The 57,671-nt window shown below is 74.0% G+C and carries 31 protein-coding genes (2 of these 31 cut by a window edge); 14 read left to right on the plus strand and 17 right to left on the minus strand.

Features of this window, described 5'->3' with window-relative positions; genetic code table 11:
* The 7 genes in view from FHX31_RS10940 to FHX31_RS10970 are tightly spaced (at most 10 nt apart) and all read right to left on the minus strand, a layout consistent with a single transcriptional unit that may run on beyond the window.
* Positions 1–567, minus strand: the 5' portion of a protein-coding gene (locus FHX31_RS10940) for a ketoacyl-ACP synthase III family protein (protein WP_091326885.1). 375 nt of this gene lie to the left of the window's left edge; only the first 567 of its 942 coding nucleotides appear in the window; the start codon lies at positions 565–567; its stop codon lies off the left edge, out of view.
* Positions 561–2,099, minus strand: a complete 1,539-nt coding sequence (locus FHX31_RS10945; protein WP_091326888.1) for a class I adenylate-forming enzyme family protein — start codon at positions 2,097–2,099, stop codon at positions 561–563. The genes FHX31_RS10940 and FHX31_RS10945 overlap by 7 nt, the downstream gene beginning before the upstream one ends.
* Positions 2,100–2,109: 10 nt before the next feature.
* A complete protein-coding gene (locus tag FHX31_RS10950; RefSeq protein ID WP_047890705.1) occupies positions 2,110–3,471 on the minus strand; it encodes an MATE family efflux transporter in 1,362 nt (453 codons plus the stop codon).
* Positions 3,468–4,559 carry an acyl-CoA dehydrogenase family protein gene (locus FHX31_RS10955; RefSeq protein WP_071094435.1) on the minus strand — a complete coding sequence of 364 codons (1,092 nt, stop codon included), beginning with the start codon at positions 4,557–4,559 and terminating at the stop codon, positions 3,468–3,470. Before FHX31_RS10955 ends, FHX31_RS10950 begins: the two co-directional genes overlap by 4 nt.
* Positions 4,547–5,251, minus strand: coding sequence for a hypothetical protein (locus FHX31_RS10960; protein WP_184975959.1), 705 nt, complete (start codon positions 5,249–5,251; stop codon positions 4,547–4,549). The genes FHX31_RS10955 and FHX31_RS10960 overlap by 13 nt, the downstream gene beginning before the upstream one ends.
* Positions 5,248–6,123, minus strand: a complete 876-nt coding sequence (locus FHX31_RS10965) for a hypothetical protein (RefSeq protein ID WP_013476328.1) — start codon at positions 6,121–6,123, stop codon at positions 5,248–5,250. The genes FHX31_RS10960 and FHX31_RS10965 overlap by 4 nt, the downstream gene beginning before the upstream one ends.
* 3 nt (positions 6,124–6,126) lie before the next feature.
* Positions 6,127–6,402, minus strand: coding sequence for an acyl carrier protein (locus FHX31_RS10970; protein ID WP_013476329.1), 276 nt, complete (start codon positions 6,400–6,402; stop codon positions 6,127–6,129).
* Between the two features lie 998 nt (positions 6,403–7,400).
* Here FHX31_RS10970 and FHX31_RS10975 point away from each other — a divergent pair.
* The gene (locus FHX31_RS10975) at positions 7,401–9,398 is read left to right on the plus strand and encodes a S8 family serine peptidase (RefSeq protein ID WP_013476330.1); all 1,998 of its coding nucleotides are present in this window, start codon (positions 7,401–7,403) and stop codon (positions 9,396–9,398) included.
* Here the strand turns inward: FHX31_RS10975 and FHX31_RS10980 are convergent, their stop codons facing one another.
* The 9 genes from FHX31_RS10980 to FHX31_RS11020 form a co-directional block, all read right to left on the minus strand.
* On the minus strand, positions 9,399–10,298 hold the full coding sequence (locus FHX31_RS10980) for a GlcNAc-transferase family protein (RefSeq protein WP_184975963.1): 900 nt from the start codon (positions 10,296–10,298) through the stop codon (positions 9,399–9,401).
* On the minus strand, positions 10,295–11,239 hold the full coding sequence (locus FHX31_RS10985) for a hypothetical protein (protein WP_184975966.1): 945 nt from the start codon (positions 11,237–11,239) through the stop codon (positions 10,295–10,297). Before FHX31_RS10985 ends, FHX31_RS10980 begins: the two co-directional genes overlap by 4 nt.
* A 127-nt stretch (positions 11,240–11,366) precedes the next feature.
* Positions 11,367–12,287 carry a hypothetical protein gene (locus tag FHX31_RS10990; RefSeq protein WP_184975969.1) on the minus strand — a complete coding sequence of 307 codons (921 nt, stop codon included), beginning with the start codon at positions 12,285–12,287 and terminating at the stop codon, positions 11,367–11,369.
* Positions 12,284–12,784 (minus strand): type VII secretion system-associated protein, encoded by a 501-nt coding sequence (locus tag FHX31_RS10995; protein WP_013476333.1) that lies wholly within the window; start codon positions 12,782–12,784, stop codon positions 12,284–12,286. The genes FHX31_RS10990 and FHX31_RS10995 overlap by 4 nt, the downstream gene beginning before the upstream one ends.
* Entirely contained in the window at positions 12,781–13,146 is a 366-nt protein-coding gene (locus FHX31_RS11000) for a type VII secretion system-associated protein (RefSeq protein WP_184975972.1), read from the minus strand. The genes FHX31_RS10995 and FHX31_RS11000 overlap by 4 nt, the downstream gene beginning before the upstream one ends.
* A 62-nt stretch (positions 13,147–13,208) precedes the next feature.
* The gene (locus tag FHX31_RS11005; protein WP_013286993.1) at positions 13,209–13,532 is read right to left on the minus strand and encodes a YrhB family protein; all 324 of its coding nucleotides are present in this window, start codon (positions 13,530–13,532) and stop codon (positions 13,209–13,211) included.
* 78 nt (positions 13,533–13,610) lie between these two features.
* A complete protein-coding gene (locus tag FHX31_RS11010; protein WP_184975975.1) occupies positions 13,611–33,503 on the minus strand; it encodes a DUF6531 domain-containing protein in 19,893 nt (6,630 codons plus the stop codon).
* A gap of 25 nt (positions 33,504–33,528) precedes the next feature.
* A complete protein-coding gene (locus tag FHX31_RS11015) occupies positions 33,529–34,422 on the minus strand; it encodes a WXG100 family type VII secretion target (protein ID WP_184975978.1) in 894 nt (297 codons plus the stop codon).
* On the minus strand, positions 34,419–34,829 hold the full coding sequence (locus FHX31_RS11020) for a YbaB/EbfC family nucleoid-associated protein (RefSeq protein WP_013286990.1): 411 nt from the start codon (positions 34,827–34,829) through the stop codon (positions 34,419–34,421). Before FHX31_RS11020 ends, FHX31_RS11015 begins: the two co-directional genes overlap by 4 nt.
* Before the next feature lie 252 nt (positions 34,830–35,081).
* On the opposite strand from FHX31_RS11020, the gene FHX31_RS11025 reads away from it, so the two are divergent.
* The 13 genes from FHX31_RS11025 (at position 35,082) to FHX31_RS11085 (ending at position 57,195) form a co-directional block, all read left to right on the plus strand.
* Positions 35,082–35,402: a WXG100 family type VII secretion target gene (locus tag FHX31_RS11025; RefSeq protein WP_013286989.1), complete on the plus strand. Its 321-nt coding sequence runs from the start codon at positions 35,082–35,084 to the stop codon at positions 35,400–35,402.
* 37 nt (positions 35,403–35,439) lie between these two features.
* Positions 35,440–35,742, plus strand: a complete 303-nt coding sequence (locus FHX31_RS11030; RefSeq protein ID WP_013286988.1) for a WXG100 family type VII secretion target — start codon at positions 35,440–35,442, stop codon at positions 35,740–35,742.
* A 123-nt stretch (positions 35,743–35,865) separates the two neighbouring features.
* The gene (locus FHX31_RS11035) at positions 35,866–36,714 is read left to right on the plus strand and encodes a hypothetical protein (RefSeq protein WP_387030356.1); all 849 of its coding nucleotides are present in this window, start codon (positions 35,866–35,868) and stop codon (positions 36,712–36,714) included.
* A gap of 42 nt (positions 36,715–36,756) precedes the next feature.
* Positions 36,757–40,113, plus strand: coding sequence for a hypothetical protein (locus FHX31_RS11040; protein WP_184975983.1), 3,357 nt, complete (start codon positions 36,757–36,759; stop codon positions 40,111–40,113).
* Between the two features lie 2 nt (positions 40,114–40,115).
* Positions 40,116–40,514, plus strand: coding sequence for a hypothetical protein (locus FHX31_RS11045; RefSeq protein ID WP_013286984.1), 399 nt, complete (start codon positions 40,116–40,118; stop codon positions 40,512–40,514).
* Positions 40,511–44,470, plus strand: a complete 3,960-nt coding sequence (gene eccCa, locus FHX31_RS11050; RefSeq protein WP_071094457.1) for a type VII secretion protein EccCa — start codon at positions 40,511–40,513, stop codon at positions 44,468–44,470. Before FHX31_RS11045 ends, eccCa begins: the two co-directional genes overlap by 4 nt.
* Positions 44,471–44,483: 13 nt before the next feature.
* Positions 44,484–45,893: a type VII secretion integral membrane protein EccD gene (gene eccD / locus FHX31_RS11055; RefSeq protein ID WP_030268281.1), complete on the plus strand. Its 1,410-nt coding sequence runs from the start codon at positions 44,484–44,486 to the stop codon at positions 45,891–45,893.
* Positions 45,894–45,899: 6 nt separating this feature from the next.
* The gene (gene eccB, locus FHX31_RS11060) at positions 45,900–47,255 is read left to right on the plus strand and encodes a type VII secretion protein EccB (RefSeq protein ID WP_030268283.1); all 1,356 of its coding nucleotides are present in this window, start codon (positions 45,900–45,902) and stop codon (positions 47,253–47,255) included.
* A gap of 7 nt (positions 47,256–47,262) precedes the next feature.
* A complete protein-coding gene (locus FHX31_RS11065) occupies positions 47,263–50,316 on the plus strand; it encodes a hypothetical protein (RefSeq protein WP_184975986.1) in 3,054 nt (1,017 codons plus the stop codon).
* A gap of 4 nt (positions 50,317–50,320) precedes the next feature.
* The gene (locus FHX31_RS11070) at positions 50,321–53,608 is read left to right on the plus strand and encodes a right-handed parallel beta-helix repeat-containing protein (protein ID WP_486481664.1); all 3,288 of its coding nucleotides are present in this window, start codon (positions 50,321–50,323) and stop codon (positions 53,606–53,608) included.
* Between the two features lie 50 nt (positions 53,609–53,658).
* Positions 53,659–53,958, plus strand: a complete 300-nt coding sequence (locus tag FHX31_RS11075; protein ID WP_369752305.1) for a YbaB/EbfC family nucleoid-associated protein — start codon at positions 53,659–53,661, stop codon at positions 53,956–53,958.
* Between the two features lie 119 nt (positions 53,959–54,077).
* A complete protein-coding gene (locus FHX31_RS11080; RefSeq protein ID WP_174361720.1) occupies positions 54,078–54,713 on the plus strand; it encodes a helix-turn-helix transcriptional regulator in 636 nt (211 codons plus the stop codon).
* Position 54,714: 1 nt separating this feature from the next.
* Positions 54,715–57,195, plus strand: a complete 2,481-nt coding sequence (locus tag FHX31_RS11085) for a hypothetical protein (protein ID WP_013476344.1) — start codon at positions 54,715–54,717, stop codon at positions 57,193–57,195.
* Positions 57,196–57,223: 28 nt separating this feature from the next.
* Here the strand turns inward: FHX31_RS11085 and FHX31_RS11090 are convergent, their stop codons facing one another.
* Positions 57,224–57,671, minus strand: partial view of a BREX system ATP-binding domain-containing protein gene (locus FHX31_RS11090; RefSeq protein ID WP_184975990.1) — the final stretch only. Its footprint extends 1,604 nt past the window's final position; only the last 448 of its 2,052 coding nucleotides appear in the window; its start codon lies beyond the right edge, outside the window; its stop codon occupies positions 57,224–57,226.

The following is a 57,671-nucleotide window of genomic DNA, read 5'->3' on the forward strand; positions in this document are numbered from 1 at the left end:
GTGCCGGCCGTACGTGTCGATCCGGGCGGCCAGGACGCGGTGACCGGCGTCGCGGCGGCTGAACAGGCAGGCGACCCCGGCGTCGCCGGTGACCGAGCTGTTCGGGATCACCTGCATGATCGGGGTGAACGCGACGTCGGCTGTCACCACGATCGCCACGTCGGTGGCCGAACCCCGGGCCAGCAGCCGGTCGACCACCCGCATGGCGGACACCGTCGACGCGCAGTTGTTGGTGGTCATGCCGAACGACTGCGCCCGGTCCAGCCCGAGCCGGCGGCAGATCCGGGCCAGGCCGGCGCGGCCCACCACGTCCTGGTGGGTGCCGGTGTGGGCGTGCACCAGCCAGCGGACCCGGCCGGAGTCCACACCCGACTCCTTGAGCAGGTTCGCCACCGTCTCCTCGACCAGGGCGGCGGTGTCGCCGGACCACACCGGTACCCGGTCGAGGCCGTAGATCCGGTGGAACACGGCCAGCTCGGCGCGCGGCATGTCGTACCGGCCGGCGAGGGCGAAGAGGCTGGGCCGGTCGTCCGGCACGACGGCCTGCACGGCGGTCAGGTTCAGCACGGCGCACCGGCCGGTGCCAGGGCCGCAGTGGGCACCGGGTACCGGCGCAGCAGCTCGGGCTTGTCCACCTTGCCGTTGCTGTTGCGCGGCAGCGTGGCGAGCACCTCGTACCGGGTGGGCCGCTGCCAGGTCTCCAGGCCGGACCGGCAGGCCGCACGCAGCGCGGACGCGTCGACGGCGGCCGGGTCGGCGGCGACGAAGGCGGCGATGTCGTGGTCGCCGTCGTCGAGGGCGGTGCAGACCACGCTCGCCTCGGCGACGCCCGGCGCGGACCGCAGGACCTCCTCGACGTCGCGGGGGATCAGTTTGCGTCCCCGGACCTTGATCACCTCGTCGATCCGGCCCTTGAAGAAGAAGTGACCGTCCTCGTCGAGGTAGCCGTAGTCGCCGGTGTAGAGGCAGCGGCCGCCGCGTACCGGGTGCTCACGGATCTTGCGGGCGGTCTCGTCCGGCAGTCCCCAGTAGCCCTGCATCACCGTGCCGCCGCGCACCACGAGCTGCCCCACCTGGTACGGCGGGCAGGGCCGGTCCTGCTCGTCGACCACCAGGATCTGGGTGTTCGGGATGGCCTGCCCGACGCTGCCCGGCTTGGCGTCGAGCAGCTCCGGCGGAAGGTAGGTGCAGCGCTTGCACTCGGTGACGCCGTACATCGAGTAGATGTCCGCGCCGGGGAACAGCCGGCGGATCGCGGCGATGTGCCGGGGCAGCAGCGCGGCGCCGGTGTTGGTCAGGCAGCGGACGCTGCTCACGTCCGGCATGCCGAATCGGCTGAACTGCTCGACCAGCTCGAACAGCACCGGCACGCCGGGCACGACTGTGCAGCGGTAGCGGGCGATGTCCTTGACGACCTGCAACGGCAGGCTCATGTCCCGCTCCAGGACCAGCGTCGCGCCCTGCGAGAACGCCATGATCATCTGGTAGAGCCCGTAGTCGAAGGCGAGCGGCAGAGCGCAGAGGAACACGTCCTCCGGGCCGTTGCGCAGGTACTCGTTGAGCGAGTCCAGCGCGGTCAGCATGTTCGCGTGGCTGAGCATCACGCCCTTGGCGTCGCCGGTGGAGCCGGACGTGTAGACCAGCGCGGCCAGATCCTCGCTGATCACGTCGACGGGTGCCGGCGTACCGGCGAAGAGGGTGTCCTCGGCGCCGACCGGCAGCACCGCCCGGACCGACGCCGGCAGGCCCAGGCCGTTCAGGGAGCGCGCCATCGGCTCCAGCGCGAGCAGGACGGTGGCGGCGCAGTCGGCCAGCACGTGGCGTACCCGCTCGGGCCGCTGCTCGTGGCCGACCACCACGGCCACCGCGCCGGCGGCCAGCGCCGCCCAGAAGGCGGTCACCGTCTCGACCCGGTTCCCGGCGCAGATCACCACCCGGTCGCCGGGGCGCACGCCGTCGGCCTGGAGGCGGCCGGCCAGGCCGGCCACGCGTGCCGCCAGATCGCGGTAGGTCAGCCGGTGCGGTCCCGCGATCAGGGCGAGCTTGTCGGGATGGCTGTCCACTGTGGCGGTGAGGACGTCGTACAGGGTTCGGTGCATCGTGTTTCCTTCAGCTCGTGGGGATGGCGCTGACCCGCCCACCGAGGCGGCGGGCGCGGAGCAGCTCGTGGACGACGAAGCCGACGGCCGGCAGGTGGGCCACGGCCAGCGCGAGGTAGACGTGGGACACCGGATGCCCGGCGCGGGCCAGCCCGGCGGCCAGGGCGAGCTGGACGACTGTGAGCGTGGCGTTCACGACCAGCGCCCGGACCCCGTTCCCGGTCTCCTCCAGGAAGATCGACAGGGTGAGCAGCGGACCGGCGACCAGATAGGCCGGCGCCAGGTAGCCGAGGTAGTCGGCGGCGGCCCGGGCCACCGCCGGATCGCCGGTGAGCAGCCCGGTCCCGGGACCGCGGAGCAGCCAGACCAGGGCGGCCACGACCGCGAACACCGCCGCCGACAGCCCGACCGCGGCGACGACCGACGGTCCGACCCGCCCGCCCCGGCGCTGCGCGGCGAGCCGGTTGACGGTGATGCCGGCGCCCACACCGAGTGCGATGGCCGGCAGCAGCACGAGGTTCTGCACCCGGTACGCCACGCCGTACCCGGCCACTGTCAGCGGGGAGTAGCCGGCGAGGATCCGGGTCAGCACCAGCCCGCTGCCGAACAGCAGCAGGTAGCCCAGGCTCACCGGCACGCTGATCCGGCAGACCTCCCGCCAAGACCGGCGGACCGGTGCGCGCAGCCCGATCCGGGCCCAGGGCCGCACCCCGCAGCGGGCCAGGCGGCGGGACGCCCAGACCGCTGTGGCGGTCGCGGTGGTGGCGGTGGCCGCCGGCAGGGCGAACACGCCGAGCCAGCCGACGAGCGCGGCGGTGAGCACCACCCCGGAGCCGAGGCTCACCAGCGTGCCGACGGTCACCGCGCGTACCTGCCGCAGCCCGTAGAGGCTCGACATCAGCGCCACGCTCACCGCCAGCACCGCGCCGGTGAGCGTGTTGAGCTGGACGAACGCGTACACCAGGGTGCGCGAACCGGCGGGCACCGCGTACAGGTCGAGGAAGAGCGGGTGCGCCACCAGGAACAGCAGCGCCACGCCGAGGTTGACCGCCACGCCGAGCACGAGCACGGTCCGCTGCCGCCGCGCGTACGTGTCGAGGTCGCCGCTGCCCGACGCCTGGGCGGCGAACGCCACCGACGCGACACGCAGACTCTCGTTCACCGAGTTCTGCAGCAGGATCATCGGCAGCACCAGCGCCAGCGGGTACAGGTAGGCCGGATCGTGCCGGCCGATCACGGCGGTGTTCAGCAGCGGCGCCACCAGGCTCGCCAGCGACGCGAGCAGCACCGGCAGCGCGATCGCCAGCACCGGCCCGAGCACCGGCGGCGCGGCGCTGTCCCCGGCCGGGCGCGACTGGTCGACGGCTGTCATACCGGCACCTCCCGGCGCAGATAGCCGGCGTGCACGTTGGCGAGCTGGATGGGCGTGGTGCCCTCCATGAACTCGTACGCGACCACGTCGGTCAGGGACCGGGCGAGCCACGGGTGGTCGACGAGCGCCGCCACCGGCAGCTCCCGGGCGAGGACCGCGGCCACCTCCTCGGCCGCCGCTGTGGCCCGCTGCTTCGCCAGCGACACCAGCGCGCCGCGCAGCGGCTCCTCGTCGACCTCGCGGGCGGCGGCGGCGTTCAGCTCGCGCGACCGCTCCAGCATCTGGTCGAACCGGTCCAGCTCCGGGCGGGCGGCGCCGACGTGGTCCCGGACGTAGTCGACGAGGGCCTGGGCGTGGCCGAGCGCCATCGCCGCCACCCCGGGCCGGAAGCGGTGGAACGTCTTGAGCATGCCCATCATGCCGCGCTCGGTGGCCTTCAGGTGGCTGCCGAGCACCGCCTCCGGCGGCACCCGCAGTCCGTCGACGCGCAGCTCGGACAGTTGCGCGCCGGGCAGGGCGAACATCGGGAGCACGCGTCGTCGTACCGCGGCGGACTCGATCAGCTCCGGCGTCATCAGCACCGCCACCAGGTCCAGCGGACCGTCGCCGGTGCGCGCGAGGACGGTGCCGACGGGCGCCACAGCCCCGTTGCCGAACAGCAGCTTCTCGCCGGTCAGTCGGCCGTCGCGCAGTGTGGTGTCCAGGTGGGCGGCGTCGGAGCCGCGTCCGGGCTCGGTGACCGCGAAGAACGTGCGGCACCGGGTGGTGGACACCAGCTCCCGGAACCAGGCCCGCTGCCGCGGTGTGCCCAGCGCGTCCAGCAGCACACCGGACAGCGACGGGCCCGGGGTGGTGAGCAGGAAACTCGCGCTGCCGTAGCTGAGCGCCTCGAACATCGCGGCCCGCCGGCGGGTGTCCGCCGCGAACTCGGCCTCGATCTTCTGCGCGACCGCCGGGTGGTCGAGGTGCCGCAGCACCAGGTCGGGATCGTCCGGCACGGCTGGCGAGTTCTCGCGGTACCAGGTGGCCGCGGCCAGCCACTCCGGCCCGTAACGGGCGGCGAAGCGGTCGGGATTCAGTCGGAACACGGGGCACCGTCCAGGTAGATCCGGTTGGCGTAGAGCAGGGCGGTGCGCATCTGCGCCATCTGCCCGGCGAGGACGGACCGGCCGCCGGCCATCCGGATCAGGTCGTGGGCCAGCCCGTCGACCTCCCGGACCCACCAGGCCCGGCCCGCCGGTTCGGCGAGCGCGGCGGCCGCGTCGGCCTGGCGCAGGGCGGCGGCCCGGGCCACCAGCCCGGCCATCTGGTGGGCCACCACCGGGTGGGCACTGAGCCGCTGACCGGCCGAACGCCGGCCGGCGAGGAACCGCCGGCACCAGCGGACCGCCTCGCCGAGCGCATCCCGCTCGGCGTCGGCGAGGGCCTGCCGGAACAGCCGCAGGGCCGGTGCGTCGGCCGGTCCGCCGGCCGCCCGGTACCGCAGCACCACCAGGCCCGCGCGGGTCAGCAGCTCATGGGGTACGACGGTGAGCCGTTCCGCCCCGAGGACGGCGCCCGTGGTGAGGTCGAACGCCTCCACCGGCGCCGCGTCGCGGTCGGCGAGCACCAGCCCGGCGTACCCGGCGGCCTGGCCGGATCCGGCCGGCAGCGCGCCGGTCTCGCGGGCCCGGGCAGCGGCGGCGCCGACTGTGAACCGGACCGCGACCGGGTCGGCGGCCGGCTCCCCGGCGGTGGCCGGCCCGGCGGGCCGGGTGGGCAGTCGCAGCACGTTCGTCACGGCGTCACCGCCCGGGTCAGCACCACGGCGGCGGACAAACTCTCCACGTCCTCCTCGACGTAGGCGACGTAACCGCCGGCCGGGGTGGTGGACTCGGCGCCGAGCCAGCGGAACAGCCCGGTGCAGGTGCGCTCCGGCGGCAGGAACTCGACCCGGCACGGCCAGGAGTCCGGCCCGTACGCGTAGGCCCACCGCCGGTAGAGGAACGTGGCCCGGTTGACCCGCACGGTCAGCTCCGCCGGGTCCACGTCGTACTCCGCGCACCAGCGCGCGACCAGGCGGGACAGGTCCCCGTCGTCGCCCAGCACCGCCGGCTCGCCGAGCGCCGTGACGGTCAGGATCTCCGTTCCGGCCGGGCGGCGGCCGATCCGCACCGCCCCGGCGGTGGACCGGCTCGGGCCGGGGAAGTGGGCGCCCACCGGGGCCGGGACTGTGGTCTGCTCGACGCTGAGCAGCAGGCCGTCGTGGTCCGCCGGACCGGCCCGCAGGAAGTCGCAGAGCACCAGCAACGCGAGCGCCGGGGAGATGCTGCCCTGGTCGACCAGGTCGAACGAGGTGCAGTCGAGGCGGTGCCGGTGGTGCAGGTACGGGCCGAACGCGGACACGTCCGGGTCGAACTCCGGCGTCCAGTAGCTGGTGACGAGCACACCGAGGTCGCGGAAGAGACCGGGTCCGGTGCGGTCGGCCAGCGCGTCGGCCAGGTCGACGAAGGTGTACTGGTCGCCCCGGGTGAGTGTGGCCTCGTCGAGGACCACGCCGGCCATCCGGTGCAGGTCCGCCTGGTACTCGACGAAGCGCGGCCGGGGTGGGTGCCGGTCGTCACGGGTGGGCAGCACCGCGTGGTGCGCCGCCTGTACGTAGAGGCCGGTCATCGGTCAGGCGATCTTCGCGGTGCTCAGCTGCGTCCGGACGTACTCGTAGATGCTGCCGATGGTCTGGAAGTGCTCGGCCTCCAGCGTCGTCGCGTCCACGAAGAACCCGTCGACCGCGTCCTCCAGCGCCATGAGGAACGTCAACGACGTCATCGAGTCGATCCCGAGGTCCTCGCGGAGCTGGGTGTCGAGATCCATGTCGAGGACGGCGTCGTCGTGCGTCACGTCGGCGAGCACGCGCTTGACGGTGTCGATGAGCTCGGATTCCTGGATGGGCACGGAAATGCTCCTTCGTTCGGGTCGGAGGCGGCCGGAACCGGCCCGCGAGCGGGCTGGGAATCGCCCGGGTGGGCGCACGGTTGTCCGCCGGCGATGGTGATCGGTGCGGAAAGGATTTCGGGGATCGCGATAAGCCGCCGGAAAGTGTCCTCCGGTTGCGGTCGGCGGAAGGAACTTTGCCGAACCGCGATCGGGGGTGTCAATGCTTTTCCGACTCGGCGGGTGACGGCAGTACGACTGAGCGTGTCAGTCGGAAATGCGGCACCGCGGCGATTCGTGCGGACGCGGCCGGCTCGCCTTTCCGGTGTTCCCGGCCGACCCGGTCCGGATCGGCGATGTCGGACCTGGCCGTCCGTACCCGGATCCGCGCTATCTGTCCACCTTGCCGGGTCGGACCGGGCCGGAGGCGCCGCTCACCCGGGCCGGACGGGTGGTCGCGGGATGTCTCCGCCCGGCCGGCGCGTGCTCGTGGCGATTACTCCATGAGGGCGTGTGGCGCTACCCGGTAGCCGACAGTCGTTTCCCGCAGTGATGCCGTGTGACGCAACTCGCCAACCGTCCTTCCGGCGGCTGTCCGGCGGCTGTCACTCCGCTTGCGGATGAGTTCTCGGCGAATCGCCGGCATCGAAAGGATGATTCGGAGTGGTCTCTTCGGTCCGGCTGTCGGAAACCGAATTGACCGCCTTCCGATCACGCGTCATCACGCGTTTACGAGAATGTGTCGCGGTGGGAATTCCACAACGGCGCGGCACCCGAGGCGGCCGCCTCTCGCCGGCGTTCGCCGAAGCGGGTCGCGGTGATGCCGCGTCCGGACCCTCCGGCGGCCCTTCGTGCATCGGAGATCCGCGATGCTAGCCTGCCCGTCTGGTAAGGACAGTCTTCTCGACCGGGTTCAAGAGTGGATCGATGACGGATGGTTCGGACGCCCGGCGTTCGCGGCACCACGCAACGTCCGGGACCACACCCGTGACCGGCGCCGGCAGCCGAGGTGGTCGCGGATGACCCGGACCGCACCGGCAGCCGCCCGGGCCGCGCTCGCCGCCGTCGTCGCGTCGGCGGTGCTCGCGCTGACGCCGCTCGCGCCGGCCGCCCGCGCCGAGGGCGACCACGTCAAGTACTACACGGTCGAGGCGGCCCACCAGGGCGAGCCGGAGAACCTCACCGAGATCGCGGAGCGGTTCCTGGGCGACGGCGCGCGGGCGGCCGAGCTGTTCGCGCTCAACGCCGGGCGGATCCAGCCGGACGGCACCACCCTCACCGACGGTTCCCGGCTCCGGGCCGGCTGGGTGCTGGTGCTGCCGTGGGACGCGTACGGCAGCGAGGTCCGCCGGGGTGTCCCGCCGGCCGCGAAGCCGGCGCCCGGCGCGTCCACGCCGGCCGGACGGCAGCCCGCCGCCGACGGCGACGCGGCCGTCCGCCCGCCGAAGGGGTGCCGCACCGCCGCGACGTCGCGCGCCCGGTCACAGTGGGCGGGTCCGCGCGTCGCCGCCGACCAGGCGTGGCCGCACAGCCGGGGCCGGGACCAGCTCGTGGCCGTCGTCGACTCCGGCGTCGCCGGCGGCCTGCCCCCGCTCGCCGGCCGGGTGACGACGGGTGTCGACCGGGCGACCGGCGGCGCTCGCGGTGACACCGACTGTCTCGGCACCGGTACGGCGATGGCCGCGCTGATCGTGGCGCAGCCGGTGCAGGGGTCGGCGGTGGCCGGCATCGCGCCGGACGCGGCGGTCATGCCGGTCCGGGTAGCCGGCCGGACACCCGGTGCCTCGACCGCGGCGAGCGTGGCGGGCATCCGGGCGGCGGTCGGCTCCGGCGCCTCCGTCGTCGCGCTCGGGCCGCAGGTGGACCTCGGCCAGGCCGAGGTGGTGTCCGCCGTCAACGAGGCGGTCGACGACGGCGTGGTGGTCGTGGTGGGCGCCGCCGCTGAGTCGGCGCCACCGGACCCGGACGTGCCACTGAACGACGCGGTGCTGCGCGTCGGCGGGATCGGGCCGGACGGGGGTACGGCCGACAGCTACCGGTCCGGCGGCGTGGACGTGGTCGCACCCGGCATCGACGTGACCAGCCTCGGCATCACCGGCGCGCGACCGGTGAACGGCGCCGGCACCCACCTCGCCGTCGCGTACGTGGCGGGGCAGGCGGCGCTGATCCGGTCGGCGTACCCGGATCTCGACCCGGCGCAGGTCCGCAACCGGGTGCTGAAGACCGCGAAGACCACCGGCGGCGTCGCGCCGGAGATCGACCTGACCGCCTCCGTCACCGCCGTGCTGCCCGAGGAGGCGCCCCGGGCACAGGCGGCCGCGCAGGCGTCCGGCTCCACCGGGATCGGCCGCCGGGCGGCGTTGCTGGCGCTCGCCGGGCCGGCGGCGCTCGCCGCCCTCCTGCTGGGCCTGCGCGCCCGCAGGTCGGCGCGGACGGGTGCCGGGCGGCCGGAGGCGGCACCCGCCGGGACCGGGACGGCAGCCCCGTCCGTCCCCACCGTCACGGCGGACGCCGCCGCGACGCGGACCGATCCGGTCGTCGCCGCCCCGCCCCCGACCGATCCGGCCGTCGCCGGGCCGGACGTGACGGCGGCGGTCGCGGAGCTGAGCCGCGACCCCGCGCTGCGGCACCTGGCCGCCGACGAGGCGGGCATGGCGTACCTGGCGGAGACCCGGCCGGAGGCGCGCGAGAAGGCGCTCATCGGCCTGGTGCCGGGCATGGACGACGAGACGGTGGCAGCGCTGCCGGCGATGGTGACGGCGCTGCCCGGCACCGACGAGCAGGAGCAGTCGCTCACCGGCGTCCTGGTCGACGTCCGGCGTCACCTGCGCGGCGACCCGCTCGCGCTGGACCGGGCGCTGGTGCGCGCCGGGAAGGTCCGGTGGCAGTCCCAGCACGAACTGGCCGAACACGTCACGTCGTACGCGCAGCAGCATCCGGAACTGGACCGGCTCGCCACCGCCATCGCCGAGACCCGCTGGTCGAGCGGCGCCGGGGAGCCGGCGCGGGGCAGCTGATCAGAGCAGCACGAGTTCCTGGGCCAGCATGTCGGTCCAGGTGCGCCGGGTGAAGTTGCAGCCGGTGTGCGCCACGAACTGCTCCAGGGTGCGTACCGGCCCGATGCCGAGCCGGTCGACCGGCGGGGTGTGCAGCATGTAGAGCACCCGGCGACGGCTCAGTTCCTCGTAGCGGGACCAGTCCTGCTCGACGTGGTCGCTCCAGTGCCGCGGCCGGTCCTGCCGGATGTAGTAGTGCCAGGTCAGCACCTCGGTGGGGTGGAACAGGTCGTAGCCCCACGTGTAGGCGCGCAGGGCCAGGGTGATCTCCTCGCCGTGGAAGTAGATGCCCGGGTCGTAGGGCACCTCGGTGACGAACGAGCCGGGCGCGAAGAGGAACCCGGCGGCCAGGAACAGCGCCGGCTTGGGCGGTACGCCGGGCGCGGCCCCCTCGATCAGGCGCTGACCGAAGACCGGTACGCCGAACGTCGTCCAGTCACTGACGACGATCTCGGCGGGCGCGCCCGCGCCGGTGAACTCCTGATCGGGCTCGTAGCTCGCCGGGTACGCGGTCAGGACCGGTTTCGCCGCACCCGTCTCCCGCGCCATCCGGATCATCCGCACGTCCCAGCCCGGCGCGAACCGGGTGTGGCTGTCCACCTGCAACAGCCAGTCCTCGCCGCGGTACCGCTGGAACGTCTTGTCCCGGGCCCAGCAGGCGCCGCGGCTGTCCCGGGCGTCGTACTCCTGCACGTCCACCTGCGGCAGGTCCCGGATGGCGGAGATGTCCTCGTCGCCGAGGTGCTGCCAGCACACCGCGATGCGAACGTCCTCCGGGTGCGCCGCCTTGGCCAGGCAGTCCAGCACCGTCGGCACCAGTTCCCGGTCCCGGTACGACGCGACCGCCACGAAGATCGTCACGCGTCCGCCTCCGCGTCCGCCTCCGCCGGGACGAGGGCGTACGACTGGAACAGCAGCGCCAGCGCGCGGTGCTCGTCGGCGGGATCGGTGACCGGGAGCCGGTCACCACGTGACCGGATGTGGGCCAGGAGGTCCGGCTCCGGCGCCAGCCCGTACGCCTGGAGGTAGTAGGCGACGGACTCGGGCCAGAGCCAGCGCCCGTCGGTGCGGTAGGTCATCGGCACGACCCGGCCGCGTCCGGGCTCCACCACGTCGGGCCCGCGTGCGGTGGTGGCGAGCACCGGCGTGCCCGCGTCGAGGTACGCCGCCGCCCGTTCGAGGTCGGTGCCGGACAGCCGCTCCCGGTCCGGCGCGAAGCGTGCGCCGTCGTCGTCCACCTCGTCGAAGACGCGGGCGATCCGCAGCGGTTCGGTGTCCCGGCCGGCCCAGAGCAGCGCGCCGGACCGGCGGGCCGCGGCCGCGTACGGCGGGAGCTTGTCGCCGGGGCGGTACACCTCGACCAGCGGGGCCGAGATCCCGGCCCCGGCGAGTGCCCGCATCACTGTCGCCGCCGTCACCGCCTGCGGCCCGTTCGTCTCCAGCACGTAGACCGGCGCGGGCGGGATCACCGAGGCCGCCCACTCCGGGGCGATCCGCCATCCGCGCCACAGCGCTACCGCGCCGGGCTGCTGCCGGGCCGCCGCGACCGCGACCCGGTCGGTGTCGTCCATCAGGCCGTCGCGGCCGGTGAGGTCGGCCAGTGGCGGCACCCGGCCACCGAAGACACGCGGATTCGGTACGGCCGACGCGAACGTGAACGGCAGGTCGACCGGTCCGGACGGCTCCGGGAGAGACACCGTGCCGGTGTCGGCGAGCCGCAGCCGCGCCTCGGCGAGCATCGCGTCCGGCACCCGGCCACCGAGGTGCAGCAGCGCGGTGTGCAGCTCGTCCTGGTCCGTCATTCCCGGCCTCCTCGCGTCCTCGTCGGCGGGCGTCGGCGCATTCGACCACGGCGGCCGACGGGAGCGCCGCGCAGCGCCGGGGCTCGTGCCCGAAGGACACCGCGACCCGAGGCGTTCGTGCACCCGGTCAGAGCGCCCTCGCGCGTACCAGGGCGGCGAACGCCCGGTGGACGGCGACCGCGTCGGCGGGCGCGGGCGGGTCGGCCCGGCACCGCCGCAGGTGCCGCAGCAGACCCTCGTCGGCCAGCGCGCCCGCGTCGAGCAGCCGGTCGGCCACGTCGGCCGGCCAGACCCAGGTGCCGTCGGTGCGCAGGTGCGCGGTCAGGGCGGGCGCCGACCGCAGGTGGGTGACGAACGCCGCGATCTCGTCGTCGTCGACCGGGAGCCGGGCGTCCCCGTCGGTGGCCAGGTGCACCTCGCCGGCCGGCTGAGGAGCCCAGATCAGCGCGGACCGGGACCGGGCCGCCCACTGGTACGCGGGCAGCGGCAGGTCGGGCCGGTACACCTCGACCGGCGCGGCGTGCCCGGCGTCGGCGAGGGCCTGCTGTCCCCGGTCGGCGATCACGGGCAGTTCGTCGTCGGGCGCCGTCGCCTCGACCAGGTAGACCCGCACGGCTTCGACGGTGCCGTCCGGCCCCCGGGTGATCCGCCAGCAGCGCCACACCCCGGCGGTGCGCGCCGGGTCCAGCACGTCGAGCAGGGCCCGGTCGAGGTCGTCCACGGTGCCACCGGCGGTCTCGTCCACCACCGGCGGCGCGGCCGTCGCGTACAGCGGCAGGTCGGCCGGCGGGAACGGGACGAACAGGGCCGTCGGTTCGGCGTCCACGTTCTCGTCCGCAGCCGGTTCGGGCAGCAGCGGCGTCTCCGGGGGCAGCAGCGCGGTGAGCACCGCGATCTCCGCCGCGGACTGCGGGAACGCGCCGAGCAGCCGTGCGGCGCAGGCGCCGTGGTCGCCGTGGGCGAGCAGGCCACGCAGGCCGGCGAGGTCGCCGTCCGGGATCCGGCCCGCGGCACGCAGGCAGAGCAGGTGCAGCAGACCGGTGCTCATCGCGTCGCCGCCGTCTCGTGCAGGAAGGCGGCGGCCAGCCGGGCGGGCGCCGGGCCGCCCGGGTTGACGAGCACGTCACCGTCACCGGCCGCCCCGGCCAGTTCCGCCAGGTCCAGCAGCCGCCACCCGGGCGCCGGCACCGGCTCCCGGTGGGGTTCGCCGGTGGCGACCACCACGCACCGCTCGTCGCCGGGGGCGCTGACGACGAGCGGCCGCCCGTCGCCGTTCACGGCCAGGTGCAGGGGGGACGCGCGCAGCACCGACCGCAGGTGAGCCGGCTGCGCCGCACCGGCCGCGACCAGGCGCAGCAGCGCGTCGACCGGGTCGGTGGGGGAGTCCGGGAAGTGCGGGCGGTAGTCCGGGTTGCGCCGGAACTCGCCCACCTCGCCGTCCGCGCCGACCTGCCACACCCCGACGACCGCCTCGAACGGCGGTTCGTCGTCCTCGCCTGCCGGCCACTGCGGGTCGAGCAGGAACAGGAACTCGTCGTCGCTCATCCGTCCGTGTCCTCGTCGGCGAACCGGAGGGCGTGCCAGACGATCGCGGCGGCCAGCCGTACCGGCTCGGGGCCGTTCGGGTCGACCAGGACGTCGATGCCGTCCGGAAGCAGCTCGGCCAGCTCGGCCGCCTCGACCCGGCGCCACCCGGGCGCGAAGGTGCGGGCGCGCTCGTCGGCCGAGGTGGCCACGACCACGCACGGCAGGTCGTCGAAGGAGCGGACGACAAGGGGACGGCCGTCGCCGTTCGTCGCGAGGTCGAGCGGGGAGGCGCGCAGCGCGGACTGGACCTGCTCGATCGCGGCGTCGCCGCGCATCATCCGGTGCAGCAGCACGTCGAGCGGCTCGGCGCCGTGGGTCATGGTTCCTCCAGGTGGCGGCGGCCCGCCGCGACGGTACGGTCACGGCGGGCCGTCCGTCCGGCTCAGGCGAACGGGTCCGGTGCGGCCGGGACCGGCACCGGAGGCAGTCCCTCCCGCGCGGCGTACTCGTTGAGCCAGCGCTCCAGCGGCGGGCCGGACGGCGCCACCCACGGCTCGGCGCCGTTCTTCGGCACGACCAGCGGGCCCACCGCGAGCGTGTCCATGATGTCGCCGGTCTCGGTGGCCCGGACCGTGTTGAACGGGTACACCCAGCACCACTCGTACTCGGCCGGGGCGTCCGGGGCGAGCAGCGTCAGCGGCTGCTCCGGGTTCTCCAGCCGGCGCAGCGCGGTCTGCGCCCGGGTGCGGGCGTCGTCGGCGTTCATCGGGTAGTCCTTCTCTGTCGTGGTTCGTCTGACGGGATGCCCGCCCCGGCCGCCGTGACGGCCGGGGCGGGCGGCGGGTCACCGCCGGGGTACTGGAGCGGTGTGCGGTTCCGGCAGGGAACCGCCGGACGAGGTGGACACTGTGGCGCCGTTCGCCACCCGGCCGGCGGCGTCGTGCTCCAGCCGGGCCTGCGAGCCGCCGTCCTCGGCGGGGACGACCCGGCCCGCAGCGTCGTACGCGATGCGCGTCACCGACTCGCCGGTGCGCCGTTCCACCACCCGGCCGAGCAGGTCGTACGTGTAGTGCGTGACCTCGCCGGCCGCGTCGGTGCGCTCGACGAGCTGCCCGGCGGCGTCGTAGACGTACCGCTGGGTGCGGCCGTCGAAGTCGGTCTCGGACACCATCCGCCCGTTCGGGTCGTACGTGTAGCTCCACGTCGCACCCGCCGGGTTGGTGACACGCACCAGCCGCAGCTCGGTGTCGTACGCGTACTCGGTGCGGTTGCCCTCGTCGTCGATCTCGGCCGTGACCAGGTCGAACGCGCCGTACTCGCGGATCGTCCGGCGGCCCGCGGCGTCGACCCACTCGACCAGGTTGCCCTCGCCGTCGTAGAGGAACTCCTCGACCGAACCGTCCGGGTTCTCCCGCCAGGCCAGGTCACCCTCCAGCGTCCAGCCGACCTCGGTGAGACCGGTGTCGTCCTGGATGCTGAACAGGCGGCCGAGCGCGTCGTAGGTGTACTCCGTCTCGCCCTGCCCGGTGCTCACCGCGGTGATCTGCCGGGCCGTGTCGTGCACGACGGCGGTCGGTCCGACGTGGGTGGTCGTGCCCCGGCCGTCGGCGGCCGGCTGCTCGTACCGGACCACCTCACCGGAGGCGTCCACCTCGGCGATCAGCAGGCCGTCCGGGCCGAACTGGCGGTTGCGGGTGCTGCCGTCGAAGTCGGTCCAGGACACCGCGCGACCGAGTTCGTCGTACGTGGTGACGGACCGGCTGCCGTCCGGCCGGGTGACCGCGACCAGCCGCCCGTACGCGTCGTACTCGCTCGCGGTGGTGCGGCCCAGCGGGTCGGTCGTGGACCGCAGGCGGTACGCCTCGTCCCAGACGTTACGGGTGGTCGCGCCGAGCGCGTCGGTCTCCGCGACCACCTGGAAGCGGTCGTTGAGCTCGTATACGCGCACCGCGCCGAGCGAGTCGGTCACCACCGTACGGCCCGGCTGGTAGTCGAACCGGTAGCGCAGGTAGCCGCCCTTGCCGTCGGTGGCGACGCACCGGCCGGCCTCGTCGTAGGTGTACGTGTACCACTCGCCGTTGCGGTCCTCCCAGCGCACCAGCCGCCCGTCGGCGTACGTGAAGCGCTCGGGGTCGCCCGAGGAGTTCGTCACCTCGATCAGGTTGAGGTCGGCGTCGTAGCCGAACTGCGACGCCGCCATCAGGTCACCCGCCGCGTTGGGCAGCGAGACCATCGTGACCAGTCCGGCGGACGAGGTGAACGCGATGGTGGCGCCGGTGGACGACAGCAGCTGCGTCGGCGTACCCCGGCGGTCGCGGTGGATCGTCCAGCGGACGCCGCCGTCGGTGACGTCGGTGAGCAGCGACTCGGTGCGCGACGCCGCGGCGAACAGCAGGCTGCGGCCGGACGTCGGATCGGTCAGCAGCCACCCGCCGCCCACCAGCCGGCGCAGCGGCAGCGTCCGGCCGGTCTCCGGCTGCGCCACCTCACCCTCCGCCGGTAGCGGGTAGGTGAGCAGCGAGCCGTCGGCGGCCAGGTACCGGACCTGCTCGCCGTCGACGATGATCCGCTGGTCGAGCGTGGAGGCCCAGGCCCGGCCGAACGACCGGCCCCACCGGTAGTCGGAGCGGTAGGTCCGCTCCAGCGTGAGCCCCGGCATCACGGCGTCGGTGTGGGTGAGGATCATCCGGCCGGTGGTGACGTCGATCGGGTCACCCACGGTCGGCGTCTCCGCGGTGGTCTTGGCCACCGCCTCGGGCGCCACGCCGGCGAACGTCTCGGTGGTCGGCGAGAAGTCCGTCATGTCCACGTCGGAGTCGCTGTCGCGGACCGAGGCCATGTCCACGTCGCTGTCACCGTCGCGGACCGAGGCCATGTCGACGTCGCTGTCGGCGTCGCGGACCGAGGCCATGTCGACGTCGCTGTCGGCGTCGCGGACGGAGGCCATGTCGACGTCGCTGGACGGGCCGGGCACCGGGTCGCTGGTCCGGATCAGGACGACGGAGCCGTCCGGTCCGATCTGCGGCAGCGTCGCCAGACCGGGCACCTGCGAGTCCTCGAACGTCACCCGGCCCCGCGAGTCCTTCGACACGTTCACCACGTGGCCGACGGTGCCGGGGCCGCCCGTGCGGAAGCCGACGATGCCGTTGGTGCCGTTCGGCATGGCGCCGAGCGCGTCCACCAGCCCCTGGAGGGTGCCGACCTCCTCGGTGGTGCGCCCCGGGTACTGCTTCTGGAGGTCGCTCAGCTCCCTCGGCTGCGTCTGCGACGGGATCTGGGTGATCAGCCCGGACTGCTTGTAGCTGTCGACCGCCATCGTGAGCGTGATGCAGTCGTTCTGGTTGCCGGCGTCGCGGGACTGGTGGATCTGCCGCAGGTGCCGCCGGTCCGCGTCGTTGAGCGTCTCGAGGTCGGCGGCGGTGTTGGCCGTGCCGCCGTGCGAGTTCGCCGCCATGATCTGCAACGTCGACCCGTTGCTCAACGGGACGTCCCGGGACAGCGCGTCCCGGAAGGTGTCGAGGATCCGGTTCTGTGCCTGCGGGTCGCCCTGCGCCGCTGCCAGCTGCTCGGCCAGCGGCGTCGTGGTGTCCGCCTGCGTCGCGGCAGAGGCGGTGCCGATGCTGACCGGGCCGGTCTGCTGCCCCTGGAAGCCGTACTCCTGGCGACGGCCTCGCCGGTGGCTGCTGCCGCTGGGGCGGCTCCGGTCCCGCGGGCTGCGCGACCGGTCGCTGCGGTCACGGCTGCCGCTCGGCTCGCCGTCGACGGCGAACGCGTGCGTCGTGGTCCGCTGCGGCCTGCGTGTACCGGTGATCAGCTGATCGGGCCGGGGCCGCTGCGACGGCGGAACGTAGTCCTCCTCGCTGGCGTAGCCACGACGGGCGGGGCCGTACCAGTGACCGACGTTCTCCCAGTAGTGCTGTGCGCGTTCGCTCCTCGCCAGTGAGTGGATCTCCTGGAGCGCGTTCGCCGCCTCGTGGCGCTCCTGGGCGTAGCCACGGGCCTGCTCCGCGAATGTGACCACGGTGGCGAACTCCCGGCCGGCGGCGCTGGTGATGGAGTCCAGCGCCGTGAACCCACGGAGGTAGTTCGCGATCTGGCCGGCGGTCCGGCGACCGCCGTCTGCCTCCGCGCCGATCCGGTCGCCGAGGCCGGTCCCCTCCGCGTTGTTGTACGGGCGGTTGCCGACCATCGGCTCGTTGAAGTGACCGTCCCGGTTGCTGCGCGGCCCGGTACGCGGGCGGTGCCCGGTGCTCGCGTACAGGTCGGAACGGATGCTCTGGTAGCTCTGGTACGCCGTCGAGGACGTGTCGGCCAGCGTCGTCTGCGAGGCGAAACCGACAGTGTCGAACCAGGCCTGGGCCTGCGCGGTGACCTGCCCGACCGGTGTGCTCAGCGGCGGCGGCGACGGGGTGTCGCGCTCCACGTACTCGTAGGTGACGGTGCCGTCCGGGTTGCGCCTGGCCTCCCGCACCCAGGTCGGCATGCCGTAGAGCGCGCTCGGCGGTGGCGGCGCCGCGTTCGTGGGCAGGCTGCTGGGCGTCTGGTCGGAGGGCGCGGCGAGCGCCGGCTCCACAGCGGCCAGCGGGTGCGGCGTCGTCGGAGCGGGCGTGCAACTGGTCAGGCCCAGCGGGTCGGCCACGGTCAGCGGGTCGCTGACGTACGCGGTCGGGTTCGGGCCGCCGGACAGGCCCAGCGGATCGGGGCTGACGTACCGGCCGGTGGCCGGGTCGTAGTAGCGGAACCGGTTGTAGTGCAGGCCGGTCTCGGCGTCGACGTACTGGCCGGGGAAGGCCAGCGGCGTCGCGGTCCGGTCCGCGCCGCGTCCCCACAGGTCGCCCCGCGACCACCAGCGCAGCCCGCCGCCCGGCTCGACCAGGTGGGTCGGGGTGCCGATGGTGTCGGTGATCACCGCGCGGAGCGTGCCGTCGTCGGTCTGCGCGACCGGCACCGCCGCGTCCGGCCGGTAGTCCCACGTGGTCGTGGTGGTGGCGCCGGCGGCGTCGCGGTGCGTCTGCTCCAGCATCAGGTCACCGGACCAGGCGAAGGACACCTCCTCCAGCACCCGGTCGCCGTCGCCGAGACGCTGCTTCGCGATACGCCGGCCGAAGCCGTCGTAGCGGTAACGCCAGCGGTCACCGCCGGGCGTGACGGCCAGGACCAGCCGGTCCTCGGCGTCCCACTCGAAGCGCCACGCGCCCGCGTCGTCGACCCGGCCGGTGAGGCGGCCCTTCGCGTCGTAGGAGAACGTCGCGTCGTCGGAGCGCACGAGCATGGTGCCGGTGAACTCCCAGCGCCCGCCACCGGCGCCGACCAGGGTGCCGGCCTCGTCGTAGTCGTACCGCTGCGGGACGTCGCCGTCGACGGCCCGGACGCGGCCGGTGTCGTCGGCGGTGAACGTCAGGTCGCCGGCGAGCGAGTCGGCGATCGCGGTGACCCGGTCGGCGGCGTCGTAGGTGTAGCGGCGCTCGGCGGCGTCGGCGATGTGCTGCCCGGTGAGCCGCCCGGCCGCGTCGAAGGTCTGCCGCAGCGCGACCAGGCCGCCGACGGTCCGGCCGATCTCCCGGCCGGCGTCGTCGTGGGTGAAGCCGAGCAGGTGCTCCCCGGCGGTCAGGCTCTCCGGGCGGCCGGCGGCGTCGAACGTCCACCGGCTCGACCGGCCCGACGGCGTGGTGCGCGCCTCGACCGTGCCGGAGGCGGTGTACGAGGTGCGCACCGTCCGGCCGTTGATCGTCTCGGACAGCACCCGGCCCTCGGCGTCGCGGGTGAACCGCACCTGCGCGTCCGGGCTGAGCACTGCCGCCACGTGGCCGTCGGCGTCGTACTCGACGCGGGTGACGGCGTCGCCGACCCGGCGTTCCACGACCCGGCCCCGCGCGTCCCAGCGGTAGCGGGTGACGGTGCCGGCGGCGTCGGTGTGCGCGACCAGCCGGCCCGCCTCGTCGTGCTCGTAGCGCTGGGTACGGCCGTCGAAGTCGGTCTGCCCGCACAGCCGGCCTGCCGCGTCGTACTCGTAGTGCCACGTCCGGCCCGCCGGATTCGTCACCCCGATGAGCCGTAGTTCCGTGTCGTACGTGAACTCGGTGCGGTTCCCCGCCTGATCCACCCGTGCCGTGGGTAGATCGAAGGGGCCGTACTCGAAGCTCACCGCCCTTCCTGATGCGTCGATGACGTCCACCAGATTCCCTTCACCGTCGTAGAACCACCGTTGCGTGGAGCCGTCCGGGCGGACCCGCCACGCGAGATCCCCCTCGGCGGTCCAGCCGTACGTCGTGACCGCGCCGTCCGGGGCCCGGGTCGCCCGGACCCGTCCGAGCGCGCCGAACTCGATGTCGTCCGCGTGCGCGGGCGGGCGCTGCGGGACCGGGTGGGTCGAGCCGTCCGGAAGGGTGAGCGTGCGCGCCTCGTGGTCGAAGCGGGTGACGCGACCGAGCGGGTCGGTGTGCGACAGCAGCCGGTGCGCCGCGTCCCACTCCTGCCGGACCGTCGCGCCCAGCGGGTCGACGATCGCGGTGACCAGGTGGCGCTCGTCGAACTCGTACCGGGTCACCTCGCCCAGCGAGTTCGTCACGTGGGTGACGCCGTCGTCGTAGCGCAGGGAGTAGCGCAGGACGTCACCGCCGCCGCCGGCCCGGACGCAGCGGCCCGCCTCGTCGTAGTCGTATCCGAACCACTCGCCGTTGCGGTCCTGCCAGCGCACGAGCCGGCCCGCGTCGTCGTAGCGCAGCCGCGTCTCGTGTCCGGAGGAGTTGCGGACCTCGACCAGGCGCCGCCTGTCGTCGTAGCCGAAGGAGGGGAGGTGGACGGTGCCGTCGGCGGCGCGGACGTGTGCGCCGACGACCAGGCCGCCGGCCAAGTGCGGCACTACGACCGGGCCGGACGCGGAGAGCAGCAGGCCGGGCATGCCGTCGGCGGAGCGTTCGATCCGCCACCCGGTGCGGTCGGTGACCACGTCGGTGAGCCAGGAGTCGCCGTGCGCGTCGGCCGGCGCGAACAGCAGCGACCGGCCCGGCTCGGTGAGCAGCCAGCCGCCGCCGGTCAGCCGGCGCAGCGGCCCGCCGGGGCCGGCGACCGGCAGCGTCTCGTCGCCCTCGGCCGGCATCGGGTACGTGTGGATCGAGCCGTCGGCGGCCAGGAACCGCGCGTACGTGTCGTCGGTGACGACGCGCTGGTCCAGCGTGGAGGCCCAGGCCGGGCCGAAGCAGCGGCCCCACCGGTAGTCGGAGCGGTGGGTCCGTTCCAGGGTGAGCCCCGGCAGGCGGGCGTCGACCTCGGTGTAGAGGACCCGGCCGGTGGTGACGTCGACCGGGTCGCCGACCACAGGGGCCTGCGCGGTGGGCGTGGCCACCTCGGCGGCGGGCACGTCCACCGGCGGAGCCGGGGCCGGTGGTGGCGGGGCCACCTCGGCCTCGTGCGCGCGGTAGGCGTCCCACCAGGCGTTCTCGGCCTCCGTCACGGACTGCTCGGCCTCGGCGACGGCGTCGGCGTCCGCGTCCGTCCGGGAGGCCAGGCCGTCCAGGCGGGCCGCCGCGGCCGACAGCTTCTTCGCCGCGTCGGCGACGGCGAGCGCGGACGCGCGCAGACCGGGGGAGAGGTCCCGGCCGATGACGTCCCGGGCCGCCGCCTCGTCCAGCCGGACCACGAAACCGCCGGGCACCCGGACCTCCGTGCCGGCCCGGTGCCTGCCTGCGGCGTCGCGGGAACGCGCGACGAAACGGAACTCGACGTCGTACTCGACCGCGGCGGTGAGGTTGTCGTCCGGATCGGTGCGCCGGGCCGGCTTGCCGGTCGTGCTGACCGAGACCTTGCCCTCGTCCTTCACCTGGGCGCCCGGGTCGGTCCGGTAGAGCTGCTGCTCGACCAGCGTGGCCGCGTTGACGGCGGCGAAGTCCTGCCGCTCGCCCACCCGGCTCGCGCCGCCCGGATGGCCGACGCCGCCGACGACGAGCGGCCCGGCCGTCTTCAGCGCGAACGAACGTCCGGCGGTCTGCTCGTACTCGGTGTCCGCGGCGCGCTTCGCCGAGCCGCCGATCTTCACCGTGGCATCCGCGCGCAGGAGCTTCGGGCGGGCCACCAGCCGGGCGTCGAGGAACAGGTCGCGGCCCAGCCCGGCCGGCATCGGCAGCGGGTACGCGCCGTTCAACATCGCCGGCAACGCCTTGATCCGGCTCACGGTCAGTGTGTCGCGCAGCGCCGCGTCGACGTCCCTGCCGGGTGCGGCACCGGAGGCGACGAGCGCCTGCCGGGCCGCATCGTGCAGGCCGGGCAGGTCGACCAGGACGTCCTCGACGGCGAACCGGCCCGGCTCGGGCAGCCGGTCGAAGCCGGCCTCCTCGCGCCATCGCCGCCGGCCCTCGTCGGTGGTCTGCCCGGCGGCGACCGGTGTGACCGGGCCGGACGGGGCCAGTCTCCTGCCCTCGGTCGCCGAGTACGTGGTGACGTCGTGGACCGCGTGGACCGACACGCCGCCCTCGGGCAGCCCGCGCCCGGTGACGGTGACGGTCAGGCGGACCGCCCCGCGGTACGTGGGCACCGGGCCGGACACGGTCAGCGACTGCTCGTACGTGCGGCCGGTGCGCTCGATCGCCTTGGTGGCCTGGTTGCCGAGGGCGGCGGTGCCGGTGAGACCGGCGGCGACGGTGCCGGAGGCCGGGCCGTGCCCGGTGGTGCGGGTGGCGTCGTCCTGAACCCGGTCGGTCTCGGTGCCCTGCGCACGTCCGGTCAGCGTGACCTGCGCCGCCGTCCGCGACGTGGTGCGGGTCTGCGCCTCGCCGACGACCGCGCGGTCGGTGACGGACAGTTCGTCGACAAGGTCGATGCCGGTGAAGCTCGGCTCGCCCACCGGCTCGGCGGTGAGCGTGACGTCGTACGTGGCGCCCCGGAAACGCCGCTCCAGCCGTACCGTCTCGCTCCGGCCGCCGTTGAGCGCGTCGGCCAGGTGCAGGTGGGCGGCGCCGAGGAAACCGGTGCTGCCGAGCCCTCGGACCGGGTCGTCCGGGCCGCGGTCCCGGGTGGACGGCAGGATCGCCTGGGCGAGTTCCTCGCTCGACTCCCGCGCCAGGGCACGCCGCAGGTGCGGGATGCGATCGGTGAGGTCGATGTGGGTGGTGACGCCGCCGATGCCGAGGGACCGTTCCGGTCCGGCCCGGAACTCCGGTTGTGCCGCGTGGGCCGGTGCGCCGGGGTCCCCGGCGTCCTCGTTCTGTCGCTGCTGTGCCTCGCGTACCAGGTCGCGTTCCCGCTGTTGCTGTTCGGCCTGCTCGGCCCGCTCCCGCTCCTGCGCCGTCCGCAGCGCGTCCGTGGCCACCTCGTGCGCCGCGGCCAGATCCTCGCGTTCGCGCCGGTGGCGTTCCTGGAGATCGGCCAGGTAGTCGTCGGCGAGCTGCCGGCCCGCCCGGCTGATGCGGCGGTCCCGCCGGACCCGGTCCACGTAGGCCCGCACGTCACGCAGGTCGGTGTGCTGCCGCCGCAGCAGGTTCCCGAGTTCCGTGGCCTGTTCGCGCGCCATCCGGGCGAGCTGCTCGCGCTGCTCGGCGCGGAGCGTCTCGGCGTTCTCGGCGTGCCGCAGGTGCAGCCGTACGTCGGCGGTGCCGTGCCGGCGGGCGCGGTCGCGGTCCTGGAGTCGTTTCAGCTCCGTCGGTGTCATCCGCATGACGACAGCGCCGGGCAGGGTGAGCCGCCGGCCGGCCCGCCGGGCCGGTGTGCCGGGCCAGCGGCCCAGCGGACGCAGGTTGCTGTCGTGCCGGGCCTCGGCGACCACCTCGGCCTCGACGTCCACCCGCACCAGCAGCTCGCGTTCGGCCCGGCCGCCGCCGAGACGCAGCTTGGAGACCCCGGAGGCGCTGCGCTCGCTCATCCGGCCCCACGCCCGCCGCCACGGTGTGACGGACAGGATGACAGCGCCGCCGGGCCGGCCGGTGCTGCCGCCGTGGTCGGCGACCGGCCCGCTGACCGACGCGACGCCGGTGGCGGAGACGCTCAGCTCGACCGCGCGCGTGTGAGTGGTCTTGCGGGCGGTGCCGCTGGCGAAGGTCCGCTTGACGCGCGCGAACTCGGCGCCGTCGAGCACCGCCGGGTTGGTCGGGCGCAGCCGTACCCGCACGTCGGCGCGGGCGTCGGCGGCCCGGCGGCCGTGCCACAGGTTGCTCAGCGCCAGCGGGCGGCTGAACAGCTCGGCGTCACCGGTGAGGCGCTCGGGCGACAGCTCGTCGGCGACCACAGTGGAGATCCGGCCGTCCTCGACGGCGTAGACGTCGTCCCGGCTCGCCTCGCGCAGCGTCTCGACCACCGCGTCCTGCAACCGGTCGGCGCCGACGAACGACTCCACCCGGCGTCCGTCGAGGTCGTGCGGCCCGCCGGTCATCCGGCTCAGCGGCGGCGGGTACGCCATGGTCTCCACGTCGCGGGGGACCGGGCTGGGCTCCGCGCCGGGGCGTTGCCGGGAGACCCGCGACTCCGGGACGAGCATGCGCACGTCGAGGCGGTGCGTGCGGGGGCGCTGCTCTGATGCGGCTACGACGGTGGGCACGTCCCGCCCGTACGCCCCGAACGACAGCTGCCGGCCCGCCTGGTTGACCCGCACCGTGGACGTGGTGGTGACGGTGAGGTCGAGGGTGGCGGCGAACTCGCGCAGCCGTACCCCGGTGGGCTTGCCCTCGTCGTCGAGCGCCGGCCCGTGGTCGCTCTCGGTGGACTGCCCGCCGGTGACGGCGCTCTCGTCGGTGGTGCCCCAGGTGACCGCGGCGCGCGGTCCGCCGAGCAGCGTCGAGGCGGCCTGACCGAGCGGGCCCAGGATGCGTGGCTCCAGGCTCAGCTCGGCCGACCGGCTGTCGTCGCGGGCGCTGGTGACTGTGGACCTGGCGGTCCGCTTGGCGGCGGTGCCGATCTTGTCGTGGTCGAGCAGGTCGCCGTCGGACACCTCGCCGAGGCTGCCCTTGATCGTCACCACCGTGACGTGGTCGTGGAACGTGCCGGTACGGATCAGCGGGATCTTCAACCCCGGGCCGACGATCCGGTCCGCCAGGTGGCGCAACTGGTCGGGGGAGAGCTGCGTGCGCAGGTCGGTGGCCCGGGTCAGTGCCGCCTGAAGCTCGGGGGTCAGCCCGTCGGCGAGCTGCTGGTCGCCGAAGTGCCGCAGCGTCTCGTCGCGGGTGGCCAGGCGGAACCGGTCATGACCGGGCACCGACCGCACCGCGTCGGCGACCGTCTCGTACAGGCTCCGGTCGCCGACCCGGGTCAGGTACGCGCCGCCGAACGACTCACCCCGCTCGATGCGCGCCGGTGCGAAATGGGTCCGGTCGGTGCCGCGCCGTCCGCGCCACTCCCGGCCGTCCGGGTCGAGGGCGGTGCCGGGCAGCCGGTCGCCGGTGGTCCACTGGAGCGCGTCGACGGAACCGGACAGCATCCGCGGCGCGCGGCCCAGGACGCGCACCTGGACGCCGTACTCGACCCGGTAGCGGACGCCGGGCGCAGTGCCGGTCACCGTCTGCTTGCCGCCGGTCCGCTCGGTGATCGTCCGGGTGGCGCCACGCTCCCGGCCGCCGCCGACCCGCGGTCCGACGACCAGGCTCAGCGGCGCGGCGTCCACTCCGGCGCCGGCGAGGCCCCACAGCCCCCACTGCCGCTTGGTGGCGGCGGCGCTCGTGCTCTCGGCGGCGAGCGCGGACGTGTCGACGTGCGTGAGCCCGTCGACCCGCTCCACCTCCTCGACGTGCCGGGCGACCAGGCGCACCTCGACCTGCCGGGCGCGGCCCGGGAAGAAACGCCGCCAGCCGCTGCGCGCGGCGCGCGGCAGCGAACCCGACCGGACCCAGCCGTCGTGGACGTTCGCCGGGTCGGTGACCACCATCGCCGGCAGGCTGCCGGAGAACGTCGCGTCGCTGAGCAGCTTCTGCATCACCGGGCGGCCGGGCGCGCCGATCCGCACGAGGTCGGCCATGCCGTCCTCGGCGAGGATCGCCTCCACCTGGTCGAAGAACGTGGCGCCCGGATCGGCCGGCCGGCTGCGTACGCTCTCCACCCCGAACCGGGCCGGCACGGGCGCGCCGAGCGCACGGTCCGCGGCGGCCGGCGCTGTCGCGTCTGCCGTCCGCAACCCCGTGTGTACGGCGAGAGCGACGCTGCCGGAGGTCTCGACCGGGTCGACGGCGGGACGGCCGGGCCGCACGAGCCTTGCGACGAACCGGATCGGCACCGTCACCTCGGTCAGCCCGGTGACCTTGACAGTGGTGGTGGACGTGTAGGTGTCCTTGTGGGCGGCGGAGTGCTCGGTGGTGGGCGCCGTCGGCACCGAGCCGCCGACGCCGACGACGACACCGGGCATCGCGGTGACTGTCACCTTCGGCTCGACCCGCCGGTCCCGGTTGTGGCGCAGCGTGTGGGTGAGGTTCTCCCGGTTCTTGGCGGAGACCTTGCGCGGGTCGTCGTGGGCCCGGTCCACTGTGAGCGCGTCCCAGTCGAGGACGGCGGTGACCCGCAGCTCGGCCGGCCGCCCGTCGATCGTGACCGGGTACGGGCGGCCCTCGCCGAGGAACTGGTCCACGTCGTCGCGGCTGTCCGCCTCCACGGCGGCGACCACGTCGTCGGACAGGCCGGCGTCGAGGGTCCGCAGCGCCGCGCCGAGTGCCACGTTCTCGGTGGCGCGCAACTGTTCGGCGAGGCCGAGGGTGCGGCTTTCCCGCAGGTAGGAGGGCAGGCCCCGGCGTACCGCGTCGGGCGACGGCAGCGGCGCGGTGGTCCCGGTGGCCGACGACGTCCCGCCCGCGGTGTCCTCCGCGGCGGTGGTCTCTTCTGCGGCGGTCTCTTCTGCGGTGGTGGTGTCGTCGGCGGCCGACCGGGTGGCCGGGTCGTCGGCCGGCGTGGACGTGGCGAGACCGTCGTCGCTGTCGTCGCTTCTGTCGTCGTCGAAGCCTTCGTCGAAGCCTCCGTAGCCGTCGTCGTCGCCGAACAGGTCGAAGCCGCCGGAATCGCTGTCGCTGTCGGTGTCGCTCGCCGGGGCCGACGGAGGTGGCACATGGCGTGCGTAGGTGACGTGACCGGACGGGTCGATGGTGCGGAGCAGCTCCAGCCGTCCACGCGGCCGGGCGCCGACCACCGGGTAGTCGCGCGGCGTCCCGGCCGGGTCGTCGTACACGACGAGGTGCACCCGGGTGCCGCGGGCGGCGGCGAACTCGACCACGTCGTGCGCGTTGGCGATGCGCTGCCGTTCGGCGTCGTCGACCGGCGTGTCGCGGCGTTGCCCCCCGGGGTCGGGGGCGAGTACGGCCCGGACGAAGTGGCCGTTGTCGTACGGGTTGCGCTGCCGCATCGCCGCGGCCTCGTCGAGACTCATCGTGTCCCGGCCGGCGTGCAGCGTGCTCATCCGCAGGGCGTCGGCGTCACCGTCGGGCAGCGCGGCGGCGATCGCGTCGTAGAGGGAGCCGGAGTGCCGGTCGAGCCCGCCACGGTCGGCGACGGCGGTGGCGGCGGCGAACTCCTGCTGGATGGTCCCGGAGTCGTTCGACGTCGCGACGAGGTGCGCGGCGACGAGGCGCTGGCTGTCCGGCAGGCCCACGGTCCGGGCCGGCCGTGCCGGGTCCAGGTCGGGATCGAACTCGGGTGGGACGTCCGGCGCCGTGGTGGTGTCCGGCGCCGGCAGCGAGACGGCGGTGACGTACCTGTTGTGTGGTTGCGCGCCGAGCTGCCGCAGCTGCTGCGGCGTGAGCGTCTGCTGCCACGTCCACGACGGGCCGGGCACCACGTCGGTGGGCGCGGCGAACGGCTTCGGGGCGGCGAGGTCCGGCCTGCGCAGTTCGGCCCGGTACTCCTTGAAGCCGGTGCCCTCGGTATAGAACAGCTGCCGGTTGACGTTCGTCGGCACGGCGTGCGACTGCGGCAGGAAGTTGCCGACGGCGAAGTCGGCCGCGAGCCGGGACAGGTCGGTGGGCGTGGCGGCGCCCACGAAGTCCGTCATGAAGGCCAGGTCGCGGTCGGGATGCCTGTTGTTCTGCGAGTCGACCTGGACGTCGACGGTGAGGACGTCCGCCGGCAGACCGGCCGGCGTCGCCGCGCCGTGGGCGACGGCAAGCTCCTCGCCGTACGCCCGGTGCAGGCTCTCGGCCAGCAGGAGGAACTCCGCGCCCGCGTCGCCGAACCGGACCTCGGGCCGGCCCAGGGTGAGCAGGCCGTCGACGAACAGGTTCGGCTCCGGCGAGTACGGCAGCATCGGGTGGACCGTGGCCTGCCGGTCCCGGGACCGCATGTCCTCGTCCACGGCTGTGGTGAAGTCCCGGACGAAGGCGTCCCGCCCGGCCTGCGTGTCGAGCTTGGCGAGGCCGTTGTGCACGGCGGCCAGCTTCTGCTGCTCGGTCGTGCGTTCGCTGCCCGCGGGGAGGCCGGCGATCCTCGCCCGGTGGTCGCGCGCGCGTCGTTCCAGCCGTTCCCGGGTACGCCGGATCAGCTCCTCGGTGTCGCCGACGCGGTAACCGCCGGAGATCATCATGGGCCGGGCCGGTGGCTCGTCCTGCGGTCCGGTCGACTCCGGGTCGAAGCGGGTCCGGCTGTCGATGCGGTCGAACACGTGGGTGCCGTCGGAGGTCGTCCGGGCGCCCCTGTCGAAGTCCTGGATCGACACGTACGGGTAGCGCCGGGCCTCGCCGTCCGGACCGCCCTGCGCGAGGCCCTGGATCGCGGCGACCGTGTCGGGGTCGCGGAGCACCTGGTTGCGGGTGCGGCCGTACGGGAACTTCCCGTTCTTCGTGCCGACCGCGTAGCCGTTGACCGCCACCGGCACGTCGAGGCCCTCGGCGAGCCGGGCGGCCCGGGCGACCGCGTCCCGGAAGGCGAGGTCGGGGACCTCGGCGGTGGTGTTGACGCCGAAGACGAACGCGACTGTGGTGCCCGGGGCGAGTCCCTCGGTGACGGCACGGACCACCTCGGGGATCTGGTCGACGTCGTCGGCGGGCAGCATCGAGTTGACGACGAACCCGATGGGCGCGCCGTCGTCCTTGAGGTCGGCAGTCTCCTGCCGGTAGTTGCCCGGACCGACGTCGCGGGTGTGCCGGGTCAGCTCGTCGAACCGCGCGTTGCGGCCGCCGGGCACCCGTACCGGCTCGAACCGGACCGGCGCCGTCCGGGGCGGCAACCCGCCACGGTCGGGTGAGAGCACGTCGCGCTGCTGACCGGCGATCCGGTGGACGTTGCGCGCCAGCAACCGCGGATCGTTGCCGGGCTGCCGCGTGGTGGTCGCCATCAGCGAGTTGTCGCCCTGGACGAAGGTGCCGTCCAGGGCGCGGTCCGCCACCGAGTACTCGTCGCGCAGACCGAGGAAGTGCCCGATCTCGTGCGCGAGGTCGAGGTCGGAGGAGTGCGTCGACCAGGTGGTCTGGGTGGTCGGTGACGGAGAGCCGTGCAGCGCCACGACGGCGTGTGCCTCGCTCGGCCGGGTCACGAACTCCACTGTGACGTTGAGCTGATCGCCGCCGATCCGGAAGCCCTGGTTGTAGATCGCGTCGACCGCGTCGCGTACCCGGGTCTCCACGTCCGGCCGGGCATCCGCCGCCGCGTCGTCCCGGGGGTCCAGGAAGACCTTGACCGTGAAGTCCTGCACGTTGCGGTCGCCGAGGTCCAGCACCCGATGGTCGTACGCGATGCGGTTGTCCACCGCGTCGAGGCGCGGGCGGGGCCGGTCGCCCGCCGGAACGGTCAGGCCGGCCTGCTCGTACGAGCGGGCGACCACGTCGGGCACGCGGGTGTCGGGATGGAGCCCACGGTCGATGACGTCGTACGCGCTGGTGTTCGCGATCCGCCGTGGCGCGGTGTCGTGCTGCTCGGCGCGCGCCTGGGAGATCTCGTCGCGGGTCTTGGGCGTGGGGAACCGGTCCGGCAGGACTCCCGGGACGCGCAGGGTGTTGTCGGCCGGGGGAGCGCCGGGCGCGGCGTCGGTGCGCGGGCGGGCGTCCGGGTCCAGCGGCAGGCCGGTGACCGTGGCGAGGGCCTGGTCGACCTGGTCGGAGCCGGTCTGGCCGAGCGCGTCCCGCCACCCGTCGAAGTACGTGCGGACACCGCCGTCGTCGTCCTGGACGAAGTCCCGCACCGTGGCGGGATCACCGCCGTGCCGCAGGTACTCCGACGCCACCACGAGCCGGTCATGGCCGCCCCGGGCGGCGTCGTCGTTCCGGACCGACGCCGGCTCGTTGCGCCACGGCCTGGTGTCACCCTCGGAGCCGGTCACGGAGAGCGTGGGCCTGCCCTCCGCGAGCGACTCCTGCCATGTGTTCGCGCCCTCGGTGACCACGAGCGTGGCGCGGTCGCGGAGACCGGCCATCTGCTCCGGTGTGACACGGGGCAGCGCGGCGACGTGGACGTCGGCGTTGCTCGTGGTGAGGACCCGCTCGTCGTTGCCGAGGACCAGGACGACGGTCTTCCGGCCGGGCCGGGCGGCGGCGGCCAGCCGATCGACGACCTCCTGGTGCGGGGGAGTGTCAGGCGTGTCGCCGTAGTAGACGAGCACCACGTCGGTGGCGTCGTCGTCGACCACCGTCGCGAGGTCGTCGGCCCCGGGGATCCCGGTGGCGGTGATGACGTCCCGGGCGGCCGGCCGGGTGGAGGGCGGCGGGCGACGGTAGGACGGCACCCCGGTCGAGGTCTCGTCGAGTTCCGCCTCGACCGTCCCGGTGGTGCTGCGGACCTGCCGGGGGAACTGGTCCCACAGGAACGGCTGGAGCGTGACGACGTCGTGGTCCCTGCCACGGGCGGCGTCGCGCAGCGGACCGGCCCACGCCTGCTGGAACCACTCCCGCTTCTGCTCCGCGGTCCACTCCGAGCCGTCGTCGTTCTTCGGTACGTCGACAGCCGGCAGCACCGTCAGCACGTCGCCCTCGGGGAGCAGGCGGGTGGCGAGCTCGTCCATGCGCAGGCTCTGGGTGTTGCCCTGCTCGCGGATCTTCTGCTCGCGGAAACCCTTCTGCCGGTCCACCTGCCACGCCTTGGCCCGTGGCGCGCCGGGCCAGTCCGTCGTCTTCCAGGCATCCTCACGCGTGCCGGGCGGCCCCTGCGGTCGCATGACGACGTCCATCCCACCGCGGTGGCCGGTCCACTCCCGGTGGAACAGGTCGTACGAGCCCGCCGGTGTCTCGAACTCCTCCTGCCGGCCGAGCTGCTCGGCGTAGAAGGGCGTCTTGTTGCCGGGATAGGTCAGCACGACCGTGCCCCGGTAGCCGGTGGCGGCCAGCCCGTCGAGCATCGCGACCGTCGCGGCCTGGTGTCCCACGCCGGGCGACCCCTGGTCCACGACGTGCACGACGCCGTACTTCTCGTTCAGCCTCTGGCCGACGGGGGTGGGCGAGGGCCTCGGCGCGCGGTGCCGCAGCGTGGCGGGTGAGAGGTCCGTCGGGGTCAGGTCGACGGCCTGAGTCGTGGGACCGGCCGACGGCGGTGGCGGCATGCCGGGTGGTGGCGGCATGCCCGGCGGTGGTGGCGGTGGGAGCATGCCCGGCATACCGGGTGGCGGTGGCGGTGGTGGCGGCATGCCCGTCATGCCGGGCGGTGGTGGCGGGGCCGGGGCGCGGGACGGGATCTGCGGATTCGGACGCGGGTCCGGCGTCTGGTCGTGCGCCGTCTGCGGCACCGGCAGGTCGCGCACCGGGCCGGCAGTCAGCGCGGCGTCGTGGATCGTCTTCAGATCCTGCGCGGTGAGATAGTCGACCGGCCCGGTCGAGGTCGCGGCCTGCTCCGACGACGTCGGCAGGGCGCCGACGTCGACGCCCATCACCCCGGGACGGTCGACTGTGGTGAACAGGTGCTCGGGGGCCTGGTGACCCTCCTTGGCCCCGAGGTAGTGCATCACCTCGTGCACCATCACCGAGAGACGGTCCCCGGTGTTCCACAGGTGCTGGTCGGTGCTCACCCCGGTCTCCGAGGTCACCTCGACCGACGGGTTGCGGCGCGGATCCGCCTGCCAGTCGCGGGTCATACCGTCGCGCCACGGAGGCGTGTCGACGACCAAATCGATGTGCAGCAGCCGGCCGTCGGGCAGCGTGTACCGGCCGTTGACCATCTCGTCGACTGTGCGCTGCACCGTCTCCGCGAAGTCCCGCAACTCCCGGGGGGACATCTGGTCGTTCTTCGAGACCAGATCCAGGTGTACGTCGAACGACCGGTAGTCCCTGCCGTCGGCGGTGAACTCCCGGGTGGTGAAGTCGATAGTCGTGATCTCGCCGCGCAGCAGGTGCGTGCCGGGGACGACGGTGTCCTTCCAGGGCACGTACCGCTCGGTGCGCAGCCGCTTCGGTTCCGCGCTCGCCTTGGCCTGCCGGAACTGCGGGCTCCGCTCGGCCCGGGTGGTCGCGGCAGGGTCCGCGACGGCGAGCGGCGGCGCTTGCACGCTTCGCGACCCGTCCGGCGTCGGTTCGGCGGTGTCGTCCCGCGCTGCCGTCGGTCCGTCCGGCGTCGGTGCGGTGCCGACGACGCTCGTGTCCGTGGCGTGGTCCGCCACCGTGGCGGCGGTGGCGTCCACCGAGGCGTCCGAGTGGACGTCGTTCGATGCGGCGTCGGTGGTCGGGCCTGGTACCGCGACCGCCTGCTCCCCTGTGGAGGGCGTGCCTGTACCCGGATCGGTGGCCGGGGAGGCGACCACGGCCGGGCCGTCGACCGAGATGCCGTCGACGGGCGCCATCGGTGGCGGGGGCGCGGCGCCGACGACGTCGCGTGGGAGAGCGGTCGGCTGGCCGCTGGTCGTCGACGGCGGCGTACCGGTGGCCGGTGTGCTCGTGGTCGACGTGCCGGTGCTCGGCGCGCTGGTCGGTGGGCTGGTCGACGGCGTGCTCGCAGACGGGGTGCCGGTGCTCGATGCGGTGGTGGTCGGCGGTGCGGTGGTGCTCGCGGTGCCGGTGCTCGGTGCGGCTGTGCCCGGCGTGGTGGTTGTCGGGGTGCCTGCGCTCGGTGTGGCGGTGGACGGTGCGGGGCCGGTCGGGACGGCCACCGGCTCGGCAGCGGTGGCGGGCGAGGTCACGGGTGCCGGGGTGTCGGCACCGGCTGTTCCGCCGCTCGACGTCGGAGTGTCGAAACCGGGAAGTCCGCCGCCGTAGGGCGCGGCGACGTCGGCGCCCGCTGCCGGGGTGCCGATCGTGGGCGTACCGGTGCCGGTGCTCGCCGGGTTGCCGCCCGGCGTACCCGTCGAGTCGGCGCGCGGTGCCGTGGCTTCGCCGCCTGCGGCCGGGCCCGGCCCCGTGGCGACACCGCCGACCCCACGCGGGTCGGCGCCGGCGCCCGGACCGGCCGTGCCGGGCCCGCTCGGGGTCTGACCTCCGACGCCGTCGGGGCTCGCGCTGCCGTTCGATACGCCCGCTTGCGACCCGTCGCGGACCTGACCACCGGCGGTCTGACCATCCGCGGTTGGACCGCCCGCGGTCTGATCTCCCGCGGTTTGGCCGCCCGGAGTCTGAGTGTCCGGGGTCTGACCGCCCGCAGTTTGGCCGCCTGCGGTCTGACCGCCAGCGCTTTGGCCCCCGGAGGTCTGACCGCCCGGGGTCTGAGCACCCGCAGTTTGGCCGCCCGCGGTCTGGCCCCCGGGAGGCTGGCTGCCTGGAGCGGTGCTTCCGGCGCTGCCCTGACCGGTGCCCTGGTTGCCCGGACCCTGGTCACCGGAGCCCTGATGCGCCGGCCCCTGACCCCCGGCGTCGCCCGGGCCGGACCCCTGACCGGCACCTCCTCCGACGACCGGGCCGCCCGAGGGCTGCGGACCCGGGCCGCCGCCCTGACTGCCCGGGCCGGCGGAGGAGCCGGCGGGCGGGGGCACGGGCGGTCCGTCCACGGCGGTGGGCGGAGGCGTGGGCGCGGTGGTCGTGAGGCTCTTCGTCTCGATCGTCGGCGGTGGCGCACCGGCACCGGCGCCCGGGCCGTAGCTCTGGCCCACCACTGTGGCGTAGTGGTGGGCCATTCCGCCGATCATCGACGACGTCATGGTGGCCCACGGGTTGAAGCCGCCGCCACCGACCATCATGGTGAACAGGCCCTCGAACAGCGTCTCGGCGAGTGCCGACAGCCCTTCCCGCGACAGAACACTGTTGTTCATCTTCGGGAAGAACTTGCCGCCGATCATCTGCACGCCGCTGACGCCCGCGCCGATGAACGCGCCTCCGGCGAACGCCATCGCCAGGTCCTTGTAGTCGAGGGACTTGCGGTTGCCCTCGATGATCTGCGTGACCTGGGCGGCGGCGCTCTGCCAGAGTTCCTCCAGGCCCTCCTGGAACGCCTCCCAGGCCAGCCGCATCAGCATGTTGCGCAGGCGCTGGCGGAACAGGCTGATCAGCGCCCCGACGATCTCCTGACCGATCTTGATCAGGGCGGGCACCGCTGCCGCGCCGAAGCCGGAGGCCAGCGCGATGGCGATCTCCACGACCTGGGTGAAGGCCGCGATGACGATGTTGTACTGGGTGTTCTCCGAGTCCAGCGCGAAGTTGTAGGCCGAGCCGCCCAGTGCCAGCGCGATGTTGCCGCCGGCCGGCACGTTCTTGGTGATACCGACCTGGTACTGCTGGAACGCGTCCATCGCCGGGCCGGACAGGCTCCCGGCCAGCCCGTAGCCGAGGTTGGCGGTCGCGCCCATCCCGTTGAGGATGGTGCTGCTGAGCGCGTACAGCTCGTCGCCCATGGCCCGCAGGGCGGCGGGGTCGGCCTTCGGGTACTCCTCGCCGACGGCGACGAGGATCAGGTCGTACGCCCACTGCCACTGCGGGTCGTTGGGGATGTGGAAGTCGGGCATGTCCTACCGGGCGCGGGTGGGTGGCTCAGGCGCCGGGGATGATCGGGGTGGGCGTGCCGTCGGGCGCGTAGCTCAGGTACAGCGGCTGGTAGCCGGGCGCGGTGGGGTCCACGGCCGGGTTCTCCTTGACGACGAAGAACCGGCCCTGTCCGGGATCGATCGCCCTGCCGTCCGGCGTGGTGACGGGTGTGCCGGTCAGCGGAGTGATCGAGTCGTAGAGGTTCGCGTCCACCCGGGTGCTGCCGTCCTCGAACGGGTTGAGCGCGATCAGCCGGTACCCCTCGGGCAGCGGCCGGCCGCCGACGTGCGCGGTCGCGTACTCCGGCCGCACGGAGTAGGACGAGATGGCCGGAGTGGCGGCGGTGAGCGGGGTCAGCGCCTCGGCGTGCTCCAGCGGCAGCAGCGGCGTGCCCTGCTGCTGCGGGAGGAGCCTCGCCCGCTCGGCGACCGGCTCACCGGCCGGCTCGCCGACCGCCAGGCGGCGGGACAGCAGATGGGGCCGGCGCGGCTCACCCTCCGCCGTGGGCTCCAGCACCGGGCCCGCCACCGTCCGCCTCGCGTACGTGGGTCCGTCCAGGCCGTCGAAGTCCTTGGCCATCTTCCGGCTGACGTCCAGGGCGGCCTCGTCCGCCTCCCGGTACGCCCGGCCGCTCTCCTTGAGGCCCTGGGCGGTGTAGTGCAGGGTGCCCTTGACGCCGCCGATGATCGCTTCGAGGTTGTCCAGGCCCTGGAGGAACTTGGTCGAGAACTGCTCGCCCATGTCGTCGTCGCCCCAGGCGTCGGCGTACCGGGCGCGCAGGGCGGTCAGCTGGGAGAGGTAGGACTCGTAGAGCTGCACGTGCGACTCGTACGCCTTGCCGAGCCCCTCCACGCCGTCCGGGTCGACCCACAGCCGCCCGCCGGGATTGTTGCTGATCATTCGGGCCCCCGGGTCAGGAGTTCCCGCACGCTCGTCACCATGCGGGGTTCCTTGGGCAGGAACGCGTCGGCCCCGGCCTGGCCCCGGACCAGCTTGTGGGCGTCGAGGCCGTCCGGCAGCATCGGCGCGAGCACGTCGGCCGCCTGGTTCATCACCTGTTCCTTGGCGTCGGCGTAGGTGTCCATGATGAGCCGCGTCAGGTCGGCGGTGGTGAGCCGCTTGTGGGCGCCGGAGGGGAACTGGATGTCGGTCAGCACGCCGTTCTGGCCGACGGTGACGCTCACCTCGCGGCGCGGTGACGTCGCGGTGGCCGAGAGCGCGCTCATCCGGGCCTGCATCTCGGCGAGGCTGGTGCGCTGCCGTTCGTACTCCTGGAACAGGCCTTCGATGCGCTCGCTGTAGTTCACGACGGACCACTCCCTCGACGTCGCGGTCCAGTGAAGACGCCACGACCGTCGCGTCGGAACTCCGGCCGGGGATCAGTGCATGAAAGTGCAACCACTCTTCCCGGGCTGTCGGCCGGTGGCGGCGGTTGCGGGGGCGCTGCCGTGCAATGTTGGGTGACGTTCGGACATGGTGGCGCGACCGGGTTGCCGCGGGGCGCGGCCGCGGATCAACACTCTTCCCTGCCACCTTTCCCTGACATGAGGAGTCCGGCCGTGACGATGCCGACCGTCAGTACCACCGAAGAGGGTATGCAGCGGGCTGCCCAGGAGTTCTCCGACAAGGCCACCGCCTTCACCGGCCAGCTGCGGGCCGTGAACGGGCAGATGGCCATCCTGATCTCCTCCTGGACCGGCCAGGCGTCGCAGGGCTTCAACCAGGCGATGGACAACTGGGAGAACGCGTTCCAGCGGGTGATCAACGAGCTGCTGAACATGCTCGAGGTCATGGGCGTGACCACCAAGGGCTACCAGACGGCCGAGGACGAGGCGTCGAGCGTGGCCAACTCCTTCGGCGCCGCCCTGCCGGGCATCTGAGCCGTACCCCGACCCCCGATCTCCCGAGAGGACTGACGTGTCCAACTACACCTTCGACTTCGTGCAGGCAGACGCCGTGCTGACCGACATGAACCGCATCAACGGCCAGATCCAGTCGTCGCTGGAGGAGATGGAGCGCACTGTCGAGGCCAGCCTCGCCCAGTGGACCGGTGCCGCCCAGGAGCAGTACAAGGTCTCGAAGCTGGCCTGGAACCAGGCGGCCGACTCGATGGTCGGCTACCTGGAGCAGGCCCGCATGACGCTGCTGCAGATCTCGGACAACTACGGCACCACCGAGCAGCGTCACGCCATGATCTGGAACGACGTCCGCGGCGGCTGAACCGCCGGACGGCCGCCGCGGACGCGGCGTGGCGGCCGGCGTCGTCCGTCCCCGGCCCGGTGAGCTAGACGACCCGGGCCGCTGGGGTCTGTGCCAGCGTTCCGCCGTCGACACCCGAGTGGAGTGAGCTCCTTGGCCCGCATTGACTGGGGATACCCCAACGACAAAGCCATCAGCGCGATGAACGCCTACGGCATGGGCGACGCCGCCATCGGAAAGCCGGAGGGCACCACCCAGGCGGCGTACGACTCCTGGATGGCCTTCTACAACAAGCACCAGAACAACCGCACCGGGGTGAACTACGAGCGGTGGAAGGACGAGGTCCGCGCCGAGCATCCGGAGTGGATCGAGGCCCGCGAGTGGTACGACAAGAACATCCTCGACACCGACGGCTGGCGGAACCTCGTCAAGACGTACAAGGACAAGATCACCGACCCGTCGAACGTGACGCCGCCCGCGTTCACCGACAAGTCCGACTGGATCGACGAGGACAAGACCCCGACGAACTCGGGCTTCACCCCGCCGGGAATCAACCCGACGTTCAAGGGTGACACCGCCTCGACCAGCGGGGTCGCGGTGAACACCGCCGCGCTGGAGTGGTTCGCCAAGGAGATCCTGGGCAAGATCACCGGCGCCGGGAACACCCTGCTCACCACGGCTGACCAGGTGGGCGCGATCGACCCGCGTCCCGGTGCCTTCGCCCGGGCCGAGGTGCTGCGGCAGGCGGTCGTCGGGGCGACGGCCCAGGACGGCGGCGTCAAGGGCGACATGAAGGACATGCTCGTCAACATGAACACCGCTCTCCTCGCGGTGCAGACCGCCCTGCTGAAGATGGCCGCGGACTACCGGAACCTCGAAGAACTCAACGCGCTGACCACCGACAAGCTCGGCGAGATCATGGGTGACTCCTTCAAGGGCCTGGACAACCTGAGCACCTACGGCCAGAAGATCATCAAGACCGACGGCAACTGACGCGGGCGGACAGGTCCGGCAGCTCGCGAAGAGGGACGGGGCATGGGAAACGGTCTCGGCGACACCAAGCTCGACGGGTGGAACGACCCGGCGGAGCCGGAAGGAACCTTCCCCCCGAAGGTGATCCCCGTCGGCGACCTGTACGACTACCGGACCTGGGCGACCGAGACCCGGGGCTGGCGCAAGCTCATGGCCTCGGTCAACGGCGGCGCCGCGGTGTTCAGCGAGGAGGGCCTGAAGTACGCGGCCGGCCGCGTCAACGTGGGGTCGGTGGTCGAGGCCGCCCGGGCCTTCCAGGCGACGCAGGACCTGCTGATCTGGCTCGAACAGACCATCCGCACCGCCGTCGCCTCGATGGTCGGCGACGACAAGGCGTGGAAGGGTCCGGCGGCCAACGGGTTCCGGGACAAGATGAACTTCTACGCCGACCTGCTCGGCAAGCAGGCCGAGCACCTCGCCGGCGGCGCGGTTCCGGACTCCACCACGGCGGCCAACAGCATCAACTCCTCGACCAACGTCACGTCGCTGCCGTCGCAGCTCTACGACGCCGCCAACCACCTCTCCTGGGCCCAGCAGACGATCTCCTACCTGGACGGCGCCTGGGCGACGATCGCCTCCCAGAACGGCGTCGGCAGCGGCAGCGGTCCGGTGCCGATCAGCGGCACCGAGTACGAGAAGCCGATGGCCCAGCAGATGGCCGATGTCGTCCACACGGTCGCCGAGCAGTACAAGATGACCACCGACAAGGCGGGGACGTCCGGCATCACCATGCCGACGCCCAGCATCACCACGCCGACGATGCCGAACTTCACGACGCCGAACCTCACGACGCCGAACCTCACACCCCCGCCGACACTGACCCCGCCGGGGTTCACCCCGCCACCCGTCGGCGGCATCACCACGCCGGGGTTCACCACGCCGCCGAACATCACAGTGCCCACCATCACGCCCCCGAACCTGGCCGGCATCGGTGGTCCGGGCTCCGGCCAGGGGCCGGGCGGCGTCACCCCGCCGTCGTTCTCCGGCCCCGGCGAGATCGGCGGTCCCACCCCCGGCGGCGGCAGCGGGCTGCCCGGATTCGACGCGCCGGGCATCAACGGGCCGGGGGGCGTCGGCTTCCCGGGCGTCGGCGTACCGGGTGGGGGCGGCCTGCCTGGCGGGCTCGGTTCCGGTGTCGTACCGCCGGGCGTCAAGCCGCCCGGCTCGGCCAACCTCGGTGGCGGGGCGGGCGGCGCCGGCTCGGTCAAGCCGCCGTCGTTCTCCGGGCCGGGTGAGGTGGGCGGCCCGAAGCCCGGGGCGGGCACGGGCACGGGAACCGGCATCGGCAGACCGGGCGGCGGGTTCACCGCGCCGAGCATCCCGGGATTCGGCCCGCCCGGCGGCGCCGGCCCCGGCGCGGGCGGCAGCCCCGGACTGCCGGAGAAGCCGGACGCGAACGGGCTGCTCGGCAACAGCGACGACTTCGCCCCCGGCACCGTCGGCGGTGTGGACATCCCGGCCGCCCCCGGTGGCGCCGTGCCCGGTGGCGGTGGCTTCCAGTCGCCGATGATGCCGGGCATGCCCGGCGCGGGCGCGCCCGGTGCCGGTGCCGGTGGCGGCTCCGGTGTCCCCGAGGCGCCGGACGCCAAGGGCCTGGTGGAGGGCGACGAGGCGGACTGGCGGTCACCCGGGTTCGACGGTGTGCAGGTTCCCGGCGCACCGGCCGGCGCCTCGTCCGGCGGTGCCGGGCTGGGTGCCCCGATGCCGGCCGTGCCCGGCATGCCGGGGCCCGCGGGCGGAGCCAACAACCCCGCTGGGGCCGAGTCGCCCGACGCCCGGGGACTCGTCAGCGGCGACCCCGAGACCTGGGGACCGGTGGGCGTGGACGCGGGCGTGCCGGACGGGTCGGCCGGTGCGCCGGCCGGTGGCGACGGGCTCGGCGTCGACGGTCCGCAGATCCCCGCCGGCCCGCCCGTGGCCCCGGGCGTCGGCGTCGACTCGCCCGTCGCGGCGGCGCCGTCCGGAGCCGCCATGCCGATGATGCCCGGCGCGCCGGGCGCGCCGGGCGCCGGTGCGGGCACGCCCGGCGGGGGCGTGCCGGACGCACCCGACGCCTCCGGGCTGATCGAGGCGGACATCGACGACTGGCGCCCGTCGACCCCAGACGCCGCAGGACCGCAGGCGCCCGCGGGCGCAGGTGCGGGCGGCACCGGGCTGGTGGAGCCGCCTCCCTCCGCGCCGCTGATCGCCGGTGCGACGCCGCCGATCGCGGGTGTGGTGCCGCCGGTGGCCGGCCCGCCGGGCGGCAACGCACCCGCCGGGACCACGCCCCGGACCGCGCCCGACGCGTCCGGCCTGATCCGGCCCGACGAGACCGACTGGACCCCGGCCGGACCGGGTGACTTCGCGCCGGAGGCGGGCGACGGCACGACGGCCGGTGGCGCAGGCCTTGACAGATCCGCGCCGGTCGCCGACGTGTCCGGCCCGCAGCCGGGGCCGGGGGGCGGCACGGCGGACCTCGACGGTTCCGTGCCGGTCACCGGTGTGCCGGGCGCGCAAGCGGGTCCGGACGGTCCGCCGGCCGGTCCGGATCCGGGTGTGCCGGAGGCCGCCGTCGAGGAACCGGCCGCGCCGGACGTTCCGGCAGCGCCCGTGTCCGGCACCGGCGGTACGTCGCCGGGTGCACCCGTACCCGAGGTGATCGCACCGCCGACGGCGGTGGAGGTGCCGACTGTGGTCGACCTGTCCCCGGCGGCGGAACCGCAGCCGCAGGCCGAGCCGCCCGCGGCCGTCGCGCCGCCGCCGGCCGTCGCGCCGCCTCCGGCCGACGTGCCGCCGGCGGTCGGCGGTGTCGTGGCGGCTCCGGTGATCGTCGGCCACCCGGGCCAGCCAGGGCAGCCGAGCCTGCCCGCCCAGACGGCCACGCCGAACCCGTCCGGGCAGCCGAACCCGCCCGCGCAGTCGAACCCGTCGGTCTCGCCGGGAGGCGGCAGTCCGGAGGGGACGCACCGGAAGGCCGGCGTCGCCGCTGCCGTCGCCGACGGTGAGGTTGCCGTCGCCGTCCCCGGCGCACTCGGCCTGGCCGGCGCCGCCGCCGTGGCCGGACTCGCCGGTCCCGGCCCGCAGCCCTCCGGTCGCGCGACGCCCGGCGCGGACCCCGACGAGCCGGCCCGCGCCGGTACGGTCCGGGGTCGCTCCGATCGCGACGACGACCGCGAGCCCGGCGCCGACCGGGAGCCCGCCGCCGGCCTGCGCGAGGACGACGCCGTCTGGGGCGGTGACCGCGCCCGGCCGGCCGCCGACGACCACGTTCCGCTGGTCCGGCCGGACGACGACCCGGACGACACGACGGACTGGGACGACCTCAGCGACGCGGACTGGCTGACCGGTACGTCAGCGGACGACGGCAGGGAAGGGTGACCATGTCGGAGACACCGCAGCCCCCGCGCGCCGTGTGGCGGCGGGTCACGCCCGCGAAGGCGCCCCGGCCGGCCGGCGGCACGTTCGACTTCTTCAGCGCCGACCTGGAGAAGATGCGCCGGTGCGGCGAGCCCGGCGTCAGCGACGCCGAGTTCACGACGTCGCTGGCCGAGGAGGAGAAGGCGGCGGCCGCCCGCGCCGAGGCGTTCTGGGCCGAGCAGGAGCGACGCCGCAGGGACGAGGAGGAGCGGGCGGAGAAGGAGAAGAAGCGCCAGGCCGAGGAGGACGACGACGTCAAGGTGGCCGAGCGCTACCGCAACGACCGCTACGCGGTGAAGCTGCTGCGCCAGGAGCGCACCGTCTGGGGCGGCGACGGCGCCGACGCGGGGACGATCGGATGAGTACGGTCACCGTCAAGCGCCCGCCCCGCGCGCCCGGCCCGGAGGCGCCGGAAGGCTCGATCGAGCTCCAGGAGCCGCCGCTGATGGCGGAGGAGGCCCCGCTCGACTTCCGCTCGTTCGCGATGGTCGTGCCGATGGGCCTCGGCATGGGCGCGATGCTCGCCATGTTCGGCCTCTACAACCGCACCCCCGTGATGTACGTGATGGGCGGCGCGATGGCCGGCGGCATGCTGCTCATGGGCGTCATGCAGATCGGCCGGGCGGCCGCCGAGCGCAAGCGCAAGATGCGCGGCGAGCGGCGCGACTTCCTCCGCTACATCGGGCAGTTGCGCAAGCAGGCCCGCGAGGCGGCCGACCAGCAGCGCCGCCACGTGCTGTGGAACAACCCGCAGCCGGGCTGGCTGTGGTCGATCGCGATGGGCAGCCGGCTGTGGGAGCGCCGGCCCAGCCACGACGACTTCGGCCGGGTCCGGATCGGTCTCGGCCGGCAGACCGCGATGCTGAAGTTCAACCCGCCGTCCACCAAGCCGATCGAGGACCTCGAACCGCTGTCGTCGATCTCGCTGCGGCGGTTCTCCGAGGCGTACCGGACGGTGTCCGGCATCCCCACCTCCGTCGGCCTGCCGAGCTTCACCAGCGTCGAGTTCGAGGGCGCGATCGACCCGGCGATCGACCTGGCCCGCGCCATGGTGGCGCAACTCGCCACGTTCCACGCCCCGGACGAGCTGCGGATCGCGGTGCTCGCCGCCGAGGTGCACCGGGGCCCGTGGGAGTGGGTCAAGTGGCTGCCGCACAACGCGCACCCCACCGCGTACGACGCGGCAGGTCCGGTCCGGATGTTCGCCGGCAGCCACGACGCACTGATGGACATGCTCGGCCCGGAGATCACCGACCGGGGCGACCACGACCGGGCCGTCAGGCCGACCACCAGCGAGCCGTTCCTGGTGATCGTCGCGCATCTGGTGGACCTGCCGGACAGCTCCCGCCTGCTCGGCGCGGGCATCCGCAACGTGGTGCTGCTCGACCTGACCGGCGCGATGCCCGGCGGCCCCAAGGTGCTGCGGCTGACAGTCACCGACGACGTCGTGGAGTTCCCGGCCGGCGCCACGACCGGCTCGGCCAAGCGGGACGGCCTGGACCAGACCCAGTGCGAGGCGCTCGCCCGCATCATCGCGCCGAAGCGGACCAGCGGCACGCTGGAGGTCTCCGACGAGCCGCTGGACACCAGCTTCGAACTGACCACGCTGCTCGGCATCCGCGACGCCATGACCTTCGACGTGCAGGCCCTGTGGCGTACCCGCACACCGCAACGCAACCGCCTCATGGTGCCGATCGGCGTCACCGAGGAGGGCGAGGTCATCGAGCTGGACCTGAAGGAGTCCGCGCAGGGCGGCATGGGGCCGCACGGCCTGCTCATCGGCGCCACCGGCTCGGGCAAGTCGGAGCTGCTGCGTACCCTCGTCTGCGGCCTGGCCGCGACGCACAGCTCGGAGATCCTCAACCTGGTGCTGGTCGACTTCAAGGGCGGCGCCACCTTCCTCGGCATGGACAAGCTGCCGCACACCTCGGCGGTGATCACCAACCTGGCCGACGAGCTGCCGCTGGTCGACCGGATGCAGGACGCGCTGAACGGCGAGATGACCCGGCGGCAGGAGATGCTGCGCGCGAGCGGTTACGCCTCGCTGTTCGACTACGAGAAGGCGCGCGGCAACGGTGCCCAGCTCGTGCCCTTCCCGGTGCTGCTGATCATCGTGGACGAGTTCAGCGAGCTGCTGTCCAGCAAGAGCGAGTTCATGGACCTGTTCGTGTCCATCGGCCGGCTCGGCCGGTCGCTCGGCGTGCACCTGCTGCTCGCCTCCCAGCGCCTGGACGAGGGGCGGATCAACCGGGTCGAGGGACACCTGTCGTACCGGCTGGCGCTGCGCACGTTCTCCTCCATGGAGTCGCGGTCGGTGATCGGCGTGGGCGCGGCGTACGAGCTGCCGCCCGAGCCCGGCAACGGCTACCTGAAGGTGGACACCACGAACCTGGTGCGCTTCAAGGCGGCGTACGTCTCCGGCGCGTACACCGGAAGTGGACGCCGCGGCGGCGTCGCGGACGCCGGGGACGAGCCCACCGCGGACGTGGTGCCGTTCACCACCCGGCAGGTCGCGGTGCGCCACGACCCCGGGCCGGAGCGCCCGGCCGAGCAGGTCGAGGAGCCCGCCGCCGACGCGAACGGGCCGAGCCTGGTCGAGGTGCTGCTGGACCGGCTCGCCGGCTCGGGCCCACCGGCCCGCCAGGTCTGGCTGCCGCCGCTGTCCAGCGCGCCCAGCCTGGACTCGCTCATGCCGAGTGTGCTGCCCGACCCGGTACGCGGCATGACCATCGACGACCCGGCCGTCCAGGGCGGCCTGCGGGTGCCGGTGGGCGTGGTGGACCGGCCCGCCGAGCAGCTGCGCGAGCTGCTGGTGGTCGACCTGAACGGCGCGGACGGCCACGTCGGCATCGCGGGCGCCCCGCAGAGCGGCAAGTCGACGCTGCTGCGCAGCCTGATCCTGGCGCTGTCGCTGGCGAACACGCCGCGCGAGGTGCAGTTCTACGGCCTCGACTTCGGCGGCGGTGGTCTCGCCTCGATCGCCGGCCTGCCGCACGTCGGCTCGATCGCGACCCGGATGGAACGCGACCGCGTCGTCCGGACGGTCGAGGAGGTCCTCCAGGTCATGGAGAGGCGCGAGGCCGAGTTCGCGCGGCACGGCCTCGACTCCATGACCAGCTACCTGGCCAGGGTCGCCGACGGGGTGATCGAGGACGGCTTCGGGCACGTCTTCCTGGTCATCGACGGCTGGTACACGATGAAGCAGGACTTCCAGGAACTGGAGCAGAAGTTCCAGGAACTCGCCTCGCGGGGCCTGTCCTTCGGCGTGCACGTGATCGTCACCGCGACCCGCTGGTCGGAGCTGCGTACCTGGATGCGGGACCTGCTCGGCACGAAGCTGGAGCTGCGGCTCGGCGACGCGATGGAGTCCGAGCACGGCTCCCGCAAGGCGGCCACCGTGCCCAACCAGGTCGGCCGCGGCCTCACCGCGGGGGCGCTGCACTTCCTGGCCGCGCTGCCCCGGATGGACGGCAGCTCCGAGGTGGGCGACCTGGCCGAGGCCACCAAGTCGGTGGTCGAGGAGATCGGCACGTTCTGGCCCGGCCCGGCCGCCCCGCCGGTACGGATGCTTCCGGCGCACCTGATGGTCGAGACGCTGCCGCCGCCCGAGTCCGACTTCAAGTTCGTCATCGGCCAGGACGAGCAGCGTCTCGCCCCGGTCTGGCACGACTTCATGACCACCCCGCACATGCTGGTCCTCGGTGACAGCGAGACCGGCAAGACCAACCTGCTGCGGCTCGTGCTGCGGTCCATCCAGCAGCACTACCCGCCGGAGCGGGCGAAGGTCGTGCTCGGCGACTCGCGCCGAGACCTGGACACCGCGATCGGCGCCGCGTACCAGGTGGGCTTCGCGTTCACCGGTGACAAGATGCACGAGCTGGCCGGCCAGGCGTCGGTCTCGATGAACCGGCGGATGCCCGGGGCGGACGTCTCGTCCGAGCGGATGCGCAAGCGCGACTGGTGGGAGGGGCCGGAGCTGTTCGTCATCGTCGACGACTACGACCTGATGACCAAGAGCACCGGGATGGGCTCGACGCTCGACCCGCTCCTGCCGCTGCTGGCCCAGGGCGCCTACATCGGCCTGCACGTGATCGTCGCGCGGAGCACCTCCGGCGCGATGCGGGCCATGATGGACCCGGTGATCCGGCGGATGTGGGAGCTGGGCACGCCCGCGACGCTCTTCTCCTACCCCAAGGAGGAGGGCAAGTTCCTCGGCGAGGCGAAGCCCCGTCAACTGCCGCCCGGGCGCGCCCAGCTCGTCACCCGGCGCGGCGTACGCCTGATGCAGACCGGTTTCGTGTCGGACACGGCCCGATGAGAGAGGCTCGCTGGTGACCGCAGCGCTGAACGACCAACTGTGCCGGATCACGGTGATCGGGCCGGCCCGCCGGGCCGACCTGGCCGTGCCGGCCCGGATGCCGGTGGCGAACCTGATGCCGCTGCTGGTGCGGCACACCACCGACGTGGCCCGGGTGCCCGACGGCGAGGTGCCCGACGAGTCGTGGGTGCTGCAACGCCTCGGCCAGCCGCCGTTCGAGCTGTCCGGCACGCCGGAGAGCCTGGACTGGCTGGAGGGCGAGGAACTGCACCTGCGCCCGGCACAGGACCCGCTGCCCGAACTCGACTTCGACGACCTGGCCGAGGGCGTCGCCACTGTGGTGAACCGGCGGGCCGACAGGTGGCAGCCGGAGTACCGCCGGGTGCTGTTCCTCGTCCTCTCCCTGGTGGCGATGGGCCTGATCGCCGCCGTACTCGTGGACCGGGGGCCGGTGCTGCCCCAGGTGATCGCCGGCGCGGTGCTCGCGGCCGGGCTGTTCACCGCGGCGATCGTCAGCGCCCGCCAGCAGACCGACGGCGCGTTCCCGCTGCTGTTCGGCGGCGGCGCGGCGTTCTTCGCGGCCGTCGCCGCGTCCAGCGCCGTCGACGGCGACCCGGACGGCGTGGCCTGGACCGCCGCCGCCGGGCTGGCCGCCGCCGTCGCGGTCGTCGCGGTGACCGCGTTCCTGCTGATCGCGCAGCGTACGGTCACGCCGGTCATGCCGTTCGCCCCGCTGCTGATCGTCGCGCTGACCGCCGCAATGGTGGTGCTCGTGCTGCTGGCCGGTGACGGCTTCGCGCTCACCGCGCCGCAGGTCTCCGCGGTGGCCGTGTCGGTGATCCTGGTGCTGATCGTGATCGCGCCCCGGGCGGCGGTGAAGCTGGCCCGGCTGCGCGGACCGCAGCTGCCCAAGACCGGCGCCGACATGTCGTACGACATCGAGCCGGAGGACTCCGACCTGGTCAAGTCGCGCGCGGACGAGGCGGACACCTACCTGACCGCCTGCATGACCGCGTCCGCCCTGGTCCTGCCGGTGCTGATGCACCACACCATGCGGGTGCCGGGCTGGTCCGGGTGGACACTCGTGCTGGTGACATCGAGTGCAATCCTGTTGCGCTCGCGTACCTTCTTCGGGTTCTGGCAGCGGGTCGCCCTGGTGGCGGCCGGTACCGTCGGCTACCTCATGGTGGCCCTGATGTTCTCCGACAAGCTCGCCCCGACCGGCCGGTACGTCCTGCTCGGCGGGCTCGTCGCCCTTCTGGTGCCGCTGGTGATGGCCGCGCTGCGGCCGTGGCCGCGGCGCATGCTGCCGTTCTGGGAGTACACCGCCGGCGGGCTGGACGTCGCGACCGGCCTGGTCGTGCTGCCGGTGCTCGCTCAGGTGCTGGGGCTCTACGCCTGGGCCCGCGGACTCTTCGGGTAGCCGGCGGTGCAGACCCAGCGCGACCACGTCCACGCCCACCAGTTCATGATGGGCCGGTTGAGTTCAGCCCTGGTGCAGGGCGACCCGTCCACGGCGGAGATTCCCGGGCAGCGTGCCGTCACCGGCCTGGCCTTCGGCGTGCTCATCAGCGTCCTGGTCGTGGCCGGGTTCGCCGTCTACGGCTGGATCGTCCCGGGCGGCAGCAAGGCGTACACCAAGAGCGGTGTGATCCTGGTGGAGAAGGAGAGCGGCAACCGGTACGTCTACCTCGACGGCGTGCTGCGCCCGACGCCGAACCTGACCTCGGCCATGCTGATCCAGGGCAGTGGCGCAACCGTGAAGCTGATCTCCAAGGAGTCGATCAAGGACGTTCCGCGCGGACCGTCGATCGGCATCGACGGCGCCCCGCAGTCGGTCGCCACCGGGTCGATGGTCGCCGGCCCGTGGCTGGCCTGCCTGCCCGGCTCGGTCACCGACGAGCCCGGCGACCGCCTCGGCCTCAACCTCGACCCGCGCGCCGAGGCCGTCCCGCTGCCGGCCGACCGCTTCGCCGTCGTCCGCGCCGCCGACGGACCCACCTACCTGGTGACCGCCGGCCGCAGGCACCGGGTGGCCGACCCGGCGGTGCTCGCCGCGCTCGGCGCCACCACCACCCGCAAGGTGCCCGCCCCGCAGGACTGGCTCGACTTCCTGCCCGACGGACCGGACCTGGCGCCGGCCGAGATCCCCGGCGAAGGCCGCTCCGGTCGGGTCGGCGACCGCTCGTACCCGATCGGCACGCTGTTCCGGCAGCGGCCCGACACCGGCGCGGAGCAACTGCTGGTGCTGCGCCGCGACGGCCTCGCGCCGCTGAGCCGTACCGAGTTCCTGCTGGCCACCGCCACCTCCGGGGAGGAGCCGGTGGAGCTGAGCGCCGCCGACCTCGCCGCGGCCCGGATGTCGGCCGACCGGTCGCTGCTCACGCGGCTGCCCGACCTGACCGGCCTCACCCCGCAGGAACCCGGCCCGTACGCGCTGTGCCTGCGCCAGAGCGCGGTGGACGGGACGCGGTTCGACAGCACCGCGGTGCTCGTCCCGCTGGCCCGCTCCGGCGTCCGCCCCGACGGCCGCACGACGGTGCTCCTGGCGCCCGGCAGCGGCATGGCGGTGCTCCCGGCGCCGGTCGGCCCCGGTGCGGCGCAACCCCTGCCCACGTACATCGCGGACGACGGAAAGGCGTACCCGATCGGCGACCAGGACGCGGTACGGGCGCTGAAGCTCGACCGGGTCGTGAACGTTCCCTTCCCGAGGGAGCTGCTCGCGCTGGTGCCCCAGGGCCCGGCGCTGGGCATGAGGGCCCTCGCGGCCGCAGAAGTGGGGTAGGTCGATCATGGCAACCCGGATCCGGGACCTGTTCGGCGGCGGCAAGGACCGTCCCGAGGGCGTCGTCCAGCACACCGTCGGCAACGCCCTCGTGGTGCACGCCGAGGACGCCATCAGTCCCGAGGCCCAGTCGCTGGCGCTGTCCGTGATCGAGGACGCGGAGAACGACGTCGTCGTGCTCGACCTCGGCGACGGCATGCCGATCAGCGCGTGGGAGGCGATGGCCGGGGTGCTGCCGCGCCGCCGTCGCGGCATCCGGCTCATCGCCTGCGGCCGGCACGGCAACTCCGCGGCGATGGCCGGTCAGTGGCTCTCCGAACGCCTCAACCGCACCGTCATCGCCCCGGACGGCGACCTGGTACGCGGCTCCGCCGGAACGCTGTTCGTCCACTCCGCACCGGGCAGCGGCTGGGTGCGGTTCCGGCCCGGCCGTCCGCCCGCCTGGGACGCCAAGCGCTACCCGACGCCGCGATGGGACCGGGCCGCGATCGACACCCGGCCGTCCAGCGCCACCGCCGAGATCGAGCCGATCCCGGCCGGGGTCTGGATCCACAGCAACCGCGACCCACAGGTGGTCGACCCGCAACGGCAGCGGCTCACCGCGTACGTGCCCTGCCAGGCGGAGACGATGACCGTGCTGCTGGGCTGCCCCGGCACGCCGCCGCTGTCGCTCGACGACGTGGTGCGCTTCTGGCGCGGACTCGACGAGGAGAACCGCCAGCGGGTGCGCTTCGTGCAGTTCGGCGAGGTCCGGATCCCCGAGGGCGAGGCGTTCGGCCAGGCGCTCGCCGACCTGCTGAACACCGACGTCACCTGCTACACCGGCGTACCGATCGGCAGCCCGCACCGGTACGAGATCCGTACCGTTCTGCCGGACGGGGCGTTCGGCTGGGCGCCGTACGCGCTCGAACTGTCCTACACGCCCCGGGCGCACCCCAACTCGCGGGCCCGCCGCCCCACTGTGCTCAGCCACCGTCCGCCGCTGGCCGGTGCCGAGGAGGTCGCGCCCCGGGTCTACTGGTTCGCCCCCGGCGCGGTGGTCGAGGTGGTGCAGACCGGCCTCTGGGTACGCTCCACCGCCGAGCCGAAGAACGCCGAGCAGGTCCGGTCCGCGATGCTCGACGCGGGCAGCGGCACGCTCGTCTTCGACGACACCGTCCACTCCACCGCCCACCGGATGCGGGAGCTGGCGCTCGACCTGGCCGCACGCGTCGACGGCATGGCCGGTACGAGCCGCGCGCTGATGCCCGCGTCGGTGCTGGTGCCCGGCGCGAAACCGGCCAGCCGGGCCGAGGTGGTCATCGACCTGGAGACCGAGATGCGGGCGGTGGGCGCGACCGTGCCGGTGCCCGCGTACGTGGAGGTCGCCCCGCCCGCGCCTGTCGCACCGCCCGCGGCGGACAGTGTGGTGGTCGCCGTTCCCGCGCCGGTCCCGCCCCTCCCCGCCGACCGGGAACAACCGGCCGTACCGCCCGCGGTGCCGCTTCCGGTCGCGCCCGCACTGCCGCCGCCCCCTGTTGCGCCGCTCGCGTCCGAGTTGCCGGCTCCGCCCGTGGTGCCGCTCGTGTCCGCGCTCCCGGCTCCGCCCGCGGTGCCGCTCCCGGCAGCGCCGCCGGTCGTCTCCGAGCCGCCTGCGCTGCCGGTCGTGGCGGAGCTGCCGGAACCGCCCGCCGTGCCGCTCGTCTCCGAGCTGCCCGCACCGCCTGCGCCGCCGGTCGTGTCCGAGCTGCCGCCTCCACCTGCTGTGCCACTGCCGACAGCACCGCCGGTGGTGCCCGTGGTGGTGTCCGCACCCACGCCGCCGATCGCCGCCGGTGAGCCGGTCACGCCCGCCGTGCCTGCCGCACCTGCCGCACCTGCCGGGCCTGGCGCCGCCGACGGACCGGTGGTCGCCGCCGACTCCGGGAGCGGGCCCTCGGCGGCACCCGTCGAGGACGCCGGACACGACACGTACCCCGCGCCGCCCACCATGCCGGCGGGCTTCGGCGAGCCGGCGCCGCCGACCATGCCCGCCGGTTTCGGCCAGGCGCTCGCGACGCCGCCGGTGGCGGCCGGGCCGGCGGCGCCGGTCGCGGCCCTGCCGTCGCTGCCTGCCGTCGCGGTCGACCTGCCGCCCGCCCCGCCCGCCGGAGCCGGTCCGTCGCACGTGGCCGCGCCCGCGCGGACCGCCGAGCCCGACGGACAGGCCGAGCCGTCGAACGCCGCCACGCCGTCGGAGAACGCCGAACCGTCGGAGGTGGCCGCCGAGGCGCGGGTGCAGCCGGTGCCGTCGGCCGGCGCGGGCGCGCTGCTGTCGGAGAAGAAGGGGCTCGCCGACGAGCGCGCATGGCTGCGCCGCACGCTCAGCCGCGAGTTCGACGTGATGGCCAGCTCGGTGTCCCGGATCATGTCCGAGCACCCGGGCATGCAGGGCTCGGGCGTGTCCACCGAGGACGTGCTCGCCGACTCGGTAGCGCTGCGGCTCTATCTGACCGGTCGCGGACCGGGTGTCGACGCGGGTCTGCGCTCCGGCCGCAAGGGGCCGCACGTGCCGTTCGCGCGTTGCGTGGTGGCCGGCGTCTCCCGGATGCCGTCGTTCCGGGGCACCACCGTCTACCGGCTGTCGCCGACCGCCGGGGAGTGGGCGCTCTACCAGGACCGGCGGCTGGTGACCGACTGGAGCTTCGTCAACGCGCTGACCCAGCCGTGCGCGTCCGAGGACGGCGACACCGACGTGCTGATCTGGTCGATGACCGCCCGCCGGACCAGCCTGCTGGAGCCGGAGGGGGACGAACACGTCGAGGACCGGGTGCTGTTCCTGCCCGGTACGAACTTCAAGGTGCTGGACCTGCGCCGGCCCGCCGAGGGTGAGCGCGGCGCGGTCCTGCTGCGGGAGATCGGCGCCAACGAGATCGACGACACCGGCCGGGTCGACTCCAACCGGGTGTCGCTCGACGAGCTGGCGATCACGTCGCTGCGGCGCAGCGTGGACCGCTGGGCCACGGCCGAGCCCCGGGTACGCATCGGCGCGGCGGCCCGCGGGCGCCTACGGGTGCTGCCCGGGCTGGACCGGAAGGGATGACGCGGTGAGTCGGCAGGTTCTTGTGGTGGGCGACCGGAAGCCGGGCTCGTACCCGACGATCGGCTCCGCGCTGTCCCGGGCCGAGCCCGGCGCCACTATCGACGTCCACCCCGGCCGGTACGTCGAGAAGCTCGTGGTCGGTGACCGGGTGACGATCAGCGCGGCCCGGCCCGGCACCGTCGAGGTGCACGTGGAGGAGGGCAGCGTCCTCGTCGTCCGCGGTGAGGGCGCCCAGCTGCGCGGCATCACGCTCAGCAGCGCCGACACGACGCTGGCGGCGGTAGACGTGTACGCGGGCGAGGTGGCGCTCGACGACTGCCGGGTCAGCGGCGCCTCCTGGGTGACGCTGCTGGCCCGGATGCAGGGCACCGTCGCGCTGCGTGGCTGCGACGTGACCAGCTCGGCGGGCGCGGGCGTGGTGGTGATGTCGGCCGGGTCGAGCACGATCGAGGACACCGACGTCCACGACGTCGCCACGAGCAGCGTCGTGGTGGGGGAGCAGAGCGCCCTGACGCTGCGCCGCTGCCGCCTGCGCACGGCCGGCGCGAACAGCGTGTGTGCCGGCGGCGACGCCCGGCTCACGATCGAGCAGTGCGAGATCACCGGGGCCGGCAAGCCCGCCCTGGTGGTCGAGCAGCGCGCCTGGGCGCGCATCCGCGGCCTGGCCGTCACCGGCAGCGGCAACGTGGACGTCTTCGTGCGCGGCGAAGGCGACGTGCAGATCAGCGACTCGACGTTCACCGGCGCCGCGGTGCAGTCGGCGCACATCGCCGAGGGCGCGTCGCCGTCGTTCCGCAACTGCACGTTCGGCGGTGCCGGGCACACCGCCGTGCAGGTGCTCGGCGGCGGCCGCCCGACCTTCACCGACTGCACGGTCCAGGACGCGCCGGTCGGGGTCGCCGTCACCGGCGGCTCGCCCCGCTTCCTCGGGCTGACCGTGCGGGGCACGCGCGACAACGTCGCCGTGCTCACCGGTGAGTCGGCTGTCGTGCTCCAGCGGCTGCGCGCCGAGATCACCACGGGCGGCGGGGTGCTGGTCCAGGACGGCGCCTCGCTGGAGGGCACCGACCTGGTGGTGGACGCGGGCGAGGCGACAGCGCTCGCGCTGACCGGCCCCGCGCGGGGCGTCGTGCACGAGGCCCGCCTCACCGGAACCGGCGTGGCCTGCGTCCGGGTGGGCGCCGGCGCCGACCTGACGCTGCGCGCGTCCCTGCTGCGGGGTGCGGGCGTGCTGGCCGAGGGGACGCTCCAGCTCGGCGACAGCGAGATCGTCGGCGCGGCCCGCGACGGCCTGCGGGTCACCGGGTCGGCGACCGTCACGCAGACCCGGGTGCGCGACGCCCGGGCCGACGGGATCGTCTTCGAGGCGGGCTCCCGCGGGTCGGTGAGCGACGGGGAGGTGCTGGGCAGCGGCGGGGCCGGCATCGGCGTGGACACCGTGGAGCCGGTGGCGCTGACCCGGTGCGTGGTGCGTGACAGCGGCGGCGAGGACGTCCGCCGCGGGCCCGGCGCCACGGTGACGACCGAGGCGCTGACCGTGGGCCGCCCGCAGGCCACCCCGGCGCCCGCCGGTCCGCCGTCCGCCGCGCCGGCCCCGGTGGCCGGCGACGAGGGTACGGCGGCGGAGAGCGGCGCGGACGAGCTGAGCGAGCCGCTTCGCGAGTTGAACGGGCTGATCGGTCTGCGCGGGGTGAAGCAGGAGGTCACCGCGCTGATCAACCTGATCAAGATGTCGCAGGTCCGGCTCCAGATGGGCCTGCCGATGCCGCCGATGAGCCGGCACCTGGTCTTCGCCGGGCCGCCCGGCACCGGTAAGACCACAGTGGCCCGCCTGTACGGCTCGGTGCTCAAGGAGCTGGGCATCCTGTCCAAGGGCCACATGGTCGAGGCGGCCCGGGCTGACCTGGTGGGCCAGTACATCGGCTCCACCGCGATCAAGACCACCGAGCTGGTCACCAAGGCGCTCGGCGGCGTGCTCTTCATCGACGAGGCGTACACGCTGTCCAGCGGCTCGGGCGGCTCCGGGCCGGACTTCGGCCAGGAGGCCATCGACGCCCTGATGAAGATGATGGAGGACCACCGCGACGAGCTGGTGGTGATCGTCGCGGGCTACTCCGAGCTGATGGAGCAGTTCCTCGCCTCCAACCCCGGTATGGCGTCCCGCTTCACCCGCACCGTCGAGTTCCCCAACTACTCCGTCGAGGAACTGGTCACCATCACCTCGAACCTGGTCAGCAAGCACTACTACGAGCTGACCGACGACGCGGTGGACGCGCTCACCGCGTACTTCACCCGGGTGCCGAAGAACGCGACGTTCGGCAACGGCCGGGTGGCCCGCAAGCTGTTCGAGGCGCTGATCAACAACCAGGCGTCGCGCCTGGCGACCACGCCGCCCACGAAGGACAGCGAACTCAACCGGCTCACCGCCGCCGACGTCGAACCCGAGCTGGCGCTGCTGGAGGACCTGCCGGTCGAGCAGGGCGAGCAGCCCGACGCGGCGACCGACCCGACCGGCGCGATCAACGCGGCCCGCAGCTGGAAGCGGATCTGCGGCCTGGTCGGCGGGCAGCGCGTCAAGGAGGCGGCCGGGCAGACGCTGTTGCAGCTCTGCGAGGGACGCAACCGCCGGCGCGGCCCCGGCCGCACCGGCAACGTGCTGCTCGGCGGCCGGGCCGGGAGCGGCCGCAGCGAGTACGCCCGGCTGTACGCGGCATGCCTGTCGGAGCTGGGCCTGGTGCCGGTCGGCCAGCTGGTGCGGGTGAGCACGAGCCGGGAGCTGGCGCCGCAGTGGCCCGGCCAGGCCGGGAGCCTGGTGGACGCGGTCCTCGACGACACCGCCGGCGGCGTGCTCCAGCTCGACTACGTCGACGACTCCTCCGGCGTCGCGCCGGAGATCGCCGAGGCGCTCGTGAGCCGGATGCGTTCCCGGCTCGGCGATCCGGTGGTGGTGCTGACCGGCGAGGAGGCGGCCTTGGCGAGCCTGCGGACCGCGGTGCCGGCGGTGAACGAGGTGTTCGGCCAGCAGTGGTCGGTGCCCGAGTTCAGCACCGACGAGCTGGCCACCGTCGTGCTGCGGCACCTGGTGCGGCGGGGCCATGAGGTGCCCGACGACGTCCGGGCCGCGCTGACGCAGATGGCCGGCCGGCTGCCCGAGCGCACAGTCCACGCCGCCCACCAGTTCTCGCTCGCGCTGACCCGGCGCACCGGCTCCCGTACCCTCGCGCTCGCCGACCTGGCCGCGCCCGGCCCGGCGGCCGGCGAGCGGCTCGGCGGCCTGGCCGCCGTCGGCTGACCACCCGCCCACACACAGAAAGGCCCGGCATGCAGCCCGAGTCCACGCCGATCCCACCCTCGTTCCAGGAGTTCATGGAGAACGCGCAGCGCCTGGAGGACCAGATGCGCAACGCGCAGTCGGAGCTGGAGCGGGCGATCGTCACCGGCCGCTCCCAGGACGCCACTGTGGTGGTCATGGCCAGCGGCCTGGGCAAGGTCCAGGCCGTCCGGGTCGACCCACGGGTGTACGAGCAGCGTGACGCAGCGTCGTTGCAGACGGCGATCATGGAGGCGATCCAGGCCGCCGCCGCGAACGCCGGGAAGCTCGCGACGGAGAAGATGGGCCCCGTCGAAATCAATCTTCACTGACTGAAAAAAGTCTGACCAGCGGTTATAGGCAGATCTTCACGGCTCGACGCCATCAGGAAAGAGAGTGTGGAGATTTCTTGAAGGACTCTCCATGAGACTGTCAGCCCCTACTGACAGTGATGGAGATGGCTGTGGAGCAAGTTGCCGTCTTTGTGCACGCGCCCGACCCGCTGACCCACACCGGCCTGACCGCCCACCTCCGGTCGCGCTCCGACATCACGCTGCTGGAGAGCGCGGACCGGACGCGGGCGCAGGTGCTCGTCGTCGCCGCGGAGCGGCTCACCACCGACGTGATCGCCATGCTGCGCCTCGCGGCGACCGAGATCGGCGCCCCGGTCGTCCTGATCACGACCGAGGTGAGCGAGCAGGAGCTGCTGACCGCTGTGGAGTGCCGGGTGGTGGCGGTCCTGCCGCGCGTGGCGGTCACCGCCGAACGCCTCGTGCACAGCGTCCGGGCGGCCGCCTCCGGCGGCGGCGTGCTGCCCCCGAACCTGGTGGGTGAGCTGCTCAAGCACATCGAACGGCTCCAGCGCGACGTGCTCAACCCCAACGGGCTCAACGCCTCCGGCCTGACCGCGCGCGAGATCGACGTGCTGCGGCTGATGGCCGAGGGCTTCGACACCAACGAGATCGCCGACGAGCTGCGCTATTCCGAACGCACTGTGAAGAACGTCATCTACGGCCTCAACCACCGGCTGAAGCTGCGCAACCGCTCGCACGCGGTGGCCTACGCCCTGCGCTCCGGCATGATCTGAGGTGATCACGCGCCACACCGTCGGCAACGCCCTGGTGCTGCACGCCAGCGAGCGGATCAGCACGGAGGCCCGTACGGTCGCGCTGTCGGTGGACCGGGATCCCGACAACGACATCGTGATCCTGGACCTGCAACACGAACTGCCGTTCGACATCTGGGACACGGTCGCGACCGAGCTGCGCCGGCAACGCCTGCGCCGGGGCATCCGGCTGGTGGTCTGCGGCGCCCGCCCGGAGACCGGGGCGCTCGCCGGCCAGTGGCTCTCCGACCGGCTGGGCCGGCCGGTGATCGCCCCGTTCGGACGGATGATCCCGGGTGCGGCGGGACTGCTGTTCGTGCACGCCACCGACCTCGGCGGGTGGGTCTGCTACCGGCGCGGCCACACGCCGGTCTGGCAGTCGAAGCGCTATCCCGTACCGGCCTGGGACGGCGCCGCCGTCGACCACCTGACGATCAGCTCGACCTGTGCCGCCGAGCCGCTGCCCGGCGGTGTCTGGCTCCGGGAGAGCCGCGACGAGGCCGCAGTCGCCGTGCACGGAAGCCACCTCACCTCGACGATGCCGTGCCTGCCGGACGCCATGCCGGTCCTGGTGGGCTGCCCCGGGACGGCGCCGCTGCGCCTGGACGACATCGCCCGGTTCTGGCGCGGCCTGGCGCCGGAGGGGCGCGAGCACGCCCGCTTCGTCCAGTACGGCCCGGTCGCGCTGCCCGACGGCGAGCAGTTCGGGCAGGCGCTGGCCGACCTGCTGCGCAGCCCGGTGCGCGTCTTCACCGGCGTGCCCAGCGGCCGGCCCGACGGCCCGGCCATGTTCACAGTCGACGCCGACGGGCGGCCCGGCTGGCAGGTCTTCGCCGAGGAGCTGGCCTACCGGCCCCGGGAGACGCTGGGGGCGAAGGCGGTGACGCCGCGCATCCTGCGACACCGCGCGCCGCCGGAACTCGGCGAGCCGGTCGGTCCGCGCGTCTACCAGTACGCCCACGACGCGGTGGTCGAGGTGATCCCGTCCGGCCTCTGGCTGCGCGCCCCGGAGCCGCCCCGCCACGCCGACCGGATCCGCGCGGTCCCGATGGACCCGAACCGCGTCCGGCTGGTCGTGGACGACCCGGCGCCGGCCGCTGCCGACCGCCACCGGGAACTGGCCGGTGACCTGGCCGCGCGGCTGGACCCGGCGACCCGCAGGCGCGCGGCGGTGCAGCCGTCCTCGCTCGTGGCGCCGGGACGCCCGGGGCTCTCGGCGCGCGGGATCGAGGCCGGGACGTACCGGCACACGACGGGTCACGCCGCCGACCTGCTCCCCGCGCCGTCGGTGCCGGCGCCCGTCCCGGAGCCGGTGCCCGTCGCCGTGGCCGGCCCGCCCGCGCCGTCGGCCAGCGAGGTGGCCGTGGCTGTTCCCGCAGTCGCCGGTCCCGCCGCCCTGCCGGAAACGACCCTGCCGGACGGCTCCGGGCTTCCCGGCCCGGGGGCAGAAGCGACCGGGCCTCACGGTGCCGGGCCGGACGCGGCGGGGCTTCCCGGGGCCGGGCTGAGCGTTGTCGGGTCGGAGGCGGCCGGGCTTCCCGGGGCCGGGCCGGGCGTCGCCGGGCTCGACGGCATCGGGCCGGACGCGAACGGACCGGAGGCGGCGGCGCCCGACGTGGCCGGGCCGGTGCTCGACGGCGGCGCGGGCTGGGCGACCAGCCCGACGATGACGCTGCCGGTGCACCGCCCCGCACCGGCGCCCGTCCGCTTCCAGCGCACCCCCGGCGACGACGCGCGGGGCGTACGCCCCGGCCCCGACCTGGACGAGGAGCGGACCTGGTTCCGGCGCGCGTTCCGCCGCGAGATCGCCGCGGTCTCCGCCGACGTGGCGGACGTGCTCGCCGCGCATCCGGCGCTCGCCGGCGGCGCCGACGCGGTGGAGTACGCGACAGCCGTCCGCCTCTACCTCTCGGCCGCGGGCGACGGCCTCGACCAGGCGCTGCGGTCCGCCGAGCCGGGCGGACACGTGCCGTTCGCCAGGTGCGTGTCAGCGGGCGTACGCCGGCTGCCCGTGCACCGCGGCGTCGCGTACGCAGGCGCCGGGCTGACCACGGCGGACCTGCGCCGGATCGCGCAGCGGCGGGTGCTCACCGACTGGGGGTTCACCAACGCCCTCGCCGAGCCGCCCGCCGACCTGCCGGGCACGGTCGAGGTGCTGATCTGGTCGGCGACCGCGCGGCGCACGGCGGCGTTCGAGACCGGCGACGGCGTGCCCGCCCGGGTGCTGTTCCTCCCCGGTACGGCGTTCACGGTGCTCCAGGTGCAGGAGCCCGAGGCCGGTGCACCCGCCCGGCTGCTGTTGCGGGAACTGGCGGTGGAGGAGCCGCCCGTGGACGGGCGGGTACGCTTCGACGCCCTCGCCCTGGCCGCCCTGCGCCAGCACCTCGTGCGCCGCACCGGCCCGGGTACGCCGGTCCCGGCGGCCGCCGCACGCCGGTTCACGGGCGTTCCCGGGCTGCGCTGAGGCGCTGTACCGGCCGAGCGCCGAGGCGCTACCGGTCGAGACCGTCGAGGAGGGCGGCGAGCGTCGCCCGTTGCGCCGGCGGCAGCCGGTGGCTCGCCAGGGCGCGGCGTACCAGCTCGCGGGCCGCCTCCGGGGCCTGCCGGGACAGCTCGGCGTCGTGCGCGACCAGCCAGCCCACCAGCCACTCGTCCACTTCGGGCGGCCCGGCGAGCAGGTGGTCGGCGACCCGGGTGACGGGGCCGCCGTTGTCCGCGAGCGCCTGCGCCGCGTGCCGGTGCAGCGTCGGCCGTAGCGCGGCGGGGATGCTGCCGGCGAGGGCCCGCCGCAGCACCGGTTGCCGGAACGCCAGCTCGCTGCCCGCGTCCACGAGGACGTCGGCGGCGACCGCCTCCTCCAGGTCGGCCATCAGGTCGAACGGGGTCCGCCCGGTGACCGCCGCGACCTCCGTGACGGCGAACTCGTCGCCGAGCAGGGCG

This window comes from Micromonospora sp. CNZ286, assembly GCF_014207755.1.

Excerpts from the sequence above, each read along its gene's own strand:
- FHX31_RS10950 (WP_047890705.1), bottom strand. The coding sequence starts at position 3,471 with ATGACAGCCGTCGACCAGTCGCGCCCGGCCGGGGACAGCGCCGCGCCG.
- FHX31_RS11005 (WP_013286993.1), bottom strand. The coding sequence starts at position 13,532 with ATGAACGCCGACGACGCCCGCACCCGGGCGCAGACCGCGCTGCGCCGG.
- FHX31_RS10995 (WP_013476333.1), bottom strand. The coding sequence starts at position 12,784 with ATGAGCGACGACGAGTTCCTGTTCCTGCTCGACCCGCAGTGGCCGGCA.
- FHX31_RS10985 (WP_184975966.1), bottom strand. The coding sequence starts at position 11,239 with ATGACGGACCAGGACGAGCTGCACACCGCGCTGCTGCACCTCGGTGGC.
- FHX31_RS11015 (WP_184975978.1), bottom strand. The coding sequence starts at position 34,422 with ATGATCAGCAACAATCCCGGCGGGCGGCTGTGGGTCGACCCGGACGGC.
- FHX31_RS10965 (WP_013476328.1), bottom strand. The coding sequence starts at position 6,123 with ATGACCGGCCTCTACGTACAGGCGGCGCACCACGCGGTGCTGCCCACC.
- FHX31_RS10945 (WP_091326888.1), bottom strand. The coding sequence starts at position 2,099 with ATGCACCGAACCCTGTACGACGTCCTCACCGCCACAGTGGACAGCCAT.
- FHX31_RS10975 (WP_013476330.1), top strand. The coding sequence starts at position 7,401 with ATGACCCGGACCGCACCGGCAGCCGCCCGGGCCGCGCTCGCCGCCGTC.
- FHX31_RS11065 (WP_184975986.1), top strand. The coding sequence starts at position 47,263 with ATGGCAACCCGGATCCGGGACCTGTTCGGCGGCGGCAAGGACCGTCCC.
- FHX31_RS11000 (WP_184975972.1), bottom strand. The coding sequence starts at position 13,146 with ATGACCCACGGCGCCGAGCCGCTCGACGTGCTGCTGCACCGGATGATG.
- FHX31_RS11045 (WP_013286984.1), top strand. The coding sequence starts at position 40,116 with ATGTCGGAGACACCGCAGCCCCCGCGCGCCGTGTGGCGGCGGGTCACG.
- FHX31_RS11040 (WP_184975983.1), top strand. The coding sequence starts at position 36,757 with ATGGGAAACGGTCTCGGCGACACCAAGCTCGACGGGTGGAACGACCCG.
- FHX31_RS11010 (WP_184975975.1), bottom strand. The coding sequence starts at position 33,503 with ATGCCCGACTTCCACATCCCCAACGACCCGCAGTGGCAGTGGGCGTAC.
- FHX31_RS11080 (WP_174361720.1), top strand. The coding sequence starts at position 54,078 with ATGGAGATGGCTGTGGAGCAAGTTGCCGTCTTTGTGCACGCGCCCGAC.
- FHX31_RS10990 (WP_184975969.1), bottom strand. The coding sequence starts at position 12,287 with ATGAGCACCGGTCTGCTGCACCTGCTCTGCCTGCGTGCCGCGGGCCGG.
- eccCa (WP_071094457.1), top strand. The coding sequence starts at position 40,511 with ATGAGTACGGTCACCGTCAAGCGCCCGCCCCGCGCGCCCGGCCCGGAG.